Raw genomic sequence first — 57,671 nt, 5'->3', positions numbered from 1 at the left:
CTGATATATTTAAGAGGAATCACTTTTAATAGTTCTGGACGTTCTTTGAAAAGTTTTAAATAACGTTCTTCTGCAGTAAGGTTTAATAGGTTTTGTTCGCGTTTAGATTTTAATAAAAAAAGGCGTTCTGCAGTAAGCCGACCAATAAGATTTCCTATTTGAGTGTTTTTATAGACTTCTTGTAAATCTGAATAGGTCATACTTAACAACGTAGTGTCTGTAAGGGCTTGTAGTTGATAGGCGGAAGGTGTTTGGGTTAAAAAAGAATCGTAAGCACTAACAAACTGATCTTTAAAGCTAAAGCCAAACGTAATTTCCTTATCAGGGTTTTCTTTAGGAATGAATAATCGTACCACACCAGATTCAATAAAAGAAATATGGTTCTCTATTTCATTGGTCTTTAAAAAGATTGTTTTCTTTTTAATACACTGACGTTGCAATTTTGATGTAAAAAAATCCCAATCAGGCTGTGATATTGTAGCTAGTTGGTCTAAGTAAGCTTTTATTTGTTGCACGTTTTTATACTAAGTGTTTATCGTTCAAAGATACATATTCAAGGAATTATAAGAATGAAATTTTACAATATTCCGTGATATCTTAAGAATGATTCTTACAAACTCTATTATTTATACTATTTTTGCAACCATAACGAAGAAAAGTAGTCGATTGCTTTTACATTTTAAGAATAATATATAATAGAAATGATGATTAAAAACTTTATAAAAAAATTGTTTGGCGGCAGTAAGGAATTAGAAACGAAAGAAGGAGTCGTGAAGTTTTTTAACGCTAAAAAAGGATTTGGATTTATTATCATTAATGATTCTAACGAAGAGATCTTTGTTCACACAACAAATCTTGTAGATAAGATTAGAGAGAAAAACAAAGTGTCTTTTAATATTGAAAAAGGTAAAAAAGGTCCAATCGCTACTAATGTACGTGTGATTAAGAAATCTTAAGGATAAGCCTATATCCATTTTAATTAATAGTTTTTATTCCTGAAAATTCAGGAAGCCCTTTAGAGTAAATAAAACTATGACTGTTCCTTTTTGTAAAAAGGATTAGAGTAAGCGACCAATAATAAGTTCAAAACGATCCTAATTATTATAGATAGGAGTTGAATTTAAATCTATAAAAAAAGATGTCTGAGTATATATTCAGACATCTTTTTTGTTTTTACTTTTTGTTCATTTAGAAATTTATTCAACCAAAACTCTAACTCCTTTACTGTGGCTACTAAATTCTGGAGCATACATACTTTGAATAGTACTAATACCATTACTCATATCACCAGCATTATTCACTCGTAAATCGTATTCAAACACATAAACACCTTTAGGTAAATAATCCATAAAGAAATTGGTTGCAGTATCTTTAGTGCTTTCATAATAGCCTAAACCATCTTGGTATTTGTATTGCGATAATACATTTACAGGTTCTAGACCTGCTGCACGCATATCTTTAAGATGCAAAAATTCCATGTTTCTATCAGTTCTTAATTCTATTCTCACTCTAACTAAATCACCAACTTTTAATTTCGATTCTGAAGTGATTTCTGTGATTTCTTCACCTTTGTCTGTATTAGATTTTAAGAATAATTTTTTGCTCAATTTTAAAGGTGTTTCTGCGGAAGTAATTTTATCTAAATCTTCAAAATATTGCCAGTATAAAGCTCCCCAAGCAATGCCTTTTCCTTTTTTTGTAATGGTAACATCAGCTTGTTCGGGTTTTATTTCTGAGCCATTCCAACTTGTTTTATAATAACCTGTTCCGGCTTCAGATTTTACGTTTTCTAAAGTTGAAGGCGTAATAGTTTCATTACCAACTTTTACATCTACTTGTTCAGTAATGCTTAACCAATCGCTGCCTTGTAATAATAACGCGTAAACGGCTTCAGTGGTTGCTTTAGTGGTTTTCCAACGGTTAGTTTGCTTGTTTTTAAGCAACCATATTTTTAGATTGTCTATAGCTTCGAGATTCTTCGTTTCGCTCATGATAACATTACCAACTTCCGAAAACACTTCTACCATTAGGGCTTGAGTTTCAATTGGGGCTTGATACCAATGCCAAGAGTTTGTATTATCTTTCCAATACATACCTAGTTCTTCCGAAGTTATACTGTTCTCTTTTAAAGACTTTAAAATTTCACCTGCAGTTCTGGTATCATTTATTCGGTTCATGGTTAAGGTCATTAATCCTTTTTCATATAAAGAACGACTTAACCAATACTTTTTAATCTGACCTTGGTAATAATCCATGATTTTTTCAACTTCAGATGAAGTCTTAATTTCAGGATAAAAACTTCGTGTGTATAAATAATGCAATTGTGTATGTGATAAATGATCTTTACTTAAATCTGCACTTTTATTATATTTTTTAATGTTTTTATATTCTTGAACAAATTCTGTATCTAAATAATTGATGGCATTTTCAATCATAGACATCTCGACTGCACCTGATGTGACAGAAAGTTGTTTTAAATGTCCAAAGCCTGCAATAATATGTTGCGTGATAAAACGATTATCGCGTCCGCCATTAAACCAAGGCCAAGCTCCGGATTTTTGTTGATTAGTCTTTAATTTTCGGACTGCAGATTGTAACTCATTATTCATTTTATTAAGATCGAATAATAGCGCAATCCGTTTTTTCTGTTCCGTGTTGGATTGAGCATCACGTAACCAAGGTGTTTCTTGAATCAATAAAGATTTTAATTCTTCATTTTTTTCTAAATTAGAAAGTAAGACATCTGTAGATTTCCATTGATTAAAAACGGCTTCAATTCTTGGATTAGATTTTACAATATGTTGCGCTAAAGCATTGGCATAATAGCGTGAAAATGTTTGCTCATTACAATCGTAAGGATATTCCATTAAATAGGGCAGAGCCTGTACAGCATACCAAGCAGGGTTAGAGGTCATCTCTAACGTTAACTTATGATTTGTTAAAGATGTAGAGGTGTTATTTTTTAACTTATCTAATGTAAATGTTTTAGTTTGGTTAGAACGAATCCACATCGGGAGTGTTTCCGTAACCAACATTCTATTACTTAAAACAGGTAAGGCATTTTGTTCTCCGTCACTAAAATCTCCAGCTTTTGCTATGATTTTATATTGTACAGCTTGTAAGCCTTCAGGGATTTTTAATTGCCAAGAAACTTGCGTATTACCTTTAGCATCAACAACAAAATTTTGATTGTTTGAAGTACTCGACAAGATAAGTTGTTTTGAAACATCTTCACCAGAAACAGCATCTGTTAATACTAATTGAGTAATACCTGATAATTGACTTTCTGTAAGGTTAGAAATTTTAGTACTAATGGTAATTTCATCTCCTTCTCTTAAAAATCGAGGTGTATTTGGTATCACCATTAATTCCTTTTGTGTTACAGCTTCTAGTTGCGTTACAGCACTTTCTAATGTTTTGGTGTGCGCCAAAAGTTGTAATTTCCATTTGGTTAAGGCTTCAGGAGCTTTAAAATTGAAGCTTACATTTCCTTCTTTGTCGGTATGTAATTGTGGAAAGAAGAATGCGGTTTCGTTTAGGTTTTTACGGATGTTTACTTGTTGTAATTCTGTTAGACCAGAATTGGTAGTAATAAGAATGACTCCATTTTTTCCTCTTTCACCATAAAGTGTTAAATCTTGAGCTTTATCAAGGACTGTGATTTCTGTAATATCGTTAGGGTTAAGTGCTGAAAAAGCATCAGCAGTTATAGCCTCTCCGTTTAATAGATAAAGGGGTTTATTATTTCCTAATAAGGAGGAATTACCTCTTATTCTTACTTGTGTTGTTCCTCCTGGTTGTCCGGACCCTGAGGATATTTCAAGTCCTCTAGTTTCTCCGTTTAATATTTCATCAAAAGAACCGATTTCTTGTAATCCGGAAGAATCTTCCATTATTGGAGCTACACTTAGTCTAGATTTTCTTTTTAAATAACGATTATTCTCAAAACTAAAACCAAACCAGTTTAATTCATCATAGCTTTGATGAGAGTAACTCGTGTTTGTTTTAAAATTATTATACACTCTAAAATTTGTATTACCAAAACTCTGTCTAAACGTTTTGTTAATTTCCCCATAGTATAAAGGTTTTTTTAGAGGGTTGAAACTCCAATGATGAGATTTAAATTCATCTAAAGAAGCATCATACATGCTTGCTAATAATTCAGCCGAAACTTTATCACCTTGAGGACCTTTAATTTTAAAACTCCAAGTTTCATCTTGTCCTGGTTGTAACTTATCTCTAAATGTTATGGTTTCAATTTCCAAATCTGTTTTAGGGTAGGGAACATTTACGTTAAAACTTTGAGATTTAAATTCATTAAAAGCAGCAAAAGATGTATGCACAACAAATCCTCCTAAATCATTTTCTAAAACAGGAATTGATATAGTTTCTTTTGAGTTGCTTAGTTTAATAAGTTGTGTCTTTACAATTTTATTGTCCTTTTCAATTTCTACAGTCACTACAATGTTTTTTGCAGCAGAACCGATAGTGAGCAAAGCTGTATCACCAATGTTATAGCTAGGTTTGTTTAATTGTCCTTCAAATAATTGATTGTCTGCTATTGTTTTGTCATCAGTACTGAAAATTGAAATATTTGCTTCGTCTTTTAAAGCTTGTCCAAATTTGTCTTTACTTTCTAAAACGATAATATATTGTCCTGAATCCCATTTTTTAAGATTCTTTAAGCTAATGCTTTTGTCTTTTTCTGTATTAAAATTAGAACTAAAAACTTCTTTACCTTTTTTCCATGATGTTACAGAGATTGCATTATCATAAGATTCGTGAGGGAATAGTTTTTTAAATTCATCTTTAGATAAAACGTGATAGTCTGGTGCGCTCCATGGTCTTGTTCTTAAAACGTTTTGTGGTGCCTTTAATTTATAGATTTTTAAAGTGCCTTTAGCAGGTGCAAATTCCTCATTTAGATTTTCAGAAATTAGAGATAATTCTGCGTTCTTTTCTTTTTTATCGATGAATTTTGGAGTGACAATATTAACCGTCATTGTGTGGTAACCTACATTAACCATCGTTGTTACTGTTCTTGTTTCTCCATTAATATCTGTAATGTCAGCGGTAACTTCATAATTAAATACAGGAAGGTTTTCTTTTAAAGCGCTCTCATCAGGTAGTGCTTTAAAAGTGATGTTAAATTCACCTTTATTATTGGTTTTACTTTCGCCAAAAGTAATTTCTTGTGCTTGAGAATTGTTATATGGTCGTCTCCAATAAAACCAGCTAGGGTATTGCACTTGGCGTTTTACTCTATATACAACTTTTGCGTCTGTAATTGCGCTACCAGCAAAAGCAATGGCAGTTCCGTTTACCGTTATACTGTCGTTAACTTTATAAGTTTCAGTGATGGGTTGAAACTCAGGTTTAAATTTAGGACGTTTGTATTCTTCAACTGAAAAGTAATGCTGTTTATTAATGACATCAGAAACTATTTTAATAAAAAATTGCCCTGTTAAACCATTATTTGGGAGGATGAATTCTCCGTGAATTGATCCAAATTCATTAGAAGTAAAAGATTGTTCTGATACTTTCTCACCATTTGTATTATATAATTCGGCCTTAATTTTTTGTCGTTTTACAACCGATGATTTTTCATTTTTAGATTTTGTAATTATACCTTTAAAATAAACAGTTTGTCCTGGTCGGTAAATACTTCGGTCTGTAAATAAAAAAGCATTGTATTTGGTGTCGTTATTCTTTATGTCTTCGTGATTTTTATAAATACTGTGATTACCAAAATAAGCGGTATCATCTTTAGTACTAATTTTTATTTCAACATTTCTGTAATAATAATTATCCTTTTCAAATTCGAATTGAAATTCACCAAAATGATCTGTTGTAAATGTTTTATTAAATCGTTTATTTCTTAGGCTATTAGAATAGGTTATTTCAGCTTTAGCATTAATAAAAGGTTCTCCATTTTGCCTATTGATAATTTGGTAATGCTGGCAACCACTTTCAGAACTCTCAATCAAAGCTATATCTGTAACTTGGATATCTGATGTGGCAAAAACATTGTTTTGTACATCTGCTTTGATAATGTATAGACCATTAGTAAGATTTGGTAATACAATTTCAGTAGTATGCATTTGGAAATCATGCTCTGTTTTTAAGTTTGAAGCAAAGTTTCTAAAGGTTTTAAGTGAATTTAGAAACTTCGCTTTCTCTTTATATTGATATAATTCGTTATATTTTTCTAATTGTTTTTGGTTGACTTTATAAATCTTAAAATCAATGCTATTGATGTTTTTATAAGTCACTAAAACTTTAGAAGGTGTATTAATAGGAATATATTGTTCCCTTAGGATATTAAGGCTTGGCTCTTTTATTTTTTCAATTATAGACAGACTATTTTTAGTTCCTCTGCTATCTGGGTATTTAGAGCTTATTAAATTGTAAAGTTCTACTGCTTCCTTCAGTTTCCAACGGTGAGTTTCATCGATAACTCCTGCATTGGTATCACTGTCGTAGCGATTTCCTTGTTGGTAATAAAGTGATGCAATTTCATAATTATAAAGTGCAGATAATGGAGAATCCTTTAATAATTCAGCTTTTTCTTTAAGTGATTTAAGTAATAACTCTTCTTTGTTTTTAAATGTAGCGTGTTGAAATACAAAATTTAAACGTTCAATATCTACAGTTATATACGCTTTTGAAGTTGAATCTTTACTGTGAAATTTTAATAAGTTTTGATAGATTTTTAAAGCATTTCGCTGTAATGACAACGTATCTTTTGAAGACAAATCAATCGTTGTAAAAATTTTACTATTAGCAATAAAAGCATCATTATCAATAGTGAATTTGTTTGCTGGTTGTGTAATACCGTTTTCGTCTGTTTTATAAAAACTAAGAGCGTTATGACTTAATAAATCATAAAGTGTAGGGCGATATTCTTTAGAGTTTTTAACTTCATTTAAAAGCGTACTATAATCGGTTAAAGGTGCTTTTTGAAGTAATAAATCATTTTGAAGAGAACGTTGGTAATGGATGTGAATTTCGTTAAATAAAGTTTCTAAATCCCATGTTCTAAAATCATCACTCGTTTTATTAGTTGTTTTAGATCTGTTGTAAAATTTATAACGATTATCTTGGTAATATTGCCAATACATAGTGGCTAACATGTTTTCTAAAAGTTGTTTTGTTGTTGTGTCGTTAATACTATTTATTTCAGATTTAAACCGATTCACAATATTGAGTTGTGCATCTTCTTCAAGCACTAACATATATTTACTCGTATATAATAATGCTTTAATGCGTTGCTGTTTATTATCTTCTTTAACAGCTTTATTATAAATAGTTTCTACTAAATCAGAAGCACTTTTTGTGAGTCCTTTCTTTTCTAATTGATTTACTTTTTCCCATTGATTCTCGTCTTTATTTTGGGCATTAGAAAAAAAAGCAAAGCAAATGATCATAAGTAATAGTATATAGTTTTTCATTGATATCTGTTTTTCTACAAATTACTTACAAAAGTTTGTCCAAAAAAAGGAGAAATTAGTGAAAGCTTCATATGAATGAGTGAAGTTAAACAATTTGCAAGTGAAATATAACGTTATTCAATTAAGGTTTTGTGACTAAAACTTAAATTGTATTTTCACAAAAATAATTAATATTACATGGTTAGATTATTGTTTGTTTTATTGCTGTCATCCTTTTGTTATTCTCAATCATCAATTGAGAATGCAGAAAGTTATATTGTTAAGAAAGAGTTTGTAAATGCACAAAATGAAATGATATCATTTTTACAATCAAATCCAAATAACTTACAGGCGATTGAACTTTTGGGTGATGCTTATGGTCATCAGAAAAAATGGGATAATGCCATTACGCAATATCAAATTTTAAAGCAGAAACGTCCAAAGAATGCTAATTATCAGTATAAGTATGGAGGTGCTTTAGGTATGAAAGCTTTGAGTATTAGTAAAATTAAAGCGGTTACTATTATTGGTGATGTAAAAGATGCTTTTTTAAAGGCAGCACAATTAGATCCAAAACATATTGATGCACGTTGGGCTTTGGTAGAATTGTATGTGTCACTACCAGGGATTATTGGAGGTAGTAATTCTAAAGCTTTAAGATACGCAGAAGAATTAGAAGCGTTATCTAAAGTTGATGGCTATTTAGCAAAAGGTTATGTATACGAATATGATGACGAACCAAAACTTGCTGAAAAATATTATAGATTAGCGATTAAAGTTGGTGGTTCTGTTACTTGTTATGAGAAATTAACGAACTTCTACGAAGGACAAAATGAGCCTGATAAGGCCATTTCTAATTTAGAAGAAACACAACAAAAACACCAAAGAAATGCATTGCATTACCAAATAGGTAAAGTTTCTGCCGATTATAACATTCAGTTAGATAAAGGTGAAAAATGTCTTAAAGCGTATTTATCTCACTATTCTGCAAAAGATGGAGTACCAAAAGAGTGGGCTTATTACCGCTTAGCTCAAATTTATAAGCATAAAGGTAATAAGACAGAAGCTTTAAAATGGATAAATAAATCAATATCTGGTTTACCTGAAATAGAAGTCTTCAAAAAAGAAAAAACAGTTGTTTCTCAACTGTAGTGCATTAATAACGTATCATTTACTCTTATTTACCGTTTTTATATCCAGGTACTAATCTTTTGTTAATTATTTAAAATTAATAGTATTGCTATTATATTTGCAATCAAATAATTTAAATATGAAAAGTTTACTTTCAAATATAAAAATATCTGTTCCAGATAAAATATATATCAAAGACCCTGAATCTTCTAAATTGGGTAAACGCATTATTGAACATAGTATACTTCTCATAGATAAAATAGGATTTGATAGTTTTACTTTTAAAAAGTTAGGTGTTGAAATTGGTTCTAATGAGAGTTCTATTTATCGCTATTTTGAAAGTAAACACAAACTTTTAGTTTACCTTACTTCTTGGTATTGGGCTTGGATAGAATACCAAATGGTTTTTACAACATTAAATGTGCAAGAACCTAAAGAAAAATTATTTAGAGCAATTGAAGTGGTTACAAAAACCATTGAAAAAGATGATAGTTTTTCTCATATCAATGAAGTTTTACTTAATAAGATTATAATCGATGAATCTTCTAAATCTTATTTAACAAAAGATGTAGATAATGAAAATAAAGATGGTTACTTTATTGTTTATAAACGTATGATTAAGCGTTTAAGAGATATGATTTTAGAGGTGAATCCGGAATATAAGTTTGCTTCTAGTTTAGCCAGTACTATTGTAGAAGGCGCATTACATCAACACTTTTTAAAAGACCACTTTACATCTATTACTGATTGTAATGATACTATAACACCTTTTGATTTTTTTAAAGAATTAACTATTAATACTATAAAAAAGTAACTATAAATGAAAAAGAAAAATGTTATGTCTCCTTGGGAGCGATTTTTAGGATTAATAAAGCTTGAAAAAAGAGATATTAGGCAAGTCATCTATTATGCCATTTTTTCAGGTTTATTAAGTTTAACATTACCTTTAGGGATCCAGGCTATCATCAATTTATTACAAGGTGCCCAGATTAGTACGTCTTGGGTGGTTTTGGTTATTTTGGTAACCTTGGGTGTTGCTTTTGTAGGCGTCTTGCAATTAATGCAGTTAAGAATAATAGAAACGATTCAGCAGCGAATTTTTATGCGTGCTTCTTTTGAGTTTACGTATCGTTTTCCAAAAATGAAAATGAGTGAATTAAGGAGTCATTACCCGCCAGAATTAGCCAATCGTTTTTTCGATATTTTAAATATTCAAAAAGGTTTATCTAAAATTTTAGTAGATATTCCTGCTGCTATTTTACAAATTATTTTTGCATTAATATTATTGTCTTTTTATCATCCTTTCTTTATTGCATTCGGTATTTTATTATTAGTCTTAATATATACGGTATTCAAATTTACAGCACAATCAGGTATGGATACCAGTTTGGTAGAATCTAAATTTAAATATAAGGTTGCACATTGGATTCAAGAAGTCGCAAGAGCTGTTGTTAGTTTTAAACTCTCTGGTCAAACGTCATTAGCGATTGATAAAAATGATGATTTAGTTCATGATTATTTAGAGTCTAGAGAAAAGCATTTTAAGATTTTAGTCATTCAATTTATACAAATGATAGGCTTTAAAGTTTTAGTAACTGCAGGTTTATTGTCAATTGGTGGCTTATTGGTTTTAAATCAAGAAATGAATATAGGGCAATTTGTGGCAGCTGAAATCATCATTCTATTAGTAATTACCTCTGTAGAGAAATTAATTCTTAGCCTAGAGTCTTTTTATGATGTCTTAACCTCATTAGAAAAAATGGGACAAGTAGTTGATAAAAAATTGGAAAACCAAGAAGGTGATAAACCACTTTTTAATGGCGACTTTACTGTTGAATTAGATAATGTTTCTTACGGAGTTCCTAACAGAGAATTACATATTTTAAAGAAGATCTCTTTAAAAATAACGACTAATTGTAAGTTACTAATAACCGGTGAGAGTGGTTCGGGTAAATCTAGTTTGTTACGTTTAATAGGTGGTGTTGTAGAGCCTACAAAAGGACGTGTTTTTATAAATGATTATGATGTAAAAAACATTAATATCAATCACTATAGATCGCATGTAGGGTTATCGCTTTCAGATGAAACACCTTTTGAAGCAACCATTAGGGAAAATATCACCTTCGGAAATAAAAACATTTCGGAAGCACAATTATTATGGGCTATAGATAAAGTAGAATTGAATCAATTTGTAAAAGAAAGTCCAAAAGGATTAAACACCATATTAAACCCAGAAGGAAAACAAACATCATTTACAATTACCAAAAAAATAGCTTTAGCACGAGCCATTGTAAATAAGCCTAGGTTATTAATTTTAGAAGACCCTTTAGAGTATTTTGAGGCTGATGAATCAGATAGAATAGTAGATTTTTTAACCGATACGGCAAATCCTTGGGCTTTAGTAGTCGTGAGTAAAACCGATAATTGGAAGAAAAATTGTACGCAAGTAATTACGCTTAAAAAAGGAGAAATAATTTAAAAGAATTTGCAATGTTAAACATATCTCATAACCAACTTAACAAGTCTGTAGATTTAAAAAAATTTAAATCAGGACAGCGTATTTTTAACGGTAGATATTATAAATATTTTAATCGTTTTTTATTAGGCTCTGCAATTGCAATTGCTTTCATTTTGTTTTTACCTTGGACTCAAAATATATCTGGTAACGGAAATGTTACCACTTTAAGCTTAGATCAAAGGCCGCAAACTATTCAGTCCCCAATTCCTGGTAGAATAGAAAAATGGTTTGTTTCGGAAGGTAACTTTGTGGCTAAAGGCGATACTATTATGGAGATTTCGGAAATAAAAAGTGAATATTTTGATCCGGATTTAGTAAAAAGAACAGGAGAACAACGTAGCTCTAAAGCACAATCTGTTGGTTCTTACCAAGAAAAAGTAAAAGCTTTAGATCGCCAAATTGCAGCTTTATCTAGAGACAGAGGTTTAAAATTAGAGCAATCAAAAAATAAGCTATTACAATCTAAACTTAAAGTAAAAAGCGATAGTATCGATTTTGAAGCTGCTAAAACAAATATTGCCATCGCACAGTCTAAATATGAAAGAACAGCGACTTTACAAGAGGAAGGCTTTAAGGCCACAAAGGATGTTGAGGATGCAAGATTAAAACTTCAAGAAACAGAGGCTAAGTTAATTTCACAAGAAAACAAATTATTGGCTAGTAGAAATGAAATTATTAATGCTCAGGTTGAAATTTCTAGAGTAAATGCCATGTATGCTGATAAAATTTCTAAAGCACAAAGTGATAAGTATACAGCACAATCTAGCCAGTTTGATACTGAAGCGCAAGTTTCAAAATTAGATAATGCGTATTCAAATTACCAAATGCGTAGCGATCTTCGGTATGTTAGAGCGCCTTATGATGGTTATATAAATAAAGCGATAAGAGGAGGGGTTGGACAAACCTTTAAAGAAGGAGAAGATTTAGTTGGCGTAATGCCTGCTAATGTAGATTTAGCAGTAGAAACTTATGTAGCACCAATTGATTTACCTTTAATTAATATAGGCGAAAAAGTACGTGTACAATTTGATGGTTGGCCAGCAATGATTTTTAGCGGTTGGCCAGATATATCTTATGGAACTTATGGTGCAAAAGTAGTTGCTGTAGAAAATTTTATCAGTCCCAATGGTAAATTTAGAGTGCTTCTAGCACCAGATAAAGAAACGCAAGCTTGGCCTGATGCTATTAGAGCAGGTTCAGGAGCATATACTATGGCGTTGTTAGAAGATGTGCCTATTTGGTACGAATTATGGAGACAACTTAACGGATTTCCACCTAATTATTATCAACCAAAAGCATCTGCTAATACTAAAACGAAGTAAAAATGAAATATGTATTAACACTACTTCTCGTTGGTTATACGTCTTTAGGGTTTTCACAATCTAATGAGGTTTCTAAAGTGCTTCGTTTTGATGAATATCTAGGCTTCGTAAAAAAGTTTCATCCTATAGTTAAACAGGCCGAATTAGTCATTGATGAAAGTCAGGCGAAATTAATGAAGTCTCGTGGTGCTTTTGACCCCAAAATTGAAGTCGATTACAGTCAGAAGAAATTCAAAAACACAGATTATTACGATAAGCTTAACGGAACATTTAAAATACCAACATGGTTTGGAGTAGAAGTAAAGGCCGCTTTTGATGATAACTCGGGGTATTATTTAAATCCGGAATCTACCGTGCCAGATAACGGTTTGTATAGTGCAGGTGTTTCCGTTCCTCTAGGTCAAGGGTTGTGGATAAATAATAGAATGGCAGCTTTAAAACAGGCTAAACTGTATAGAGAGCAAGCAAAACTAGATAGAGATATTTATGTGAATACAATATTGTACGATGCTGCTTTGGTTTATTTTAAATGGTTGCAAGCCTATAATGAACTTAAGTTATTCGAAAATATTTTAGTGAATGCAGAGTTACGTTACACGGGGATAGCAAAAGGAGTTGAGGTCGGTGAAAATGCTGAAATTGAAGTTACAGAGGCAAGAATAGCCGTTAATGATAGAAAATTAAGTTTAGAGCAATCTAAAGTGAAATTGATGAAAGCAGCTTTAGAGTTGTCTAATTATTTATGGTTAGAGCATAATGTGCCAGTAGAATTACAGCCCGATATGATTCCGGATGTTGATTCAGAATTTATAATAGATTCTACTTTTGATATTAATCAACTAAGAGAACAAGACACCGTTTTAGAAGAACACCCTAAAATGTTATCTCTAAATTATAAACTAGAAAGCTTAGATGTAGAACGAAAATTAAAGGCTAATAAATTATTACCAAAGATAAAAGCAGAGTACAATTTCTTAAGCGAAAAACCAGAAGAAACCCAAACGTTTAATACCGCAGATTATAAAGGAGGGTTAACGCTTAGCTTTCCTGTTTTTTTAAGAAAAGAACGCGGCGATTTAAAACTCGCAAAATTAAAACAACAAGATGTTGAATTTGAAATTGATGCTACACGTGTTAATCTTCAAAATAAAATTTCAGCTTTAAAACAAGAGCTAGAATCTTACACGGTTCAGAATGAAATTACCATAGAAATGGTTTCCGATTATGAGCGTATGTTACAGGCAGAAGAACGCAAGTTTCAATTGGGAGAAAGTTCTCTGTTTTTGGTTAATTCTAGAGAGTCTAAATTAATAGACGGTCAATTGAAAGCCATCGCTATTCAGAATAAATTTTTTAATACAAAAGCAAAACTATTTAATAGCCTAGCGGTTAATCCTGAATTGTAAAAAGGAATTAAAATGTTCTTTTTTTTTAATTATTGAGACTTTAATTATATCATAGAAGTGTAGAATATTTATATAATCAACGCTATTCAAATCAACTATAAATTTCATTTGTTTTAGCTAGAGGTATCCCTTTTAGTTCTTCACATTTTAAAAAACTTATAGTATTTTTACGGTATATATTTTAGGATACAATGAACGTACATTTTATAGCAATTGGTGGTGCTGCAATGCACAATTTAGCCCTAGCACTTCACAATAAAGGTTATATCGTAACAGGAAGTGACGATACCATTTTTGAACCTTCAAAATCAAGATTAAACGTTAAAGGATTACTGCCTGAAGCTTTTGGGTGGTATCCAGAAAAAATTACATCATCTTTAGATGCTATTGTTTTAGGGATGCACGCTAAAGCCGATAATCCAGAACTTTTAAAAGCACAAGAACTTGGCTTAAAAATCTATAGTTATCCTGAGTTTTTATATGAACAAGCCAAAAATAAAACACGAGTAGTTATTGGTGGAAGTCATGGAAAGACAACGATTACATCTATGATTTTACACGTTATGCATTATCACGATCGTGATGTAGATTATATGGTGGGCGCACAACTTGAAGGTTTTGACGTTATGGTGAAACTTACCGACGACAATGATTTTATGATTTTAGAAGGCGATGAGTACTTAAGTTCTCCGATTGATATGCGTCCAAAATTTCATCTATATAAGCCAAATATAGCTTTGTTAAGCGGCATTGCTTGGGATCATATTAATGTGTTTCCAACGTATGAAAACTACGTAGAGCAATTCAAAATATTTGTAGATTCTATTGTTAGAGGAGGAAGTATTAATTACAATGAAGAAGATGCTGAGGTGAAGCGCATAGTAGAAGCTTCTGAAAATCAGATCAGAAAAATACCTTATACAACACCAGAATATACGGTTGAAGATGGAGAGACTTTATTAGAAACTCCTGAAGGACCAATGCCTATTGAAGTCTTTGGGGCGCATAACTTAAATAATTTAGCAGGAGCCAAATGGATTTGCCAACACATGGGGATCGATGAAGATGATTTCTACGAAGCTATATCTACATTTAAAGGCGCAAGCAAGCGTTTAGAGAAAATTGCCGAATCTAAAACAAGCATTGCTTATAAGGATTTTGCCCATTCGCCAAGTAAAGTAGAAGCGACTACAAAAGCTGTAAAAGAGCAATACAGTAACAGAACTTTAGTAGCGTGTTTAGAATTACATACTTACAGTAGTCTTAATGCTGAATTTTTAAAAGAATATAAAGGCGCTTTAGATGCCGCAGATGTTGCCGTTGTTTTTTATTCTCCACATGCTGTCGAAATTAAAAAACTAGAAGAAGTTTCTAAAGAACAAATTGCGAATGCTTTTCAACGCGATGATTTAATTATTTATACCAATCCAGAAGAATTTAAGGACTTTTTGTTTTCTCAAAACTTTAATAACAAATCGTTATTGTTAATGAGCTCAGGTAATTATGGTGGTTTAGATTTCGATGAGGTAAAAGCACTTATTACAGATTAGTATATTTTATTTGAATTAATCTGAAGGTAAGAAGCCTCTTATGATTATAAAGTAAAGCTTGTTTTTTATAAAGAAACAAGCTTTACTTTTTTTATTGATTAGATTTTCTGTTAGCGCTGACGTATTAAATGGTTATTTCTTTTATTTAGATTCTTGCTTTTTAGGTACGGACTGGGTACGGAGTATGTACGGCTTATGTACGGAGTATCTATGGAGTATATACGCTATGCCTATTATTTGTGAATGGTTTTGAAATAGGAGGTATTTATTATGGATTTCTACTTTTACAGAAATGACAACATTTAAACTTTTATTCTTTATGAGATTTCTCATGTTTCGGAATGATAATTTTTTTTCCATTACCAAAAACGGTATTCTTACCTTTGCAAAAATTATATTTTATGTCTAAGCACTTTTCCGATTTAGGAATCAACGCAGAACTTATACAAAGTTTAGCGGAATTAAAGATTTCTGTTCCAACAGATATTCAAGAAAAAGCCATTCCTGTTATCCTTAATAGAAAGGATGATGTTGTAGCAATTGCAAAAACAGGAACAGGGAAAACTGCTGCTTTCGGTTTGCCATTATTACAATTAATTGATGTTGAAGATACCAATATTCAAGCTGTAATTTTAGCACCAACAAGAGAGTTAGGACAACAAATTCATGCTAATTTAGTAGACTTTTCAAAGCATAGTTCAGCAATTTCTATAGCGGCGACCTTTGGAGGGATTCCTATAAAGCCACAAATAGAACGATTAACAGAAAAGACGCATATTATTGTAGCAACACCAGGTCGTTTGGTAGATTTAATAAGTCGTGGAGCTGTAAATATTAAAACGCTTAAATATCTTGTTTTAGATGAAGCAGATGAAATGGTAAGCGCTTTAAAAACGGATTTAGATATTATCATTAAAGCGATTCCTAAAGCGAGACGTACGTTTTTGTTTACGGCAACACTTTCTGGTGCCATTAAGCAATTGGTACAGAATTACATGTCTAAGCATGTGGTTCAGGTTGAAGCAGACATGGAAACTTTAGGGCATCAAGGCATAGATCATCAATTTGTTGTTGTAGAACCTATAGAAAAGCTAGAAATTTTAATGCATTTCTTAAATTCTAAAGCAGGGCAACGCGGTATTATTTTCTGTAAAACTAAAGCTGCTGTAAATAAGTTAGCTAAAAATTTAGCTATAAATAAGTTTTCTTCAGGAGCACTTCATGGAAGTTTGTCTCAAGGTATTAGAGATCGTATTATGGGACAATTTAGAGAAGGCCACATTTCAATATTAGTTGCTACAGATTTAGCAGCTCGTGGTATTGATGTAAAAGATATTTCTTATGTGGTTAATTATCATTTACCAGATACTTATGAAGCGTATGTGCACAGAAGTGGACGTACTGCAAGAGCAGGAGCAAAAGGTTTGTCTTTAACGGTTTTACAGGAAGAAGAAGTTATTTATATTGATGGTTTTGAAGATGAATTAGGAATCACTTTTAAAGAAATTAAAAAAGCAAATGCTCAGAGTATTGAAGATAATAATACCTTATTATGGGCGAAAAAAATATTTAAAACAAAACCTAATCGTGAGGTTTCTGAAGGTTTAAAATCTGAAATAAAAACTATATTTCATCATTTAACGAAGGAAGAATTAGTCGATAAAATTCTTGCAAATTATTTGTTACAAACGCAAAGCAAGGTCGAAAAACCAGAAGCTTCAAAACCAAAGAAAAAGAAGTAATTATGGCAGAACCCGTAAAGAATCAAACTGAAATATTAGAAAAACTAAACATTTCAGCTTTAAACCCTATGCAAGAAGAAGCCTTGCACATCATTCCTAATACCGCAAATACTATATTACTTTCACCAACAGGAACAGGAAAAACCTTAGCATTTGCTTTGCCGTTGATTCAAAGTTTAGATCCTGATTGTGATGATATTCAAGCTTTAATTTTAGTGCCTTCAAGAGAATTAGCCATTCAGATAGAGCAAGTGATTCGTTCTATGGGATCTGGTTATAAAGTCAATGCGGTTTATGGTGGTAGAGCGATGTCTAAAGATAAGATTGAATTAAAACATGCGCCAGCTATTTTAGTCGGTACGCCTGGGCGTGTTGATGATCATTTTTCAAATGAACGTTTTAGTAAAGAAGCTATTAAAACATTGGTTTTAGATGAATTTGATAAATCATTAGAAGTTGGTTTTGAATATGAAATGCGAGGCATTATTAAAGACTTAACGGCTTTAAATAAACGTGTATTAACTTCGGCTACACAAGGTGTTGAAATACCTGATTTTGTAGGTTTGAAGAATCCAACAGTGATTGATTATTTGCACACTAAGGTTTCTAAACTCGCTATTAAGTTGGTAATTTCACCAGATAAAAGTAAGCTAACAACGTTATTGGAGTTACTGAAGCACTTAGGCAGTCAGCAAGGTATTATTTTCTGTAATTTAAAAGACAGTATTCAAACTGTAAGCGATTTTCTAAATAAACACCGTATTACACATGGTTGTTTTAATGGCGGCATGGAGCAGAAAGATAGAGAGCGTGCTTTAATTAAATTTAGAAATGGAACCTATCAATTACTTATTGCTACGGATTTAGCCGCAAGAGGAATTGATGTACCAGAAATGGAATTTATTATTCATTATGAATTACCATTACATAAAGAAGAATTTATTCATAGAAACGGTCGTACAGCTCGTGTTTCTGCAAAAGGAACGGCTTATGTTTTAAAGTGGAAAGATCAGTTGTTACCAGAATTTATAGACGCTACAGATGTCGCAGACATTTCTAATAAGTCTACAATAAAACCAACCTATTGGGAAACCCTCTTTATTTCTGGAGGTCGAAAGGATAAAATCTCTAAAGGTGATATTGCAGGTTTATTCTTTAAGCAAGGAAAGCTAAAGAAAGATCAATTAGGAATTATAGAATTAAAACAAGATTGTGCCTTTGTCTCTGTGCCAGCAAGCCTTGCGGAAGGTTTAGTTTCAGAATTGAATAATTCACGATTAAAGAAAAAGAAAGTGCGTGTTTATGTGGTTTAATAATTCGCCTATCTCTTAATAAAAAAAGACCTCACTACTTTTAAAGTTGGTGAGGTCTTTTTATTTAGGCTTACTTAGAACAACTATTTTTCAAGTAAAGGTTCTAAGGTTTTCCAAACGGTGTTTGCAACCAATTTATGACCTTCAACCGTTGGGTGAATGCCATCTTTCTGATTTAACTCAGCAATACCACCAACGTCTTCTAAAATAAAAGGAATTAATTCTATTTCATTCTTTTCAGCAATGTTCATAAAGATTTGTTTAAAATCTCTAGTATATTCTTGTCCCATGTTTGGCGGTAATTGCATGCCTGCAAGAATAATTTTAGTTTTCGGGATTTTGGCTTTTACAGCATCGATAATCGCTTGAAGATTTATAGTGGTTTCTACAAGATTAACACCTCTTAAGCCATCATTAGCTCCTAATTCTAAGATAAAAATATCAACTTTTTGATTTAGAATCCAATCGATTCGTCCTTTACCACCTGCCGTTGTTTCTCCACTTACGCCAGAATTTACAACCGTATAATTTAAACCTAAAGAATCTATTTTTTGTTGTAGTACCCCAGGGTAAGCATCTGTAACATCGTCTAAGCCATAACCCGCTGTAATACTATCACCAAAACATAAAATAGTTTTAGTACTTGTATCGGCAGTTTCTGTTTGTTCGGTTTCTTTTTGTTCGGTTTCTTTTTCTGGGTTAGCGTCATTTATTTTCTTATCAGTGTTATTTTCACCACAAGAAACGACTAAGAACAGAATTATAAAATAACAAAACTTTATGAATTTCTGAGCTACTGCGGTTAGTAGATTTAAATGCAATTGAGTATTTTGAGCCTTGGACATAAAGTGTCTTATTTAATTAATAATTAGTATGCCAAATATATTAAACATAACTGGTCTAGAAAAGACTTATTCTAGCGGTAACAAACAATTAACGGTCTTACATGATATTTCTTTTGCAGTAGAAAAAGGTCAGACATTTTCTATTGTAGGGCCATCAGGAAGTGGTAAAACGACTTTATTAGGCTTATGTGCTGGTTTAGACCAACCCAATTCTGGTACTGTAGAGCTTTGCGGACAAGATTTAAATGCGCTTAATGAGGATGAACGGGCACAATTAAGAAATAAAGCTGTCGGATTTATATTTCAGAATTTTCAACTCTTGCCTACACTTACCGCATTAGAAAACGTAAGTGTTCCTTTAGAGTTACAAGGCGATAAAGGTGCTGTTAAAAAAAGTACCGAATTACTAGAGAAAGTAGGGTTAGGAAATCGTATTCATCATTATCCTTCACAACTTTCTGGAGGTGAGCAGCAACGTGTGGCTTTAGCAAGAGCTTTTGCAAATGCCCCTTCTATTTTATTTGCTGATGAACCTACAGGGAATTTAGATGAAGAAACCGGAGAAAAAGTGATTCAATTACTCTTTGAACTTAACAAAGAAGCAGGAACTACTTTAGTCATTATCACTCACGATTTAGATTTAGCGAACAGAACTCAGCAAATCTTAAGACTAAAAGGAGGACATATCTTAACTAATGAACGTACGGAAGTACTGTAAATATTCTACAATACATGAGTAAAAATACAACCTGGCTTTTTAAAATGGCTTGGAGAGATGCTAAGGCGAGCCGTGTGCGATTATTGCTTTTTATGGCTTCAATTATATTAGGGATTTCGGCAGTCGTATCAATTCAGCTTTTTAGTAGCAATCTTAAAGACAATATAAAATTGCAATCTAAAGCCTTAATGGGTGCAGATTTTACGCTAGATAGTAGGCAAGCACCGACAGCGCTTGAACAACAAATTATTGATTCATTACAACCCGATGCTAAGGAAATTAACTTTGTGTCAATGGTTGCTTTTCCTAAGAACGGAGGCACTAAACTAGTTAAAGTAAGAGGACTAGAAGGTGATTTTCCTTTTTACGGCACTATTGATACAGAACCAGCTACTGCATCAAAAAGTTATCAAGAGTTAGGTGGTGCGTTGGTTGATGCTACTTTAATGCTTCAATTTGATGTAAAACCAGGAGATTCTATAAAAGTTGGGAATTTAACATTACCTATTTCTGGTGCCTTAAAAGCCATACCAGGAAGTACGGCAATTTCAACCTCAGTAGCACCACCGATTATTATTCCTTTTGCATCGATTGAGGCTACAGGATTGCTTCAATTTGGAAGTCGAAAAGAATATCAGTTTTTCTATAAAAGATCAGATACATTAGATATTGATAAATTTGCAAGAGCTATGCGTCCTTTATTAGAGGCTGTAGATTTAGATCTTGATACCCATACAAGTACGAGTAGACGTTTAGGTAAGCGTTATGAGAATGTTGGGAACTTCCTGAATCTTGCTGCGTTTATCGCCTTGTTATTAGGTTGTATTGGTATTGCTAGCTCTGTGCACATTTATATAAAAGAGAAGCTAAGAGCCATCGCTGTACTGAAATGTATGGGCGCATCGCGTTTACAAAGTTTCCTTATATTCCTTATTCAAATTGCAGGTATTGGTGTTATTGGTGGGTTAATTGGCTCATTGATAGGTATAGGCGTTCAGACTTTGTTTCCTTATTTACTGCAAGATTTTTTACCTTTTTCTGTTGAAATATCGATTTCTGTTCAACCTTTAATTATAGGTGTATTTCTAGGGTTGTTTATGTCTGTATTGTTCGCTTTACTACCATTGCTTAGAACTTGGTATGTATCGCCTTTAGAAGTGTTGCGTGTCGATGAAAAAGCTTCACAAGAACCCTTAAAAGTAAGGTTGTTTGTGTATGGTGCAATATTGGTTTTTCTGTTTTTATTCTCGTTTTGGTTACTTAATAATGCCGTCTATGCTTTAGCATTTGTAGTTGCAACCCTTATTACTTTTGCTGTATTAGCAGGTGTGGCTACGCTGAGTATAAAAGGCGTTAGACGTTATTTTCCATTGCGTTGGAGTTTTACAGCACGTCAGAGTTTATTAAATTTATTTAGACCTAACAACCAAACGGTAGTTTTAGTTGTGGCCATTGGTTTGGGGACTTTTTTAATCAGTACGCTTTATTTTACAAAAGATATTCTTTTAGCCAAAACAGATATTGAACAGAGTTCTGGTGATGCTAATTTAATTTTATTAGATGTGCAAACCGAACAACGTGAAGCTGTAGAGCAACGTATTAAAGCCAATGATTTACCAGTGATGTCTGCCATACCAATTGTAACGATGCGTATGCATAGTATTAATGGGGATTTAATAAATGATTTACGTCAAGACTCTACAACGCAGGTAAGACGTTGGGTTTTTAGTCATGAATTTAGAGCCACGTACCGAGACTCGTTGATAGATTCTGAAACCTTAATGGAAGGTACTTGGACGCCAAGATTGGCAGCGGGTGATCCTATAGAAATTTCGATTTCAGATAATTTAGTGGAAAGCACGAAGCTTAAAGTAGGAGATGCCGTTGTGTTTAATATTCAAGGTGTTTTAATGGAAACGAGTGTAGGAAGTATAAGAGCTGTAGATTGGGGGCAACTACATCCTAATTTTACAGTATTATTTCCGGCAGGCGTATTGGAAGATGCCCCACAGTTTAATGTGATTATGACTTCAGTTCCTGATGAATTTCGCTCAGCTAAACTTCAAAGCGAATTGATTTCTGAGTTTCCTAATTTAACGGTTTTAGATTTGCGTCAAGTCTTTAATATTGTTGAAGATATTTTAGATAAAGTCTCTTGGGTGATTAATTTTATGGCATTCTTTAGTATTGTTACAGGAATTATAGTGCTTATTGGCTCTGTAAGAACAAGTAAATATCAGCGCATAAAAGAAAGTGTTTTGCTAAGAACTCTTGGAGCTAAGAATGCTCAGATTTTAAAAATAACAGCATTAGAATATCTATTTTTAGGATTATTAGGGAGTTTAGTTGGTATTCTGCTCGCCTTATTGAGTAGTCTTTGTTTGGCGCTTTTATTATTTAATGAACCGTTTGTACCTTCAATGATTCCGTTTTTGGTGTTTTTGCCTGGAATTGCGTTCTTAGTTTTAATTATAGGTCTAAGTAATATTAGAACGGTATTAAAAAGCTCTCCATTAGCTGTATTACGTAAAGAAGGGTAGGCGTTTGTGTTTTAATACTTAAACTGCTTAAATTATAATGGATTAATACCGTTAGAATTATAAATGGCTGACCCGAGGCATACCCGACTTACACCCGAGGCATACCCGACGCATACCCGGGAGAGCTCTGATTTTTAATAGTTATTAAAATAGGTAAAAAAGGTGATTGAATATATTTGGATATGATTATATATTCTTTGTATTTGAAACTGTTTGTGGTTGTGAATTTAGGTTTAAGTTAATTTTAAGATTAACCTAGTTATTGTTTTGTATTTTAAGAATGAACCTCTAAAGTACAGAACTATGTTAAACAGTATGTCGTTTTTATTATTACAAACCCCAACAGGAACACCTAAACCAGGAAGTAATACGCCTATAGATGTCTCAAATCCTTTTGATGTTATTGTTTACATCGTTATGCCTATAGTTATTATTGCAGTGTTTTTTATTTTGAAGAAAAAGAAGAAAGACGATTTGTAAAGTGTATTGTAATTACATATGATTTTAAAAGGCTTTATATGGTTACAATATATGGTCTTAAGATTTTTTGAATGTCTCTATTGTTTTTCTGGGGTATTAAAAAGTCCTCTAGCTCTTCAACATGATTGATTTGTACTTCTTTTTCAATAAAACCATAGCCAAGATATTCACCTTCTTTAATCATAATGAAGGCTTCTTCGTATTCGGTTCTTCCTTTTTCTTTTAGAATTATATCGGTTTTTTGATTAGAGACCTCATAGATCGCTTCGAGAACTCTATTATTATAGGTTTCTACAGGTTCTTCGTCTTTACAAATACCTTTACATTCGGTAAGGTTGTAGTGTGAGCATTCTGAAACATCTTCTTGTAAATGACAATATTTAGGACATAAATTATACTTTGCACACAGCTTTTCTAAAAAGGCTCTAACCTCTCTAAGGCTATAAAACGTAACGATAGGATTAGGAACAAGATTCCCTTTATTACTGGCTAAATGTATAATACCTTTTCGATCTTGGTAAGATACAATAGAGAAGGCTTGTGGTGCCCGTTTAGCTACTTTATTATGAATTGGAAAATGGTGTTTTATAGCAGCATCTTCCATAAGGAGTGCTATAAGTTCGCTTCCTGAAGTTTCAAAATCGATATCACCGGTTTCTCTAACCATATCTTGAGCTTTTTTTGTTTTGCTATAGAAATGACTTAGAACTCTTTTTTTAATATTAATAGCTTTACCGACGTAAATGACTTTGCCTTTTTTATTTTTGAAATAATAAATGCCCGCTGTAGTTGGTAAGGCTTCAAAAGTTTCTTTAGGAAGATTAGGCGGTAAGGTAGCTTCTCTAGAATTCTTATTTAAAAATTCTTTAAAAACGGCATCCGCTTCAGGTTGCTCTAACATAAGTTGAAACAATTTTACTGTAGCCTCTGCATCCCCTCTGGCACGGTGTCTCCCTACTAAATCTATGTTTAAATCTTTGCATAGTTTCCCTAAACTGTACGAACGATGTCCTGGTAATAAGCGTCTAGATAATCTTACGGTACACAATTTCTTTCTGTTAAACTCTATGCCCAATTTCTTAAATTCACCACTAATGGCGTTATAATCGAAATTTACATTATGAGCTACAAAAACGGTGTCTTCGGTAATGTCTAAAATTTGTTGCGCAATATCTTCAAAAAGTGGTGCATCAGCTACCAAATTATTATCAATGCCTGTAAGTGCCACAATATGAGCAGGGATAAAAGTAATGGGGTTAATTAATGATGTAAATTCATCTATAACGGTATCACCATCGAATTTAAAAATTGAAATTTCGGTAAGACGGTTGCTTTTTCCTGTGGTTTCAACATCAATAATAGTGTAGATCATGCTTTAAGGCTTGTTTTTTAATGTGTCTCTCGTTTTTTAACAGATTTTTTTGAGGGCACTCTTATGCATTGCAAGATAATTGTTTTTACTAGGGTTTTGAAATTTGATAGCGGTATAGTTGATATTGCTATATGATAGTTATTGATAGTGTTTGTAGTTTATTCTAAAACTTTAAAATCTAAGTGAGATTATCTTGAAGTTTTACTAAAAGTAGCCATGATATGGTTATTATAGACCTTTAACAAAGACTTAACCTTATTTATTAGATATTATGTAAGTAATAGGTTAACTTATAAGTGATTGGTTATTAGTAAGGTAGAATTAACTGAATTATAACCTAAAATTCCTCAAATGAAACCTAAAACAAAAAAACGCGTAAAAAAAAATGCAGGCATATCATTATTTAAATGACTTATTAATTATTAAAAATATTACAAAAGAATAAAATTTTTAAATTTTAATAATTAAAAAAATACGACCATGAGAATTCAATTTAATATCAATAAAAAGATAACGATAAATGAGAAAGATCAGTCTTATTTAAGATCTTTAATATCTAGTAGTTTAGAAGTTTATGAATCGGATATTGTAGAATTAAAAGTTCATTTATCTGATGAGAATGAAAAAAGAACAGCGTCTAATGCTATGCAATGTTTGTTAGATACAGAAGTTAAAAATGGTATACAACCATTGCCTGTAAGCTGTAAAGCTGAAAATATTGTATTGGCTATATTGATAGCTCTTGATAAGCTTACATTTTCTTTAGAAGCTATGTTTATGAGACTAAAAAATCCTAAAATTAGCTTTATGACTCCTCAAAAGCTTAAACTTCTAGCTGCCATTCCGGTTCTGAAGTTACAAGTGTGATTAATATAAAATATTGTAGCAGAAAAAATAAAAGTAGGAGCATTTTACATTATAGTCCTAGTGTTTACTAGGGCTATTTTTATGTTTAAATGTATTTTTTTATAAAGTTTACAATAAACGCTCTGCAATTTCTAACCAATTAGAAACTCTTGTAAAACCTTTGTCATGTACGTTATGTGGTGAATTAAACAGTAATGTATCTCCATCAAACTTCTCTAAGTTATAGGTTCTGTCGTCTATTAATAGATCTCCTTTTAAAATAAATTTATGCCCACACATTATTTGGTGTTCCCAAGTAATAAAAGGCATATATTCTTCTAACCATTCACTTTTTTCTTGTAAAGAATTAGGAAATTGCGTTGCAGCCGTAGCAATATAAACTTCGTGTTTTGCATACAAAGCTTCCATGATTTGTATGGCATCTTTTATAGGTTTTAAATCTCTGAAGAAACCAGGTTGGTAGGCTTGTTTTAAAATACTTTTTTGGTGTATTTCTGGTACATTTTGCCACATTTCACCTTCTGTAATTTTAGAGATAGATAATTCTTTTTTGTGTTCTAAATTGTACATTTCAATGTGTTTGCCGTAGGTGTCGGCAAGTACATCGTCCATATCTACAAATATTGTCATTGGGTTTGTTTTTTACTAAGGTCAGGATAATGTAAGGAAAAGGCAAATAAGGAAGGCATTTTAATATTTATTTAATGTTTCTTGTTGAATTAAGGTATGACTCCATTTTTATAGCATTCTCGGTGCATATCTTGACAAAAAAAAGTCAGACATTTGAATAACGATTGACTGACTGAAGCCTTCTTTTAAAACTGTAATGATAGAACTTAATTTTGTTAATACCCAGGTCTTGATAAGCAAGATAGGGTACTTGATCTAATATTATTTTTTTATAAAAAATAAGACAGGTTATTTAGCCTGATCTATATCTTGCTCTAAATTTTCATTATGTTCGCTTCCTAAGCTGTGGTGACGGTTTTCTTCATCAGCATGCCTGTCGTTAGTTAAAGGTCTAGCATTTCTACCACCAGGAATATCTAAATCATTTGCAGCAAAGTCTGGTTTATTTTTGCGTTTTTTAAGGATCTCATCATCCCCGTTATCTTGCCTTAAATTTCCTGATTGATCACCTAAAATTTTTTTGTCTTCTTTGGTGATTTCTGAATTGTATGTTGTTTTCTGGTCTTCACTTTTCATGTTACTTTATTTTGAGGTTCATTCAAAATTAATAATTAGGTAGTGAGACGCTTGACTTAATCCCTCAAAATTTTAATGCTTTTCAAAGTCTAAGAAATTTAAAATCATTTATTAGTGTTTTCTCCTTCGGCGAGTTTGAATAGCTGTGCTTGTTTTAAGATCCGTTGCGTAACCTCTGTAATGTTAAACAATAGGCTATATTCTATACGTACGGCTTCTTCTTCTTTCTTAGAATGTAATAATTGTCGTAATTCTTCTAAATTATTTTCAATATGATTTATTTGGCTGTTATCTACAATTGTTAACCAATTAAAAGATTCTTCTAAGGTTTTTAAGATATGATTTTCAAAAGATAATATGTTTAAAGGTTGTTTCTTGTTTTGGTCTCTATGTGCACCAAGAGCTGATAGATAAGAAAGTAGTGCATGGTTAAGGTAGGTTAATCTAAAAGCTGTTGCTTTAAGTTTTTGATGCTTTTTAGGGTCTAATTGCATATTTTGCCATGCTTTAACCAAAGCATTATCGGCTCTGTGTGCTTCCCTTCTTGCTATTCTATACTCTAAATCGTCTACTAAAGGTTTTTCGTATTCATTTAAAATGGCTTTTAAATAAGCAGAATTTTTAAGAACAGCTTCACTTAAAAGATGAGGTAATTTTTTGTATTGCCAATTAGGCCATAAAAACCGGACGATTAAAAACGAAATAAAAGCCCCTATTACAGTGTCTATTAAGCGTGGTCCCATAACATCAATGCCTTTATTAGCTATGATATTGAAAGCACACATAACAAAGAAGGTAACATAAATAACACTGATTGAGTATTTTCGTTTTAACCAAAAGAAGAATAGATAAGCTGAAGCTATCATTAAAGCAATTTGCCCGTAAAATGTAAATAGTTTAATGATTATAATACCACTGAGTACACCAGCTAAAGTTCCTAAGATTCGCTGAAATAAAAACTTTCTGGTTTCACTATAGCTTGGTTGAAGGACTAATAAAACGGTGAGTACAATCCATTCTCCTTTTTCAATTTTAAAATATTTGTAAGTTGCGTAAGAAACTAAAAAAGCTAAACTTAACTTTAATGCATAGCGCATTTTAGGATGGTTTATATTTAGTTGAAGCTTAAACCGTTCATAATAACTATGTGTTTCTTTTTCTAATTTAGGTAATAAAATGACATTGTAATTTTCTTTAATATTTTTTAAAAGATTGTGTGACTGCGTTAAATTTATAATCAATAATTTTATAGGAACAGATGGGTTTAAGTTATCGTTTTTAACGGAGTTAGAAACAGCGTTCATTAACCAGTCAACAACTGTTGGGTGTTTATAAGGAATGCCAGTAAGTAAACTTATTCCGAATCTTTGAGTTGCGGTAGACAACTCTTTTAATAATTGGCGTATACCTCCAATTAAATCTCTATTAGAAGGGTTTGTACTTAATAAATCATAACGTTCGTGGCTAGATGTAGCACGTTCGTGTAAGCTTTGCAATACCATAAAATAGTACAAGTAAGGCTTTAGTGGGGTTTGATCATTTAATGATTCACTATAACTATTTAGCACTTCTTTACAGCGGTCTAAAGCTTCAACCGTTTGTACATTTAATACTGCTAATTTTGTTCTAATTTCTTTTTCTCTTTCTTTAGTAACAGGGAATAGTTTTGATTTTTCGTTGAGATATAATGAAAGAGCAGAAAACCCTCTAGCAAGTTGTTCTTCTAATAAACTATAGGGTTTAATACGTAATAATATATATGAAAATGTTCCGTAAATAAAAGCACCTGAGATAAGTAAAATAGGTTGAATGTACCAGTTAGGACTAATCTGAGTTCCTATCATCGTATAGATTCCTATTAATAAACCACCAAAAGTAACCCCTCTAAACCGTTCACTAATGCCACCAATTAAAATAAATAAGATAGTTGATAAAGCCAGTCCTATCCCTAAGATAATAGGATAAGGTTGTAACAGTTCTACCGAAAAACTAGCGATTGCAAAGCTAAGTACTTTTAAAGCCATAGATTTTAAACGCCCGTTAGGGTGATCGTCTGTTTCAGAAAGTGCACCAGCTAAAGCTCCTAAGCCTAAAGTTACGGCATAAAAAGGTAAGCCTAAACTGACCATAATAATGATAAGAGGACCAATTACAAAAGTCGCTTTAACAGATAAAATTCTATTAGGGTTGCTTAAAAATGCAGTTCTAAATGAAGAAAACCAAGGGTTTTGTTTTAAATAAGAAGTTAATTGCTTCATTTAAAATAGAGGCGTAATATACGTTATAATTGACTGTAAAATTAAGGAATAGTGATTAATTAGTATAGTGAAAATGAGAGTTTATTATTCGTTTAAATTTGATATTTACGATTGCTAATTAGTCTTTGCTTTATGTGAGATTGAGGTTAAATTGAAGTAAAAGCTAAAAGAAGAGCAATCTGAACAATTTGAAGCACATCAAAGCTCTTAAAAAAGAATTAAACGAAAAGTTAGCGCAAGTAAAAGAACTGAACTGTTCTAAGGCTGAAATTGAAAATTTAAAGTAAAAAAAAGACGAATTAAAGAGGTTTTTGAAGCTGATTATCAGAAAAATATGAATGAGAGTACTAAAGATTCTTAATCCAATTGTTAAAAGGTAATATTGAGGAATGGGTAATTGTTTTCTAGGCTAATACTTCGTTTTTTGTTCTTAGGTTGTTCTTTTTTACTGAGAAATTTCTGATAGGTTGTTCTATGGTTTTTAAACGTTAAATCTGTATTAATTGATTTAACGTTTAAAGGTATTGGTGATTGAAATTCGTAACTTTAATACTTCTAATTAAAAAAAAAGACAATGAAAACAGAAATTCTTTTAACACCTTATCATAAAAATATATCATTAAATAATCGTGTTGTTATGGCACCAATGACGCGGAGTCGTGCAGATAATAAAGGTAAAGTTGCAACAGATGATTTGCAGGGGTTGTATTATGAACAACGTGCGTCTGCAGGTTTAATTATAACGGAAGGCTCACAAGTTTCAAAGGAAGCCGTTGGTTATATAAATACACCAGGAATACACTCTAAAGCTCAAATTGAAGGATGGAAAACCGTAACCAGTCGTGTTCACGATAAAGGCGGTAAGATTTTTATTCAGTTATGGCATGTGGGGCGTATTTCGCATCCGGATTTTCATGACGGCGAATTACCGGTTTCTGCTTCAGCTATTAACCCTAAAGCACAATCGTTTACGCCTTCGGGTTTTAAAGAAACGGTGACGCCGAAAGAAATGACTATTGAAGATATAAAACGTACGGTTAAAGATTTTCAAAAGGCAGCAGTTAATGCTATTGAAGCTGGATTTGATGGGGTAGAGATTCATTCTTCAAATGGCTATTTATTTCAACAATTTTTTAATAATTGTTCCAATCACAGAACGGATGATTATGGGGGAAGTATAGAAAATAATGCACGTTTCTTTTTTGAAGTTTTAGATGCTATAAAAGAAGTGATTCCTGAAGAAAAGATTGCCGCCCGTTTTAATCCGTCGGCTCATGGTATATTTGGAATTACGGTAGATGAAGACACCATTCCGACGTTTGAATATATTATTAAGAAACTAAACGACTATAATTTGGCTTATGTCCATTTATCAGAACCCTTTACAGATGTTACAGATGTACCGTTTGCGGTTACTGAAATTGCTAAGCACTTCCGTCCGTTATATAATGGAACATTAATGATTAATGGTGATTTTGATCAGGAAAAAGGAAATAAAGTGATTGCAGATGGTGATGCCGATTTAGTGGCTTATGGTAAAGTTTATATTTCTAATCCGGATTTGGTAGAACGCTTTGAAAACAATTTGCCGTTGACAGATTGGGATAAGGATACCTTTTACACTACAGGAGAAAAAGGCTATACCGATTACCCGTTTGCTTCTAAATAAAAGAATTTATATTACAATAGAAATAGCATCGCTTAACTTATGTTGAGTGATGCTATTTTTTTGATTAAAATATAAAAAAACTTCATTTTACAGCGATTTAAATCCTCTATATTTCTTTATTAGCGTAGCATACGTTAAGATTTACTCTTTAGTGTTCTTTAGGTATTATTAATTATAATAATGTTAAATTTTTATTTCAATATTATTTTTACTGTTAAATTATTGGAATCGTAAAGTGTGTTACTGTATTAGTATCTATATGATATTTTTTGTACTTTGTTGGAATGCAATGACTAGTATTACCTTATCATTATATTTTATTAACTCAATTCGCCTTTAAGTGTTAATTGAGCTTTTTAGCTTAATATAAATATCTAAAAACGCGTTTAAAATTTGTATTTGAAACACTTATGCCAAAACTAGATTTCTCCGCTTACGATTCTAATGGGTTCTATGACGAAATGTTTGATGAAAATAATATTGTTAGACCTAATTACAAACTGTTTTTAGAACGGCTTGAAAAAATGAGTCTAAGAAAATTAAAACAACTGCAACATGCTACAGATCGATCACAGCTTTCTTTGGGTATGACTTTTAATGTTTATAATGACAATCAGGGTATAGAACGGATTCTGCATTTAGATATTATTCCACGTATTATTAATAATAAAGAATGGAATCATTTAGAAAAAGGTTTGCAGCAGCGTATCCGTGCATTAAATATGTTTATTCAAGATATTTATAATGATCAGAATGTCTTAAAAGATAAGATTATTCCTAAAGAGATGATTTTTTCAAGTGTTTCATATTTAAAAGAATTAGAAGGTTTTAAGCCTCCAAAAGATGTTTGGTGTCATATTACAGGTTCCGATTTAATTAAAGGAGGAGATGGTCAATATTATGTGCTTGAAGATAATTTGAGGTGTCCTTCAGGAGTTTCTTATATGTTAGAAAATAGAGAAATTTTGAAGCGTACATTTCCTGAATTATTTGAGAAATTAGATGTGAAACCAGTTTATAATTACACACATATTTTAAGAGACACTTTAGAATCTCTTTCAGAAGTAGATAACCCAACTGTTGTTGTTTTAACACCAGGAACTTACAATTCGGCTTATTTTGAACACTCTTACTTAGCGCAGCAAATGGGAGCAGAGTTAGTAGAGGGTCGCGATTTAATTGTGAAAAATGATATTGTTTATATGATAACAACGCATGGCTTACAACGTGTAGATGTTATTTATCGTCGTGTGGATGATGATTTTATAGATCCAGAAGTCTTCAATAAAAACTCACTATTAGGAACCCCTGGTTTATTTAGAGCTTATTTAAAAGGGAATGTTGTTTTAGTTAACGCGCCAGGAACAGGAGTGGTTGATGACAAAGCTGTTTATGCCTATATTCCAAGAATTATAAAATACTATTTGGGTGAAGATATGATCTTACCAAATGTAAAAACATATATCTGTGATGAAGAAAGTGACCGAAAATATGTGATTGAAAATATCCATAATTTAGTCGTCAAACAAACGGATGCTTCAGGAGGTTATGGGATGCTCATTGGGCCAAAATCAACGAAAGCAGAGCAACAAGAATTTATAACAAAGATTAAGCAAAAACCACGTAATTATATAGCACAGCCTATGATTAATTTATCTCGTGTACCAACGCTAACAGATGATACTATTGAAGGACGTCATGTAGATTTAAGACCCTATGCCTTATTTGGTGACGATATTAAGATTATTCCGGGCGCATTAACGCGAGTGGCATTAAAGAAAGGATCTATAGTTGTAAACTCTTCTCAAGGCGGAGGAAGTAAAGATACTTGGGTATTAAACAGTTAAAATAAAATTATGTTAGGTAGAGTTGCAAACACTATATATTGGATGAATAGGTATCTTGAACGTGCTGAAAATTATGCGCGTTTTATGGATGTTAATTTTAATTTATCGCTAGAATTATCTCCCAACGAGGAGCAACAATGGAAACCTCTTGTGGTTATTACAGGAGATTGGCCTTTATATGAATCGCTGCATGAAAAGGCAGAAAAAAATAAAGTCATAAATTTTATGGCTTTTGAGTCAGAGAACCCAAATTCTATTTGTAATTGTATTATCAATGCAAGAGAAAACGCACGTGCTATACGACCTGAAATCACAAAAGAGGTTTGGGAGCAAATTAATGCATTGTATTATTTGGTAAAAAGAGCTTCAGAAAAAAAGCGTTTAAATGATTCTGAAGTGCGTCATTTTTTTAGTGATATAAAAAATGGTTGCCAATTATTATATGGAATTTATGATGCTACAATCTCTAGAAATGAAGGTTGGAATTTTGCTAAACTTGGTCAACTTATAGAACGTGCAGACAAAACATCTCGAGTTCTAGATGTTAAATACCATCTACTTTTAGGTTCTGCAAACCAAGTGGGGTCTTCATTAGATTTAATACAATGGACGGCACTATTAAAATCAGTAAGTGCTTATGATATGTACCGAAAAAAATACGGAAAATTATCTTCAACGAGTATTGCGGAATTCTTAATATTAGATACTGATTTTCCAAGATCTATACTTAATTGTTTAATACGAGCAGAACAATCTATTGTTAGACTATGTGGTAGTTCTTTTGGTTACTGTAATAATGCACAAAGGCAATTAGGAGCTTTAAAAGCTCAGTTAGAATTTACAGATATTAACGATATTATAGCAGAGGGTTTACATGAGTATTTAGATAACATTCAAGGGAAACTAAATGATATTTCTACAGCAATTTATGAAGCTTTCTTTTCTATAGAACCCCATGTTAATTAAATTGAAAAATCAATTACATTTGCTTGTTACAGTATAAGTTAAAACAAAACAGTTTATACAGGAATTAAATATGAAGATATTTCAATGTGGAAATTGTAATTATTCGGTGTTTTTTGAGAATTACACTTGTGATAACTGTGGGCATTTAACAGGTTTTAGAGCAGAGGATAGAATGATGCTCACTTTTAAACCTGATACAGAAGCGCTTATATCGGACCGAGAACATGTTGCATATAAATATTGTAAAAATCATTCTTATCACGTTTGTAATTGGGTTATAGAAAAAAATAGTCCTGAAGATTACTGCAAAGCCTGTCAATTAAATAGAACCATTCCCAATTTATCGAATCCAGAATTAGATAATTTTGAAAATTGGCAACATCTTGAAATTGCTAAACATCGTTTAATATATCAACTTCAAAAAATAGGTTTACCGATCATTAGTAAACTAAGAGATCCTGATGGTTTTTGTTTCGATTTTGTAAAAAAGCAAGACGACCCTAAATTAATGACAGGGCATGCCAATGGTGTTATTACTATTTTAATAAGAGAAGGTAATTCTGTTTTAAGAGAACAAGCTAGAAAAGATATGATTGAACCCTATAGAACATTAGTAGGGCATTTACGACATGAAGTAGGGCATTATTATTGGGAACGTCTAGTAAGAAATAAACCGGAAATATTATCTGAATTTAGAACTATTTTTGGGAATGAAACTCTAAATTATTCTGAAGCATTACAAACTTATTATAAATCAGGTCCGCCTAAAGATTGGCGAAAATCATATATTAGTGCTTATGCCACAGCTCATCCTTGGGAAGATTGGGCAGAAACTTGGGCGCATTATTTACATATTATGGATATGGTTGAAACGGCTTATTTCTTTCGACTTCATGTAAAACCTAAGTTTAAAACCAAAGCTTTAAAAACGAAAGTTTCATTTGATCCTTACACAAAAACTAATTTTGATGAAATTGTACAAAAGTGTGTGCCTTTATCATTAGCCGTAAATAGTATTAATAGAGCGATGGGCATACCAGATGTTTATCCTTTTGTAATTTCACCTGCTATTATAGAAAAACTAAGGTTTATCCATAAGCTGTTATTAGTAAAACGGAATTAAGTTAAATACTATTGCTGAGATTGTGATTGACTTTGTATCATTCTTTCAATATCTTGAGATTTAGCAGGTCTTAAATCTACAGAAACTTCCATCGTGTTTTTACCCATACTATAAATTACACCTTTTAAAGGTGGTACATCGTAATAATCTCGTCCATGAGCCACAACAATGTGTTGGTTTTTTGGAATTTGATTATTTGTAGGGTCAAAATCTACCCAGCCATATGTTGGTATATAAACAGAAAACCAAGCATGTGATGCATCGGTTCCTATTAATTTTTCCTTTCCTTCTGGGGGGATTGTTTCAATATAACCACTAACATATTTGGCAGGTAACCCCATAGAACGTACACAAGCAATTGCAATTTGTGCAAAATCTTGACAAACCCCTTTCTTTGCTACCATCACTTCTTTTAAAGGTGTTGCAATATTTGTGAAGCCAGGAACAAAATCAAAATCAGTATATATGCGTTGCATCAATTCGTAAGTGGCTTCATAAAAAGAGCGCTCAGGTTTAAAAGATACAGCAGCATAGGCTCTAATTTCTTCACTATTGTTAGAGATTAAAGGTGATGGCATTACAAATTGGCGGACATCAATAATTTCAGAATCCGTAGTTTTTAAATGTACTTTTGTTTCTGCTATAGTAACTTTTTTTCCTTTTGCAAATTCTGCTTCATTAACTTGAGCCTCATAGTTTCGATCTACTTTACTACGCGCAATAACAATCAATTCTTTATGGTGTTGTTGAATAGAGAATCGCGTCACAGAATTTCCGAAGTAATCTAAACGTTCTGAAATATCTGTTGGTGTAGGTGTAATTTCTAAGCTATATTCTAAAAGTGTTTGTCCAGGAAAACTCTTCGGTTTAATCGTCGTGATATTGTGACAAAAGGAAGCTCCGTTTTCGTAAGAATATTTAGTTTTATGCCAAAGGTCAAAGATCATATTAATTTGTAATATTTCTGTTTACCAACTGCTTTTGTGGTTGAGAATGATTAAAATAAGTATCTGAAATAGACATGGATGTCGTGTGCAGCAACTCGCTTAAATCTGATAATAAATCATCAAGATTCTGGCGCATATTAGATTTTTGGTCTATTTCTAGCATATCTTCTAAATCTAAACTTTCCATTTTAGAAATAACAAGATTCATTTTTTCTTGACAAAGGGTGAGCTCAGCGTTTTTATTGGTAGCAGGTAATTTATCAATATCCTTTTTTAGTCGGTGTAATTGACAAGTTAAAGATCTTGAATATTCTTTATCTAGGATGATTAAATTTATGACGTTCTCTATACTTAAATAAGAGTTGTAACTGTATCTATATATATTTAAACTTTCGTGACTGTTTAATAACGATTCTAAAATTTCATATTCTAACTCTTCATCATAATTTACGATAAGTAAGGCTCTAAATTTTTCGATATTCATAGCACTTGTTTCTATCTGTAATCCAATAAAATAGAGTAGAAGTCCTTGTCTAACTAAAATACTTTGCTCTGTAAGTGCCATAAAAGCAATGAGTCTGGTAATAATTTTATCGAAAAAACTAGTCAGTTTATAAACGGTATAATTTTCTTCTTTTTTTAAGTTTTTAATATGTTTTTCAATGCCGTCAAAAACACGCCACATATCTCTAGACCATAAATTACGAAGTGCATAATAAGAGAAATGGAAACTTTGCATGGATTGTGCAAAACTGCCTATTTTATTTTCGTCAATTATAATGTCTTTAATTTCATTTAATGGGTTTTTTAAAACGTCTTCATCTTCCGTCATAAACCCAGGAAAGGTAGAGGTGATTTTAGTAATAGATTGAAATAATATTTTTAAACTTTCAGATTCTGGTTTTCGGTCGTTGTATTGTGCGTGTGTCATTTGGCTCAATACCATTCTTAAATAGCGTGCCGTGATTAAAGCTCTTCCTATATATCTCCCGGACCAAAATAAATTTTCAGCAGTGCTGCTTGGTACATCGTTGATGTCTATTGATGGGCTAGAATTTGTTTTACTCCAAGAATAATTTTGAAGATTAGGCTGTGGTTTATCGTTAATAACCCAAAAATCTTTACTTGTGCCTCCGCGTTGGTTAGATACAAATAACTCTTCACGTTCTGGCGCTACTCTAACCAATCCACCAGGCATAACACTATAACCATCATCTTTTGCTATAGCAAATGTTCTGCAAGAAATCTTACGTGGTTCTAGCAGGTTTTTAATATAATTAGGGGCTGTAGAGAAGGATATTTTTTCTTGCGCTACAAATTTGTAAGGATATTGTAAGATTTCTTTTTTAAGATTTTTAAGTGCTTTTTTATCTAAAAATTCACAGAAATAAATATGTTCTCTATGGGATTTGTCTATTCGTTTTACCACAAATGATGGTAAGTCTGCTAAAACATGTTTTCTTTCTTTTTCTTGTCCACACCACCAAGAGGCGATTTGAGGTAAGATTAATTCTTCGTCTAAAAAATATTTGCAAATATTTTCCATAAAAGGAATTAAAGCAGGGTTCTCTAAAATACCACTACCAATAGGGTTTATAATAGTTACATTTTGTAAACGAACAGCTTCGAGCAATCCTGCAACTCCTAAATAAGAATCTTCTCGTAGCTCTAAGGGATCCATAAAGGTATCATCAATTCGTCTTAAAATAACATCAATTTGTTTTAAACCTTTTAAAGACTTTAACCATACTTTTCCATGTCTAACTACTAAATCATTCCCTTTAACCAACGGGTAGCCTAGGAAAGATGATAAATAAGAATGCTCAAAATAAGTTTCATTATGCGGTCCGGGGGTTAAAATCACAACCATTGGACTTTCAACATTTGTACATGCTGAATTTTGCAACAATGTATTGAAGTCGTTAAAAAAGTTAGAGGGTTGTGCTACGTTGATATCTGTATATAATTCTGGTATAATTTTGCTTGTAGAAAACCGATTCTCTAAAGCATATCCCATACCAGAAGGTGCTTGTGTTCTATCATTTACAACCCACAATCTTCCGTCAGGACCACGAGCTAAATCTGCCGCATAGATTGAAAGTTGTTTAGCGCTTTTATATTGTATCTGGTCGCAAGCACGTAAAAAACCACTATGTGCATAGATGGCTTCTGGTGGAATTATTCCATTTTTAAGTAACGCTCTGTTACCGTATAAATCTTTTAAAACAAGATTTAGAATTTCGGCTCTTTGCTGAATTCCTTTTTCTACTTGGTTCCATTCGTTTTGATGAATGATGTAAGGAACAATATTTAAATCCCAAGGACGGTTTAATCCATTTGGATCGTTATAAACATTATAAGTAACACCATTTTCTGCTAAAAGCCAATTGATTTCTGTTTGCTTTATCGCTAAGTTTTCAGGACCAATATTCAATATGTTTTTAGTCAATGTTTTCCAATTGTCTTTAATACTCATTTTAGAAGTGAGTAGCTCATCATAACTTTTTGATGCTGAAAAATAATTTTCAAATAATGTCTTTGTTTTGGTCTTCATAGGATGAATATCCAATCTTTTATTTTTTACGTAAATCTAACGTATATGGGAATTCAAAATTAATAGGTAATTCTTTGTAAGTAAAACTTTTTGAACTATTATTTTTCTCAACCGATCTATTTGGACTTTCCGTTTCTTGGTTAATGTTTTCTACCGGATTAATTTCACCTTGTGTATGACCAAATTCCCAAAAACGATTGATTCTTCTAGACTCAGCTTCAAAACTATTTATAGGATAAGCATCGTAAGATCTTCCGCCAGGATGTGCTACAAAATACGTACAACCGCCAATAGATCGCTTATTCCAGGTATCTACAACATCAAAAACTAGAGGGGTATCTTCTGAAATGGTTGGGTGTAAAGCCGAATATGGATTCCAGGCTTTATAACGAATACCTGCAACATATTCGCCGCGAACTCCTGTGTTTTTCAATTGTATTTTTACGCCGTTACAAGTCAATACAAAGCGTTCATCTATAAAATTAGAAACTTTTACCTGTAATCTTTCAAGAGAAGAATCTACATATCTTGCCGTTCCGCCGCCAGTCATTTCTTCACCTAGAACATTCCAAGGTTCAATTCCTGCTCTTAATTCTAAATGAATATTGTTAATTTCAACCATACCATGCAGCGGAAATCTAAATTCGAAAAATGGATTAAACCAATCTTCTTCAAATTGATAACCTGCTTTATTTAATTGAGAAACAATGTCTTTAATATCTTCTCTTACATAATGTTCTATTAAGAATTTATCATGTAATTCGGTTCCCCAACGTACTAAATTATGTTCGTATGGTTTTTTCCAAAACCAAGAGACTAAGGTTCTAACGAGCAACATTTGTACGAGACTCATTTTAGGGTGTGGTGGCATATCAAAACCACGTAATTCTAAAATCCCTAAACGTCCTGTTGAAGAATCTGGTGAGTATAATTTATCGATACAGAATTCTGCTCTATGCGTATTTCCTGTTAAATCGGTTAAAAGGTGCCTAAATAAACGGTCGGTTAACCAAAATGGAACTTCGCCATCTTTTGGGATTTGGCTAAAGGCAATTTCTAGTTCGTATAAACTATCTGTTCTAGCTTCATCTATTCTTGGAGCCTGACTTGTTGGTCCCACAAATGATCCTGAGAATAAGTAACTTAAACCAGGGTGATGTTGCCAAAAGGTTAATAAACTTCTTAGTAAACTTGGTTGACGAAGTAGTGGACTATCAGCTGGACTTGTACCTCCTAAAGTAACGTGATTTCCACCTCCAGTTCCGGTATGTTTACCATCGAGCATAAATTTCTCAGTTCCTAAACGCGATAATTTGGCTTGCTCATAAAAAGTAAATGTATTATGACATAAATCTTTCCAATTGGTTACCGGATGCACATTAACTTCAATTACACCTGGATCTGGTGTGATTTTAAGTGACTCTAGTCTGTTATCTTTTGGCGGGTCGTAACCTTCCATAATAACAGGAACATCTAATTCTTTGGCTGTAAATTCAATCGCTGTAATTAAATCTAAGAAACTTTCTGCCGAATCTAAAGGGGGTAAGAATAAATAGAGTTTACCTTCTCTTACTTCTGCACAGATTGCTGTTCTTACAAAATAGTTAGGTTGGTTTGGGGCTAAACCGTTTTCAATATAATCTTGATGCCTTTTCTTTATGATATTTCTAAAACTTGGTAAACGTTTCTTTTTAGAAAATAGATCAGGTTCATAAGAAGGAAAAATTTCGTGCTCAGGTTTCTCTTGTAAAGAATTTAAAGGCAATCTTAATCCCATTGGCGAATTCCCGGGGGTTAGAAATAAATGTTGTCTTCTAAACGTCCATTCGCTTGTAAACCATTTTCCTTGTGTATTATTTAAAGGTAATAAATGCCCCACAGGCTCGGATGTTCCTCCTTCTAATATTTCCTTTAATTTATTTTTTACAAGTGTATTATCTCTGTCCTTGGTAGGATCGATGTCTATAGGTAGGTTTCCGTGTTCCCATAAAAAGTAGAACGCATCTTCGAAACCAGGTAGAATATGCTGCGTAGAAACACCTAAGTATTTGGTTAAGGTTTCTAAAAATAACTTATCTGTATGTTTAGGAATAACAATAGCATCTGCAAAGGTTTCTAAATATTTTTTATCAAACCAAATAGGTCTTCCATCTTTACGCCAACAAATTTCTATTTGCCATCTTGGTAAAGGTTCTCCAGGATACCATTTTCCTTGTGCATGATGAAAAACACCACGATGACCAAACTCTTCGTATAACCGTTTAGATAAGTCTTTAGCTAGTTTTCTTTTGTATGGACCATCTGCAGCTGTGTTCCATTCAGGGGATTCTAAATCATCAATTGAAATAAACGTAGGTTCGCCTCCCATAGTTAAGCGAACATCGTTTTTTTGAAGTTGTTTTTCTACTTTATTTCCAAGCTTATCTATGGCTTTCCATTGTTCTTCTGTATAAGGTTTTGTAACTCTTGGTGATTCTAAAATTCGTTTTACAGAATTTTCAAAGAAAAATTCTGTTTCACAAACATCTGTCATACCCGAAACTGGAGCTGCACTTTCAAAAGAAGGCGTACAAGCCAATGGTATATGGCCTTCACCTGCTAATAACCCCGAAGTGGCATCAAAACCAATCCAACCAGCACCAGGTAGGTAAACTTCTGCCCAAGCGTGTAAATCTGTAAAATCTTCCTCAGGTCCTGAAGGTCCGTCTAAAGACTTTTCATCAGATTTTAACTGTACTAAATAACCGGAAACAAAACGTGCCCCAAAACCTAAATGACGTAAGGTTTGTACAAATAACCAAGCATAATCTCTACAAGATCCTTTTTGGGTATCAAGCGTTTCTTCGCAAGTTTGAACACCAGGATCCATTCGGATATTATAACTTAGATATTCATAAATTTTCTGATTGATATCTATTAGAAAATAGATCGTTTTCCTCGGTGTATAATCTAAGGTTTTTAAAAAGCCTTCTAATAATTTGCCTTTATCTGTGATTTCTAAATACGGCTGTAATTCTTTCTTAACAGTATCGGTATATACAAAAGGATATTCTTCTGCATACTCTTCAATAAAAAAATCAAAAGGGTTTATGGTTTTTAAATCTGCAATAATTTCTACGTCTACAGACAATTCATCTGTTTTTTCAGGAAATACCAAACGTGCCACGTAATTACCAAAAGGATCTTGTTGCCAGTTAAAAAACTGATCTTCTGGTGTTATTTTAATCGAATAAGATTCTATTGGTGTTCTAGAGTGAGGTGCTGGTCTTAATCTAAAAACATGTGGTGACAATGAAACTTTACGATCGTATTTGTAGGTCGTTTTGTGAGATATTACAATTTTTAATGCCATATAAGAAGTATAAGGTTTTAGTAACGAAAGGTTGAAAGTGACCTATCTCTTTGCAAAATAAGATATTTTACCTGAAAATGATATTGTAGTAAAGTGTTTGTTAAATTTTTATGAATTAATATAAAGAAAAGCAAAAATGATTTTAAAACCATAATTTAAAGGATTAAAAAATACTCAATTCAGAATATGTTGTGACATCTTCAAGCAGTTCCATACCTTTAAAAGAATTGCCGTGTTTGTTTAGTTTAGGGCTCCACACAGCTATTGTGTAATTATTAGGATATAACGCTACAATACCACCACCAACACCACTTTTACCAGGTAAACCAACTCTAAAAGCAAATTCACCCGACTCGTCATAAAAACCACAAGTTAACATTAAAGCATTAATACGTTTTGATTTCGTTTTAGATATAATTTTTTTATCATCACTAATTTTACGACCATTATTTGCTAAAAAAGTAAAAGTCTGCGAAAGCTGCTGGCAAGTCATTTCTAAAGAACAGATATCAAAATAAAAATCTAAGACTTCAGCAGGGTCATTTTCAATATTACCTAAGGCTTTAATAAAATTACAAAGCGCTACATTTCTAAAGCCTGTTCTTTTTTCTGAATCGGCAATCTTATCAGAGTAGGTGAGTGTTGGAATATCACTTAAATCTCTTACAAAATCTAAAAATTCTTCTTTCGCATTTTTTAAATGTGAAATTAAAACATCGCAAATGACTATAGCACCAGAATTTACAAACGGATTACGAGGAATCCCCCCATAGGTTTCAAGCAATAAAAGGGAATCGAATTTAGTACCTGAAGGTTCTACATCAATACGTTTCCATAAATCTTCACCTACAATTTTATACGCTAACGTTAAGGATAATACTTTAACGATACTCTGTATTGAAAATTTTTCGAGATGATTACCAATTCCAAAATTAGTCCCATCAATTTTAGTAACATGCACACCAAACATATCAGGATTTACATTAGCTAATTCAGGGATGTAAGTTGCTACTTTTCCTTCATCTTTAATCAGACTTATTTTCTTATATGCTTTCTCAATGATGATTGTAAAATCTGATCCCATGTATAGTGCTTTGTTAAAATTATTGATCTATTTTTTATGAATACAAAATTAAGCCTACACCGATCATAATACCTATTAGAGGCACTAATTTTTTTCGTTTGTTTTGTTCTTTAAAAACAAGACCTCCAACAACTACTGCTATTAGTATTTGGCTTCGTTTTATAGCAGACAACAACATGATTAATGCATCAGGATCCTGAAGTGCTTTAAAATAGAAGTAATCGGCCGCTTGTAATAAAATACCAACGGCTATTATAGACCATCTAAACTTAAAAGCTTTACGTTTTTCGGCATGCGGAAACCAAGTTACGGTTAATATAATTAATAGAATTAGAATGGTATATAAACAAAACCAAAACTGTAAGGTTTGCGGATTTAAGGTCAGATTCTGAATTAAAAATTTATCGTATAATCCACTAGAAGCCCCTAAAAAAGTCGCGCCAATAATAGCAAAGATCCATTTATTACGCTTAAAGTTAATCCCTTCTTTTTTCCCGATTTTAGAATAGAGAATAACCGAGAAGATAATGAGGAAAAAACCAATCCATTGTAAAAAATTAGGACGTTCTTGATAAATTAAAATGGCGCCAATAAAGGTAAAAAACGGACCCGCCGATCGTATTGGGGTTACAATGGTAATCGGTAAATGCTTAAGCGCTTGGTAGGCAAGAATCCAAGAACTCGCCATGATTATCGATTTTATAAAAATATAACCATGCGTTTGCCAAGGGATTTTCTGAAAATGATAACCGTTTGATAAGGCATATTCTGGAAAATACAAAGACAATACATAGAAACTCGCTACAAATAGAAACCCACTAGAAACGGTACCTAAAAGTACAGGGAATACTTCATTTCCTTGTACAGCATGTTTTTTACATAAGTTATGTAGTCCTAGAAAAAGTGCGGCTAATAAGCCTAAATACATCCACATATTTATTGTGATTAGTGATTCGTTATTTGTGAATGGTGATTTGCTGGTTGTTTAGGTATTTGCTTAAGTACTTATTCAAAAGTATGGCGTTGTTCTGCTGTAACAGATGCTTTTAGTAAATGATTAAAGACTTTAATACTATCAAAATTTTGCGTGATGGCTTGGTCTACAGCAATTCCTGAAAGGCCAGATTCTAAGAGGTCAGTCACATCATCTGTGGTAATATTTCCAAAACCAAGTATTGGGATTTCTGTATTTAAAATAGCTGTGATGGCTTCGTAATCTTTTAGTCCTAGCTCAGGAATATCAGTTTTGCTAGTTGTTGAAGATTTAAAAGGCCCTAAACAGATATAATCTACTTTTTTAGTGATTAAGGTTTCACAATCTTGAAGATTATGCGCTGCACTTCCTATAATTTGCCAAGTGTGTAAATGTTTTCTAACTTCAGTAGGGCAGACGTCAGTTGTTTCCAAATAAACACCTTCCGCTTTAACTTCTTTTGCTATTTTGTAATTTTTACTGATAACCAATCGGGTTTGAAAATGGAATGTAATTTCTCTAGCAGATTTAGCGACTTCCAATAGTTGGTCTTCAGATAGATTTTGTAAATTTAGTTGCACTAATTCTACGCCAGAGGTACAAGCACTTTGTATGTTTTGTAAATGTTCTTCAGGTGTATTTCCTTCAGATATATAATGTAGTTTAGATACGATCATGTTTTTAATTAAGGTTATGATGTTGCAACAAGCATGCAAAAATACAAATGTTTAGTGGAGTGTATGCTAATCATAGGAAGGTTACATAAGTTTTATTTAAATATATTTTAATAATTCCTATGTATTAAAAATTCAACATATCTTTAATTTTATAAATTACGATATGATGAAAGCCTTATTTATAATTATGACACTTATTTCTTCAAACCTATATGCACAGAATGATCAAATTTCGGGATCCTATGCTCAAAGCAGCGGTAACCCCGAAGGCGGTAGCACCTTTATTGTTCTACCCAACCAAACTTTTATAGTGGCTTATTTTGGTGGAGCAAGAAAAGGAACTTGGAAACTGAAAGCAGATGGTATTTATGAATTTACGTATCATGCCGAAGCGAAGTTTGTGCTATATGGACGTTTTAATTCAGAGCTTAAAGATTCTGTAAATGTTAGTATAGGTGTAGATTCACGAGAAGATTTAGCCGTTCGTTTTAATAAAATAAGTGAAGAACCTTTTACACCAATATTTAATAAAAATGCAAATTGTTTCAGCTATCCTTACTATTATAAGCAAAAGGGAAAATTAAATACCTTAGAAGTAAGTGTACCAAGAGACGACTATTATTATGAAGATGAGCCAACGGATAGTGTAAGTATTTATAGTTTTAAAGTTGAAGAAAATTACAATGATTTTATTTTGGCTGGTTTATCAGAAAACTATTCTCAAGCCGGTTCATTTATTGCGAAATACCATGACGGTTTTTTGTTGTTAGATGCATATACAAAGCTTAGAAAAGGTAAAAATTATGAAGATTTAAGTGAAGAAACTTTAAATTTTGCCAAAACGTATACCGAAACAGAAATCTTACCTCAAAAATTAGAATATGGTAATGAGTTTTTTCCATATTATGAATATCCTAATGAAAATGAGTTAAAACCATTTTATAAAATTGCTTCAGAAGTAAAAGATTTAAAAGGCATTACATTCACTGAAAACAGTTTATTTATTGCTACATGTGATGATTAAATAATAGAATATTATATATTTTAAAAACACACAAAAGCCTGTAAACAAAATGTTATACAGGCTTTTTAATACTAATTAATTAGTAAGGGTAATTTAAAGGAATTATTTTAGAGCTTCCAATAATTTTTCAGCAACAAGTTCAGAAGATGCAGGGTTTTGTCCTGTAATTAAGTTTCCGTCTTGTACAGCGTAAGGTGCCCAATTCTCTTTATTAGAATACATCGCTCCGTTTTCAATAAGCATATCTTCTAATAAAAGAGGTACAACTTCTGTTAAACCAACTGCAGCTTCTTCTTTGTTAGAAAAACCGGTTATTTTTTTACCTTTAACTAAAGCTGTTCCATCTGCATTTTTAACATCTTTTAAAACAGCAGGGGCGTGACAAACAAAAGCAATTGGTTTTTCTTGACGGTCAAACTTCTCAATTAATGCTACAGAATTAGCATCGTTAGTCAAATCCCATAATGGTCCGTGACCTCCTGGGTAAAATACCGCATCAAAATCATCAGCATTTATATCTGCTAATACTTTTGTGTTTGCTATTTTTTGTTTTGCCTCATCATCTTTATTGTAACGTTCTGTTGCTGCTGTTGCAGCATCAGGACCATCACTACTTGGGTCTATTGGTGCTGCACCACCTTTTGGTGTTGCAATAGTAATGTTTGCACCTTTATCTAATAAGGTGTAATATGGACTAGCGAATTCTTCAACCCAAAATCCTGTTTTTTTTCCGGTGTCTCCTAATTGATCGTGAGACGTTAATACAAATAATACGTTCATTGTATGTTGTTTTTTAAATTCTTTTATAGCTTCCGAAACGTTTTCAGAAGGTGATTCTTTTTGTGCGTTATTACAACTGAAAGCTATTATACTGATAAGTACAAAAGCCATGGTTTTTATTAATTTCATTTCTAAAATTAATAAGCCATTTTAACAATTTTCTCTACACGGTCTGGTGATAAGGTTTTGTGCTCTCCTAATCCCATCCATTTACGTTCTACAAAACGTTTTGAAATTTCTTCAGCAGTCCCCTCATAATCTTTAGTGTAATCTGAAAGTTTAGTATCAATTCCTAATTCATGGAAAAATGCTTCCGTTCTATCAATGGCAGCATAAGCTTTGTCATTAGTAGTTCCTTCTGTAATATTCCAAACACGCTCAGCGTACTGTGCTAATTTTTCTTTTTTATCTTCAAAATTATATTTGTAATGGCTTGGTGCAATTACCGCTAAGGTACGTGCATGATCAATTCCGAATAAGGCTGTTAACTCATGACCAATAGCATGAACGGCCCAGTCTCCAGGAACACCTTGTTGAATTAATCCATTTAAAGCCATAGTACAACTCCACATAAAGTTAGAAGCGGCTTTATAATCTGTAGGATCTTTCAATACTTTTGGTGCGATTTCGATTAAGGTTTGCAAAATACTTTCAGCAAAACGATCTTGTAATAAAGCGCCAATAGGATAGGTCATATATTGCTCTAAAACGTGTGTAAAAGCATCCGTGATTCCGTTTGCCAATTGACGTTGCGGAATAGAAGTAATGACTTGTGGATCTAAAATAGAAAACTGAGGAAACAAACCAGGACCTCCCATAGCTAGTTTTTCTTTAGTTTCAGCTCTTGTAATAACAGAACCAGAATTCATTTCAGAACCTGTTGCTGGTAAAGTTAAAACCGTACCAAAAGGCATTCCTTTTTCTGTTCTGATGTTTTGAGTTAAAATATCCCAAGGTGTGTCGCCTTCATATAAAGCAGCAGCCGATAAAAACTTAGTCCCATCAATTACAGATCCACCACCAACAGCAAGTAAATAGGTGATGTTTTCGTCTTTAATTACTTTTAGAGCTTCCATTAATTTAGAATACTCTGGGTTAGCAGGAATACCGCCAAACTCAACAACATCTACTTTAGCTAAAGCTGTTTTTACTTGGTCGTAAATGCCGTTCTTTTTAATACTTCCGCCTCCATAAAGTAATAAGACTTTTGCATCCTTAGGGATTTCGTTTTCTAGTTTTTCTATGGTATCCTTACCAAATATGATTTTGGTAGGGTTTTTAAATTCAAAATTATTCATTTTCTTTTCTTTTTTTTATTTTGTATAATCCATTCTAAAATGCTCTCTAGTGAACAATTCTAGGAATGAAACTATTAGGACTAGTTGTCATTTGATTTTTAAATCTTAACAACCATTTTACCTTTATTCTTACCATCAAACAAGTCTATAAAAGCTTGAGGAATGTTATCAAAACCTTCAACTACAGTTTCAGAATAGGTTAATTTATCTTCAGCTAACCAAGTTGCTAATTGTTTAATCGCTTCTGGAAATTTAGCTGCATAATTAGAAACGATAAAACCTTGCATTAAAGCACTGTTTTTTACTAAAAATGGTTGTACACTTAAGCTTTTTGGTGCTTCTGTACTGTTGTAAACTGAAATTGCACCACAAATTATGATTCTTGCTAATTGGTTAATATTAACTAAAACACCATCCGAAATTGGTCCTCCAACATTATCGAAATAAACATCTACACCGTTAGGTGCTGCTTTAGCAATAGCTTCTTGCATGTTTTCAGTCGTGTTGTAATTGATGCCTTCATCAAAACCAAATTTTGATTTTAATAGCTCTACTTTTTCATCAGAACCCGCAATACCAATCACTCTTAATCCTAGTATTTTTCCGATTTGTCCAACCACAGAACCAACGGCTCCAGCAGCACCAGAAACCACTAAAGTTTCTCCTTTTTTAGGTTTTCCTATTTCTGTTAAGCCACAATACGCGGTTAAACCAGTCATCCCTAAAATCCCTAAATAAGCACTTAATGGTGCTTTAGATGGATCTACCTTATTAAGTCCTTCGCCATTAGAAACTTGTTTTGTTTGCCAGTTTAACATACCAGAAACATAGTCTCCTTCTGTAAATTTTTCATTTTTTGAACTGATCACTTTAGCGATAACGCCAGAATGTACAGGTTCGTTAAGTTTAAAAGGTGGTACGTACGATTTTGCATCGCTCATTCTTCCTCTTAAATAAGGATCTACAGAAACATAGGTGGTTTCTAAAAGGAGTTCTCCATCTTTAATTGTTAATTCTGAATTGTCTGTTGTAAATTCAAAATTAGATAGTGATGGTTTTCCTTGAGGTCTATTTTTTAATGATATAGTCTTTGTCATCATGTTTTGTTTTTATTTCATTACAGTTACTAACTCTTCCATAGGTTTTCTCACCTTAACAAGATTTACTAACCAATCTTCATTTTCTTTTCTATAACCAATTGGCATTAAAACAGCACTGCGTAATCCTTTTTCTCGTAATCCAAGAATTTTATCTACAGCATCTGGGTCAAAACCTTCAATTGGTGTCGCATCAACACCTTCAAAAGCAGCAGCAGTTAAAGCTTGAGAAAAAGCGATATAGGCTTGTTTAGCAGCGTGATTAAAATTCTCTTCAGCATCTTTTTGAGGATAAGAATTTAATAACATTTGTCTGTAGTCTTCCCAACCTTGATTTTTAAAACCACGAATATCATTTGTTAAATCGAACATATGATTAATACGCTCTGGTGTATACGTATCCCAAGCTGCAAAAACGAGTAGGTGAGAGCAATCTGTAATTACCGATTGGTTCCAAGCTACTGGTCTAATTTGTTCTTTTAAGTCTTTATTTTCAACTACTATGATTTCAAAAGGTTGTAAACCACTTGATGTTGGTGCTAAGCGTGCGACTTCTAAAATGTTATGTAATTTTTCTTCAGGAACAGTTTCACCGTTCATTGCTTTAGCTGCGTAACGCCATTTTAATTTATCTAATAATTCCATATTTTATTTTTTAATTGTTATTACCTATTGTATTAATTTGATCTGAAGTAATAATGGCTTCAGTATGTTTTTTAGTATTTGCTGTCTTAATCATTGCCTCAGCAATAATAGCAGCATTAACAATTTTATATTTTTTTAAAGCTCCGATAAATAAGGGTTGAATAATTTTAAATAATGCTAGCCCTATTTTTTCTAAAGTTCTTTTTTCTTCACGATTACCTCCAATTAAAGATGGTCTGAAGATATAAGTGTTAGCTATTTTTAGTGCTAATACATCTTGCTCCATTTCTCCTTTAGTTTTGTTATAAAAGACACTACTCTTTTTATTCGCACCCATTGCAGAGACTACCAAAAAGGTGTTGATGCCATTAGCTTTTGCTAATTTTGAAGCTGCAACAGGAATACCATAATCAATTCTTTTATACATCACCTTATCTGGTGTTTTTGATTTTGTAGTACCTATGCAACAGTATATTTCATCCGCTATAAAGTCGGTTTTAAATTGTTCTAACTCTAGTAAGTTTCCTGTAAACTGTTGTACTTTATTTTGAGGTAAACTTTCAATTCTAGATCTCGAAAATAATTTGATGGTCTCGTAACGTTCATCAGCAATTAACTTTTGAAGCACATGAGAGCCTGTTAAGCCTGAAGCTCCTAATAGGATAGCTGTTTTTTTCATATTACTTATTCACTTTAATACTATCCCAAGCCGCTTGATAAGCCTCTTGTATATGAGATTCGTTCAATTGAAATGCACCTCTTTTTTGAGTAATCATTAAAAATGATAGAGGATTAATGGCATAGGCGTACAAAATAAAATCAGATAGAGGTTTTACTAAACCTTCTTTTTTGCCGCGTTGCCAAAGATCGAGTAGGGGTTGTAGGTGTTTTATACCTTCAATTCTACTGGGTTCATCTATCATTGGTGTATTATCACATTGGGCTAAAAACATAGCGTGTTCGCACTCTTTTAATTTAAAATCTGCTATGCGTTTCCAAATCAATTCAAAACCATCTTCAACGGACATATTTTCTTCGTAAGTTGCAAAAGCATAATTGGTATATTCTGCTTTAACTTCGATATAAGTTTGATTAACTAAATCTTGTTTGTTTTCAAAATAGAGATAAATTGTTGCAGGCGATACTTTTGCCATTTTTGCAATTTTACTCATTGGAGTAGCGTGAAATCCATTGTTATTGACCAACTCTATGGTTGCTTTAACTAATGCGTTTCTTTTGTCTATACTTTTTTGAAGTTTTGCCATGATAATTTTAATTCTGGTACAAATGTAACTAAAAATGAACGTTCATTCTTTTTTTTAACAAAGGTTTATGTTTAGTCTTATAAATAGATTCTTATCTACTATTAACAAGGATAACATTGTTTAGTGAAACGAGTCAACTAATAAATGAATAGAGCTAAAACACCTTTACAAAGCCTATTACCTTTGCATCATAGCGAATCACAAGGATTTGCATTAACTATAAAAACTCAAGAATTATGTCAAAAGCATGGGAAGATAAAGCAAAAGGAAATTGGAATATAGCTAAAGGAAAAATTAAGCAAAAGTGGGGAGAACTCACTGATGACGATTTAGATTATGTGGAAGGAAAGGAAGATGAATTAGTGGGGAGAATTCAAAAACGTACAGGAGAAACCAAAGAAAAAGTAAACGAATATTTAAATGATTTAATAAATTAATAGACTATAATTAGTCAGATAAGAATCCTACGAAAGTGGGATTTTTTTTGTTAAATTTTATTCAAAATGATTTACTAAGTCTAATTAAAACTAAATTATTAGTTGTTATCGATGTTCAACTTTCATTTTGAAAAAAACACATACTTTTGTTCTAAGTTAAAAGAAATATTAAGTGATATCAGGTATTCGAAAATATGGTTTTAAGCAGGGATTACCTTACGAATTTGAACATCGTAACCTAAGAGCGCTTTATTCTAGTTCGTTTAATGAATTAATCATTCCGCACCGTGCCGATTTTTATCAAATTATATGGTTTAAAACAGGTTTCCCTAAGCATGTGGTTGATCTTAATACCATTGAGATAATACCAAATACAATTTTATTTGTAGATAAAAATAGTGTTCAATGTTTTGATAAAACGGAGCAGATTGATGGAGAGGTTTTACTTTTTACAGATAATTTTTTCTGTAAAACAGAAGAAGATACTAAGTTTCTTATGAGTAACATGTTGTTTAACGATATGTTTTCAGTGACAACATTGAAGATAAAAAAGCTAATTCCGATTTTTAATAGTTTTTTTAAATTTATTAAAACAGAATTAGCTAATGACGTTGATATTTACAGTTCAGATATTATACGAAATCAGCTTAAGAACTTGTTATTGATATCAGAACGAGAAAAGCAAAATCAAAATAATGTTATTATAAATAAAGGAACTGATTTAGATTTTGTTATTAAGTTTAGAGATCTTATAGATAAGCATTTTAAAGTGCAAAAATCTGTAACAAAATATACTTTCCAATTAAACGTAACTCAAAAACGATTAAGCTCAGCGACTTTAAAGGTTATGGCTATTACTCCAAAGCACATGATAGATGCAAGAGTTATTTTAGAGGCTAAACGTTTATTAGTACATACAGTTTATAGTGTGAAAGAAATAGGTTACACACTTGGTTTTGAAGAGCCTACTAATTTTGTGAAATACTTTAAAAAACATCAAAGTATAACGCCAACTGAATTTAGAAATAGATTTTCTAGATAATTTTATTAGGGCGAAAAATTACCATTTATTGTTGCTTTTTTATCATTTTAAATTAAGGAGGTTGTTGCAAATTTGCTTCATGATTCACTTAAATAAAATGAAACAAATTAAGAGAAATGAAATTAGTAATTGACGTATTAGGTTGGTCAGGTTCTGGCTTTTTAGTTCTTGCTTATGGACTAACAATTATAGAAAACAAAAGGTACTTTGACTATGCTAAGTACTTAAATCTTTTTGGAGCACTTTTAATTGCTATTAACTGTTATTACTATAGTGCAATTCCGTCTTTCGTATCTAATATAATATGGAGTGTTATGGCAACATTGACTCTGTATAGAACTAAGAAAAAAGAAAGAATCTTGGTTTCAATAAAATAATATACAATCAATAATACTTACTTTAAGAATATATAAGGCTACTAATTTGTAGCCTTTTTTTAGTTTCTATAATTATTTTTGAATTAAAGTAACTTTAAGATATACAGAACATGTGATGGTTATATCTGATTATTTATAGAAGCTTTAAATTACTGAGGCGTCATCATTTCCATTTTTTTAATTGTCGATTAAAATAGCTTGTATTATTAAAGCCAGATTGAAATACTATTTCCGACATTCTTAAATTTTGAGATGATTTAATCAGTTTTTTAGAGAATTTAATTTTTTCTGAATTTATATAATCAATAGGTGAAATGCCAAAAGTATTTTTAAACTGTTTATGAAAGTGAGAAGCACTCATATGGGCTTTATTGGCCAATTGATCTACTGTAATATCTTTATTATAAATTTTATTTTGAAAAAAGATCTATATACGTTGTGTGTAGGTCTTTTTTGATTTTGATAATTTATTCATTTATAATAATGAAAATGATAAATTTTAAGTTTAATTATTATTGATTTGAAAATATTTTAACTATTTATTGTTGTGTATATTGCTGATTTGATATATTTATGCTAAATAACTATATATGACTATAGATTTATGTCCAAATTGCAGTAGCGATCAGTATGTTAAGAGCGGAATAGTGAATAAAAGGCAACGTTACAAGTGTAAAAAATGTAATTATTATTTCACAGTTAATAAGATAGGAAAGAAGATAGATGACTACTATGTTAATAAATCACTGCAACTTTATTTAGAAGGGCTCACTTATCGAGAAATTGAGCGCATATTAGGAATTTCTCATGTCAGTGTTATGAATTGGGTAAAAAAATACAATATTAAACGCCCTTATAACTCTAATTATCACCCGACTTATAAAATTCTAAATGCAAATGAGCTTGGTCGCTATTTTTCAGAGCCTGAAAATATAAAAGGTGCAGGTGTTGTTGTCACTGAATTGGGTGATAAATTTATGCTCATAAAATGGGAGCGATTTAAAGATTAGTATATTAAATTAACAGATAAGTATATAAAATATGAATTAAAGAGATGTTTTTAAGAGCTTAGTAGTGCACACAAAACTAATTTTAAGTACTAACTAATCTTTTTAAACAATGAAGAATCAAACCTTTCTATTGCTAGGGCTGTTTATCATGTTCTTTCAATTTATGATTGCTCAAGGCTCGCCAGATTATTCTGGTGGACTTAAATTCAAATTCAACGAAGATGGCTCTAAATATCTTCGTCTCATTTCTTGGGCACAAGTCCAAGCCAATTACAATACGGATGACACATTTGACAGTAACGGAAACGAAAACAGTAAGTTAAACTTTAATTTACGCCGTGCTAGAGTTTTAATGTTTGCTCAAATTAACAAGGACTTTTTAATTCTAACTCATTTTGGATTAAATAGTTTAACAAGTTCCACCTTAAGTCCTACTGGAAAAGGTGATGGTTCTCAACTCTTCTTTCACGATGTTTGGGCGCAATATAATGTAGGCGAAAATCATACTGTTGGTGGAGGATTACATTATTTCAATGGTATTTCTAGATTAAACAATCAAAGCACACTTAATATCATGACGCTAGATAACAACCGTCAGTCATGGGCAACTATTGGTTTGTCAGATCAATTTGCAAGACATTTAGGTGTGTTTATGAAAGGGAAATTCAATAAATTACAATATCGCGTTGCTGTAAACGATGCATCTGTATCGTCTTTAGATGGTCGTACAGCTGTTGCAGGTGGTGATGCCGTTTATAATGGTCGCTCTAATCTTGGTTCTAAAGCTGCTGGAAAAACCTATGCTGGTTATTTCGATTATCATTTTTTAGATCAAGAGTCAAACTTTTTGCCTTATAAAGTTGGGACCTACTTAGGTGAGAAAAAAGTATTCAATATTGGTGCAGGTTTCTTTTTACATCCAGAAGGTTCTGTTATTGATACAGGTACAGCTATTGCACCAAATCTTGAAGGTGAAGATGTATCCATCTTTGCAGTCGATGCTTTTTATGATACACCAATTGGTGAAGATGGTAGTGCTATTACAGCGTATGCCGTTTATCAGAATAGTAACTACGGAAAAAACTATTTATATAGCGCATACGGAACAGGAAGTATGCTTTATGGTCATGTAGGTTATGTTCTCAATGGTGATAAATTAAAAACAAGATTTCAACCTTATTTAAGTTACGGAACACATAGTTATGATGCTGTTGATGATAACAGATCTACATTAGGTGTTGGTATCAATGCTTATATGAGCGGACATAATTCAAAATTAACTTTAGAATACATGAATCAAAGCTTTGGATCGGTAGACACTAGTACTATTTCGCTTCAAGCTATGATTTACCTATAAAAACTAAGAAACTATGAGTAATAAACAGGATCACGCAACAGCGTACTGGAAAGAAAATGTGAAGTATCTAGCCATACTTCTAACAATATGGTTTGTAGTATCCTTTGGGTGTGGCATTCTATTTAGAGAAGAGTTAAACCAATTTAAACTAGGTGGTTTTAAACTAGGATTTTGGTTTGCGCAACAAGGGTCTATATATGTATTCGTGGTATTAATATTCGTTTATGTAAGATTAATGAACAAACTAGATAAAAAATACGGTTACGACGAGTAAGCCTTAACTAACAACATTAAATAAAAATATTATGAGTGTACAAACATGGACTTGGTTATTAGTCGGCATTACTTTTGCGCTGTATTTCGGAATCGCAATTTGGGCTAGAGCTGGATCAACTAAAGAATTTTATGTTGCCGGTGGAGGTGTTTCGCCATTAGCAAATGGTATGGCAACGGCTGCCGATTGGATGAGTGCCGCCTCCTTTATAAGTATGGCAGGTATTATTTCCTTCGCAGGTTACGATGGCTCTGTTTACCTTATGGGATGGACCGGAGGTTACGTGCTTTTAGCATTGCTTTTAGCGCCTTATTTACGAAAGTTTGGGAAGTTTACGGTTCCCGATTTTATTGGAGATCGCTACTATTCAAACACCGCAAGAACGGTGGCTGTAATTTGTGCTTTAATTGTTTCATTTACTTACGTTGCAGGCCAAATGCGTGGAGTTGGAATTGTGTTTTCTCAATTTTTACAGGTAGATATTACTGTAGGTGTGATTATAGGAATGACAGTGGTACTGGCTTTCGCCTTATTGGGTGGTATGAAAGGAATTACATACACGCAAGTGGCACAATATTGTGTTTTGATTTTTGCTTTTATGGTGCCAGCATTCTTTATTTCATTGCAAATGACAGGAAATATAATTCCTCAAATAGGAATGGGTGGTAAAGTTGAAGGAGGAGCATTTCTTCTCGATAAATTAGATTCTTTACATACAGAATTAGGGTTTCATGAATATACAAGCGGAACTAAAAGTACTTGGGATGTATTTGCAATTACTTTAGCGTTAATGGCTGGTACTGCTGGTTTACCTCACGTTATTGTTCGCTTTTTTACAGTGCCTAAAGTGAAAGATGCACGTAAATCTGCAGGATATGCATTATTCTTAATTGCTATTTTGTATACAACAGCGCCTGCTGTAGCCGTTTTTTCTAGAACTAATTTAATTGAAACGGTAAGTAACCAACGTTATGATGAAATTCCGGTTTGGTTTAAAAACTGGGAGAATACAGGCTTAATTGCTTGGTCTGATAAAAATGGCGATGGTAAAATTCAATATGTTGCAGGAAATGCATTGTCTAGTAGTAAACCAGAATTTACAGATGCTAGAGGAGAACATGGTGAGCGTATTGTTGCTAACAGTAGCGGTGAAGTCAATGAATTATATGTGGATAGAGATATCATGGTATTAGCAAATCCTGAAATTGCAAACTTACCAAATTGGGTCATTGGGCTGGTAGCAGCAGGTGGACTAGCGGCAGCTTTATCGACAGCTGCAGGATTACTTTTAGTAATTTCTACATCAGTTTCTCATGATTTAATTAAGAAACAATTGCGACCAGATATTTCTGATAAAAATGAATTAAGAGCAGCAAGAATTTCAATTTTTGTAGCGATTTTAATTGCAGGTTACTTCGGGATTAATCCACCAGGATTTGTCGCCGCCGTCGTCGCGCTCGCCTTTGGTCTTGCCGCCGCCTCTTTTTTTCCTGCCATTATTTTAGGGATTTTTGATAAACGAATGAATAAAGAAGGTGCTATTGCAGGTATGATTGTTGGTATTACATTAATGATGTACTACATGATGCGCTTTAAACTCGATATGTTTGGTGGAGGAACCAGTGAAGATTGGTGGTTTGGAACTTCACCTGAAGGTTTTGGAACCATTGCTATGTGTGTCAACTTTGTGATTTCTGTAGTTATTTCAAGACTGTCACCTGCACCACCTCAAGAGGTTCAAGATATGGTTGAAAGTATCAGAATACCTTCAGGAGCAGGTGAAGCACAAGACCATTAAAAAGTTAATGTTTATATAGTCTTATATATCATTATTTTAATTTTACTTAGTTAGAGAATCAGTATTGCAATTTTTGTAATACTGATTTCTTATATTAGTAGATATTTAGTTGTTTCTATTAATAATTACGAATTCATGAAAAAACGTCACGAGCAAAAGCTAGTTGTGTTATCAATAGCTTTGTTTTTTGTATTTAATATTCCCTTTGTCCTCATTTTTAATTTTGAAGGCGCCATTTTTGGGATTCCAACACTATACTTTTCGCTATTTACGTTTTGGATGATTTCGATTGTGATTTCATATATCGTTTTAAAACGCCATTATGAATAGTTACGCCGTAATCATTATCATTATTATCTATTTAGCAATGTTGTTTTACATTGCTTTTCTTGCTGAAAAGAAACGACAAAGTAAATGGGTAAATAATCCATACGTCTACACCTTGTCTTTAGCGGTTTATTGTTCAGCATGGACGTATTATGGAAGCGTAGGTATTGCCGCTAATTCCGGAATCCATTTTTTACCAATCTATTTAGGCCCTGTTATTGCTGCGCCTTTATGGATTGTAATGCTTCGGAAAATCATAAGAATATCTAAGCAACATAAAATTTCATCTATTGCAGATTTTATTTCTTTACGTTACGGAAATAATAGGTTTTTAGGTGCATTAGTTACTGTGATTTGTCTTTTTGGTACCTTGCCTTATATTTCTTTACAGTTGAAGGCCGTCTCAGAAACCTTCGAAATTATATCTGGAGATAATAGTTATGTTTCTACCACCGTAATTGACGATTCTACATTTTACATCGCTTTATTATTAGCCATATTCGCTGCTTTTTTTGGAACTCAAAATACAGATGCATCAGAAAAACATAAAGGTATTGTTGCTACAGTGGCATTAGAGTCGATGTTGAAGTTGTTGTTTTTTCTAGCAATAGGAACGTATATCACGTTTTACTTGTTTGATGGTACTTCAGATATTTACGAAAAAATTTCTGTCACAGACAATTTTAAAGAATTGACTACACTTGGTAAAGTAGAAGATGGTTTTAATTGGTTCTTCATGATCGCTTTATCATTTATGGTCGTGTTTTTATTACCACGACAGTTTCAAGTTGCCGTTTTAGAGAATAACAGAGAAAAACATCTTAAGAAGGCTATTTGGTTATTTCCATTGTATTTATTGTTGTTTAATATTTTTGTCATCTTTATTGCTTGGGCAGGGAAACTCACTTTTGGGTCCACGGAAAATGCAGAATACTATACGCTATTATTGCCCTTAGAACATGGGAATACCTTTTTGGCAACGCTTGTGTTTTTAGGTGGTTTTTCAGCGGTGATTTCTATGGTTGTAGTGTCTACTTTGGCGTTGTCTAC

Annotated in this window: 46 protein-coding genes (2 of these 46 only partly in view); 26 read left to right on the top strand and 20 right to left on the bottom strand. The window is 32.4% G+C overall.

Annotation, left to right across the window (positions count from 1 at the left end; genetic code table 11):
- A protein-coding gene (locus tag H0I32_RS01490; protein WP_179312949.1) for a Crp/Fnr family transcriptional regulator crosses the window boundary here: on the bottom strand, positions 1-515 show its 5' portion. It extends 55 nt beyond the left edge of the window; the window shows 515 of its 570 coding nt (coding positions 1-515); the start codon lies at positions 513-515; its stop codon lies off the left edge, out of view.
- A gap of 186 nt (positions 516-701) precedes the next feature.
- Here H0I32_RS01490 and H0I32_RS01485 point away from each other — a divergent pair, with 186 nt between their 5' ends.
- Entirely contained in the window at positions 702-956 is a 255-nt protein-coding gene (locus tag H0I32_RS01485) for a cold-shock protein (protein WP_306456215.1), read from the top strand.
- Positions 957-1,196: 240 nt separating this feature from the next.
- On the opposite strand, the gene H0I32_RS01480 is transcribed toward H0I32_RS01485, so the two are convergent.
- Entirely contained in the window at positions 1,197-7,451 is a 6,255-nt protein-coding gene (locus H0I32_RS01480; RefSeq protein WP_179312950.1) for an alpha-2-macroglobulin family protein, read from the bottom strand.
- 177 nt (positions 7,452-7,628) lie between these two features.
- Between H0I32_RS01480 and H0I32_RS01475 the strand changes: the two genes are divergently transcribed.
- The 8 genes from H0I32_RS01475 (at position 7,629) to H0I32_RS01440 (ending at position 18,412) form a co-directional block, all read left to right on the top strand.
- Positions 7,629-8,582, top strand: coding sequence for a tetratricopeptide repeat protein (locus H0I32_RS01475; protein ID WP_179312951.1), 954 nt, complete (start codon positions 7,629-7,631; stop codon positions 8,580-8,582).
- A gap of 118 nt (positions 8,583-8,700) precedes the next feature.
- Positions 8,701-9,375, top strand: a complete 675-nt coding sequence (locus H0I32_RS01470; protein WP_179312952.1) for a TetR/AcrR family transcriptional regulator — start codon at positions 8,701-8,703, stop codon at positions 9,373-9,375.
- A 6-nt stretch (positions 9,376-9,381) separates the two neighbouring features.
- Positions 9,382-11,040 carry a peptidase domain-containing ABC transporter gene (locus tag H0I32_RS01465; protein WP_179312953.1) on the top strand — a complete coding sequence of 553 codons (1,659 nt, stop codon included), beginning with the start codon at positions 9,382-9,384 and terminating at the stop codon, positions 11,038-11,040.
- A gap of 11 nt (positions 11,041-11,051) precedes the next feature.
- Positions 11,052-12,401, top strand: a complete 1,350-nt coding sequence (locus H0I32_RS01460; protein ID WP_179312954.1) for an HlyD family secretion protein — start codon at positions 11,052-11,054, stop codon at positions 12,399-12,401.
- A gap of 2 nt (positions 12,402-12,403) precedes the next feature.
- Positions 12,404-13,807, top strand: a complete 1,404-nt coding sequence (locus tag H0I32_RS01455; RefSeq protein ID WP_179312955.1) for a TolC family protein — start codon at positions 12,404-12,406, stop codon at positions 13,805-13,807.
- 191 nt (positions 13,808-13,998) lie between these two features.
- The gene (locus H0I32_RS01450; protein WP_179312956.1) at positions 13,999-15,357 is read left to right on the top strand and encodes a UDP-N-acetylmuramate--L-alanine ligase; all 1,359 of its coding nucleotides are present in this window, start codon (positions 13,999-14,001) and stop codon (positions 15,355-15,357) included.
- 401 nt (positions 15,358-15,758) lie between these two features.
- Positions 15,759-17,099 (top strand): DEAD/DEAH box helicase, encoded by a 1,341-nt coding sequence (locus H0I32_RS01445; protein ID WP_179312957.1) that lies wholly within the window; start codon positions 15,759-15,761, stop codon positions 17,097-17,099.
- 2 nt (positions 17,100-17,101) lie between these two features.
- On the top strand, positions 17,102-18,412 hold the full coding sequence (locus H0I32_RS01440) for a DEAD/DEAH box helicase (protein WP_179312958.1): 1,311 nt from the start codon (positions 17,102-17,104) through the stop codon (positions 18,410-18,412).
- Between the two features lie 83 nt (positions 18,413-18,495).
- Here H0I32_RS01440 and H0I32_RS01435 read toward each other — a convergent pair whose 3' ends face one another.
- Positions 18,496-19,257 carry an arylesterase gene (locus tag H0I32_RS01435; RefSeq protein ID WP_179312959.1) on the bottom strand — a complete coding sequence of 254 codons (762 nt, stop codon included), beginning with the start codon at positions 19,255-19,257 and terminating at the stop codon, positions 18,496-18,498.
- 28 nt (positions 19,258-19,285) lie between these two features.
- On the opposite strand from H0I32_RS01435, the gene H0I32_RS01430 reads away from it, so the two are divergent.
- The 3 genes from H0I32_RS01430 (at position 19,286) to H0I32_RS01420 (ending at position 22,995) form a co-directional block, all read left to right on the top strand.
- Positions 19,286-19,975, top strand: a complete 690-nt coding sequence (locus tag H0I32_RS01430; RefSeq protein ID WP_179312960.1) for an ABC transporter ATP-binding protein — start codon at positions 19,286-19,288, stop codon at positions 19,973-19,975.
- Positions 19,976-20,019: 44 nt separating this feature from the next.
- Entirely contained in the window at positions 20,020-22,515 is a 2,496-nt protein-coding gene (locus H0I32_RS01425; protein ID WP_179313293.1) for an ABC transporter permease, read from the top strand.
- A 315-nt stretch (positions 22,516-22,830) separates the two neighbouring features.
- Entirely contained in the window at positions 22,831-22,995 is a 165-nt protein-coding gene (locus H0I32_RS01420; RefSeq protein WP_173589226.1) for an adenylosuccinate synthetase, read from the top strand.
- Between the two features lie 34 nt (positions 22,996-23,029).
- On the opposite strand, the gene H0I32_RS01415 is transcribed toward H0I32_RS01420, so the two are convergent.
- Entirely contained in the window at positions 23,030-24,367 is a 1,338-nt protein-coding gene (locus tag H0I32_RS01415; protein ID WP_179312961.1) for an exonuclease domain-containing protein, read from the bottom strand.
- A 480-nt stretch (positions 24,368-24,847) separates the two neighbouring features.
- On the opposite strand from H0I32_RS01415, the gene H0I32_RS01410 reads away from it, so the two are divergent.
- The gene (locus tag H0I32_RS01410; protein ID WP_179312962.1) at positions 24,848-25,234 is read left to right on the top strand and encodes a hypothetical protein; all 387 of its coding nucleotides are present in this window, start codon (positions 24,848-24,850) and stop codon (positions 25,232-25,234) included.
- A gap of 108 nt (positions 25,235-25,342) precedes the next feature.
- Here the strand turns inward: H0I32_RS01410 and H0I32_RS01405 are convergent, their stop codons facing one another.
- From H0I32_RS01405 to H0I32_RS01395, 3 genes are all read right to left on the bottom strand, one after another.
- The gene (locus tag H0I32_RS01405; RefSeq protein WP_179312963.1) at positions 25,343-25,864 is read right to left on the bottom strand and encodes a 5' nucleotidase, NT5C type; all 522 of its coding nucleotides are present in this window, start codon (positions 25,862-25,864) and stop codon (positions 25,343-25,345) included.
- A gap of 288 nt (positions 25,865-26,152) precedes the next feature.
- Positions 26,153-26,440 carry a hypothetical protein gene (locus tag H0I32_RS01400; RefSeq protein ID WP_173589230.1) on the bottom strand — a complete coding sequence of 96 codons (288 nt, stop codon included), beginning with the start codon at positions 26,438-26,440 and terminating at the stop codon, positions 26,153-26,155.
- Positions 26,441-26,544: 104 nt separating this feature from the next.
- Positions 26,545-28,698, bottom strand: coding sequence for an FUSC family membrane protein (locus tag H0I32_RS01395; protein WP_173589231.1), 2,154 nt, complete (start codon positions 28,696-28,698; stop codon positions 26,545-26,547).
- A 574-nt stretch (positions 28,699-29,272) separates the two neighbouring features.
- On the opposite strand from H0I32_RS01395, the gene H0I32_RS01390 reads away from it, so the two are divergent.
- The 4 genes from H0I32_RS01390 (at position 29,273) to H0I32_RS01375 (ending at position 34,303) form a co-directional block, all read left to right on the top strand.
- A complete protein-coding gene (locus H0I32_RS01390) occupies positions 29,273-30,367 on the top strand; it encodes an alkene reductase (protein ID WP_179312964.1) in 1,095 nt (364 codons plus the stop codon).
- Positions 30,368-30,777: 410 nt separating this feature from the next.
- The gene (locus tag H0I32_RS01385; RefSeq protein WP_173589233.1) at positions 30,778-32,214 is read left to right on the top strand and encodes a circularly permuted type 2 ATP-grasp protein; all 1,437 of its coding nucleotides are present in this window, start codon (positions 30,778-30,780) and stop codon (positions 32,212-32,214) included.
- Positions 32,215-32,223: 9 nt separating this feature from the next.
- Positions 32,224-33,180, top strand: a complete 957-nt coding sequence (locus H0I32_RS01380) for an alpha-E domain-containing protein (RefSeq protein WP_179312965.1) — start codon at positions 32,224-32,226, stop codon at positions 33,178-33,180.
- A 70-nt stretch (positions 33,181-33,250) separates the two neighbouring features.
- Entirely contained in the window at positions 33,251-34,303 is a 1,053-nt protein-coding gene (locus H0I32_RS01375; RefSeq protein ID WP_179312966.1) for a putative zinc-binding metallopeptidase, read from the top strand.
- 8 nt (positions 34,304-34,311) lie between these two features.
- Here the strand turns inward: H0I32_RS01375 and H0I32_RS01370 are convergent, their stop codons facing one another.
- From H0I32_RS01370 to H0I32_RS01345, 6 genes are all read right to left on the bottom strand, one after another.
- Positions 34,312-35,250 (bottom strand): transglutaminase N-terminal domain-containing protein, encoded by a 939-nt coding sequence (locus H0I32_RS01370; RefSeq protein WP_179312967.1) that lies wholly within the window; start codon positions 35,248-35,250, stop codon positions 34,312-34,314.
- A gap of 1 nt (position 35,251) precedes the next feature.
- The gene (locus H0I32_RS01365; RefSeq protein WP_179312968.1) at positions 35,252-37,804 is read right to left on the bottom strand and encodes a circularly permuted type 2 ATP-grasp protein; all 2,553 of its coding nucleotides are present in this window, start codon (positions 37,802-37,804) and stop codon (positions 35,252-35,254) included.
- Positions 37,805-37,823: 19 nt separating this feature from the next.
- Entirely contained in the window at positions 37,824-41,156 is a 3,333-nt protein-coding gene (locus H0I32_RS01360; protein WP_179312969.1) for a DUF2126 domain-containing protein, read from the bottom strand.
- A gap of 163 nt (positions 41,157-41,319) precedes the next feature.
- Positions 41,320-42,240 carry a glutaminase gene (locus H0I32_RS01355; protein WP_179312970.1) on the bottom strand — a complete coding sequence of 307 codons (921 nt, stop codon included), beginning with the start codon at positions 42,238-42,240 and terminating at the stop codon, positions 41,320-41,322.
- Between the two features lie 34 nt (positions 42,241-42,274).
- Positions 42,275-43,174, bottom strand: a complete 900-nt coding sequence (locus H0I32_RS01350; RefSeq protein WP_179312971.1) for an EamA family transporter — start codon at positions 43,172-43,174, stop codon at positions 42,275-42,277.
- A 71-nt stretch (positions 43,175-43,245) separates the two neighbouring features.
- Positions 43,246-43,890 carry a thiamine phosphate synthase gene (locus H0I32_RS01345; protein WP_179312972.1) on the bottom strand — a complete coding sequence of 215 codons (645 nt, stop codon included), beginning with the start codon at positions 43,888-43,890 and terminating at the stop codon, positions 43,246-43,248.
- Positions 43,891-44,053: 163 nt separating this feature from the next.
- Here H0I32_RS01345 and H0I32_RS01340 point away from each other — a divergent pair, with 163 nt between their 5' ends.
- Positions 44,054-44,914: a hypothetical protein gene (locus H0I32_RS01340; RefSeq protein ID WP_179312973.1), complete on the top strand. Its 861-nt coding sequence runs from the start codon at positions 44,054-44,056 to the stop codon at positions 44,912-44,914.
- 102 nt (positions 44,915-45,016) lie between these two features.
- Here H0I32_RS01340 and H0I32_RS01335 read toward each other — a convergent pair whose 3' ends face one another.
- The 6 genes from H0I32_RS01335 to H0I32_RS01310 form a co-directional block, all read right to left on the bottom strand.
- Positions 45,017-45,823, bottom strand: coding sequence for a type 1 glutamine amidotransferase domain-containing protein (locus H0I32_RS01335; protein ID WP_179312974.1), 807 nt, complete (start codon positions 45,821-45,823; stop codon positions 45,017-45,019).
- A gap of 8 nt (positions 45,824-45,831) precedes the next feature.
- On the bottom strand, positions 45,832-46,992 hold the full coding sequence (locus H0I32_RS01330; protein ID WP_173589244.1) for an iron-containing alcohol dehydrogenase: 1,161 nt from the start codon (positions 46,990-46,992) through the stop codon (positions 45,832-45,834).
- Positions 46,993-47,090: 98 nt separating this feature from the next.
- Positions 47,091-48,089, bottom strand: a complete 999-nt coding sequence (locus H0I32_RS01325; RefSeq protein WP_179313294.1) for an NADP-dependent oxidoreductase — start codon at positions 48,087-48,089, stop codon at positions 47,091-47,093.
- Positions 48,090-48,101: 12 nt separating this feature from the next.
- Complete coding sequence (locus tag H0I32_RS01320) at positions 48,102-48,734, bottom strand: NAD(P)H-dependent oxidoreductase (RefSeq protein WP_179312975.1); 633 nt, start codon at positions 48,732-48,734, stop codon at positions 48,102-48,104.
- A 10-nt stretch (positions 48,735-48,744) separates the two neighbouring features.
- Positions 48,745-49,413 carry an NAD(P)H-binding protein gene (locus tag H0I32_RS01315; protein ID WP_179312976.1) on the bottom strand — a complete coding sequence of 223 codons (669 nt, stop codon included), beginning with the start codon at positions 49,411-49,413 and terminating at the stop codon, positions 48,745-48,747.
- A 1-nt stretch (position 49,414) separates the two neighbouring features.
- Positions 49,415-49,999 (bottom strand): TetR/AcrR family transcriptional regulator, encoded by a 585-nt coding sequence (locus H0I32_RS01310; protein WP_179312977.1) that lies wholly within the window; start codon positions 49,997-49,999, stop codon positions 49,415-49,417.
- A gap of 236 nt (positions 50,000-50,235) precedes the next feature.
- Between H0I32_RS01310 and H0I32_RS01305 the strand changes: the two genes are divergently transcribed.
- From H0I32_RS01305 to H0I32_RS01295, 3 genes are all read left to right on the top strand, one after another.
- Positions 50,236-50,436 (top strand): CsbD family protein, encoded by a 201-nt coding sequence (locus tag H0I32_RS01305; protein WP_173589249.1) that lies wholly within the window; start codon positions 50,236-50,238, stop codon positions 50,434-50,436.
- A 172-nt stretch (positions 50,437-50,608) separates the two neighbouring features.
- A complete protein-coding gene (locus H0I32_RS01300) occupies positions 50,609-51,478 on the top strand; it encodes a helix-turn-helix domain-containing protein (protein ID WP_173589250.1) in 870 nt (289 codons plus the stop codon).
- 116 nt (positions 51,479-51,594) lie between these two features.
- On the top strand, positions 51,595-51,855 hold the full coding sequence (locus H0I32_RS01295) for a CBU_0592 family membrane protein (RefSeq protein ID WP_173589251.1): 261 nt from the start codon (positions 51,595-51,597) through the stop codon (positions 51,853-51,855).
- 163 nt (positions 51,856-52,018) lie between these two features.
- Here H0I32_RS01295 and H0I32_RS01290 read toward each other — a convergent pair whose 3' ends face one another.
- A complete protein-coding gene (locus H0I32_RS01290; protein WP_246293575.1) occupies positions 52,019-52,216 on the bottom strand; it encodes a helix-turn-helix domain-containing protein in 198 nt (65 codons plus the stop codon).
- A 229-nt stretch (positions 52,217-52,445) separates the two neighbouring features.
- Between H0I32_RS01290 and H0I32_RS01285 the strand changes: the two genes are divergently transcribed.
- The 5 genes from H0I32_RS01285 to H0I32_RS01265 all read left to right on the top strand — a co-directional run.
- Positions 52,446-52,865 (top strand): helix-turn-helix domain-containing protein, encoded by a 420-nt coding sequence (locus H0I32_RS01285; RefSeq protein ID WP_179312978.1) that lies wholly within the window; start codon positions 52,446-52,448, stop codon positions 52,863-52,865.
- A 109-nt stretch (positions 52,866-52,974) separates the two neighbouring features.
- Entirely contained in the window at positions 52,975-54,222 is a 1,248-nt protein-coding gene (locus H0I32_RS01280) for a hypothetical protein (protein ID WP_179312979.1), read from the top strand.
- Between the two features lie 13 nt (positions 54,223-54,235).
- Positions 54,236-54,496 carry a DUF4212 domain-containing protein gene (locus tag H0I32_RS01275; RefSeq protein ID WP_173589254.1) on the top strand — a complete coding sequence of 87 codons (261 nt, stop codon included), beginning with the start codon at positions 54,236-54,238 and terminating at the stop codon, positions 54,494-54,496.
- Positions 54,497-54,527: 31 nt separating this feature from the next.
- Positions 54,528-56,294 carry a sodium:solute symporter family protein gene (locus tag H0I32_RS01270; protein WP_179312980.1) on the top strand — a complete coding sequence of 589 codons (1,767 nt, stop codon included), beginning with the start codon at positions 54,528-54,530 and terminating at the stop codon, positions 56,292-56,294.
- A gap of 322 nt (positions 56,295-56,616) precedes the next feature.
- Positions 56,617-57,671, top strand: partial view of a sensor histidine kinase gene (locus H0I32_RS01265; protein WP_179312981.1) — the 5' portion only. The gene runs 1,633 nt beyond the window's last position; the window shows 1,055 of its 2,688 coding nt (coding positions 1-1,055); it begins with the start codon at positions 56,617-56,619; the stop codon falls past the right edge of the window.

This window comes from Winogradskyella sp. HaHa_3_26, assembly GCF_019278425.1.
Taxonomy (GTDB): Bacteria; Bacteroidota; Bacteroidia; order Flavobacteriales; family Flavobacteriaceae; genus Winogradskyella; species Winogradskyella undariae.
The sequence above is the reverse complement of the archived record's forward strand: the minus strand, read 5'-3'. Positions and strand labels throughout refer to the sequence as shown.

Bases quoted from the DNA above. Each gene is read 5' to 3' on its own strand.
- H0I32_RS01375 (WP_179312966.1), top strand. From the start codon at position 33,251: ATGAAGATATTTCAATGTGGAAATTGTAATTATTCGGTGTTTTTTGAG.
- H0I32_RS01385 (WP_173589233.1), top strand. From the start codon at position 30,778: ATGCCAAAACTAGATTTCTCCGCTTACGATTCTAATGGGTTCTATGAC.
- H0I32_RS01420 (WP_173589226.1), top strand. From the start codon at position 22,831: ATGTCGTTTTTATTATTACAAACCCCAACAGGAACACCTAAACCAGGA.
- H0I32_RS01445 (WP_179312957.1), top strand. From the start codon at position 15,759: ATGTCTAAGCACTTTTCCGATTTAGGAATCAACGCAGAACTTATACAA.
- H0I32_RS01350 (WP_179312971.1), bottom strand. From the start codon at position 43,174: ATGTGGATGTATTTAGGCTTATTAGCCGCACTTTTTCTAGGACTACAT.
- H0I32_RS01460 (WP_179312954.1), top strand. From the start codon at position 11,052: ATGTTAAACATATCTCATAACCAACTTAACAAGTCTGTAGATTTAAAA.
- H0I32_RS01475 (WP_179312951.1), top strand. From the start codon at position 7,629: ATGGTTAGATTATTGTTTGTTTTATTGCTGTCATCCTTTTGTTATTCT.
- H0I32_RS01275 (WP_173589254.1), top strand. From the start codon at position 54,236: ATGAGTAATAAACAGGATCACGCAACAGCGTACTGGAAAGAAAATGTG.
- H0I32_RS01345 (WP_179312972.1), bottom strand. From the start codon at position 43,890: ATGATCGTATCTAAACTACATTATATATCTGAAGGAAATACACCTGAA.
- H0I32_RS01485 (WP_306456215.1), top strand. From the start codon at position 702: ATGATGATTAAAAACTTTATAAAAAAATTGTTTGGCGGCAGTAAGGAA.
- H0I32_RS01365 (WP_179312968.1), bottom strand. From the start codon at position 37,804: ATGAAGACCAAAACAAAGACATTATTTGAAAATTATTTTTCAGCATCA.
- H0I32_RS01395 (WP_173589231.1), bottom strand. From the start codon at position 28,698: ATGAAGCAATTAACTTCTTATTTAAAACAAAACCCTTGGTTTTCTTCA.
- H0I32_RS01360 (WP_179312969.1), bottom strand. From the start codon at position 41,156: ATGGCATTAAAAATTGTAATATCTCACAAAACGACCTACAAATACGAT.
- H0I32_RS01400 (WP_173589230.1), bottom strand. From the start codon at position 26,440: ATGAAAAGTGAAGACCAGAAAACAACATACAATTCAGAAATCACCAAA.
- H0I32_RS01465 (WP_179312953.1), top strand. From the start codon at position 9,382: ATGAAAAAGAAAAATGTTATGTCTCCTTGGGAGCGATTTTTAGGATTA.
- H0I32_RS01325 (WP_179313294.1), bottom strand. From the start codon at position 48,089: ATGACAAAGACTATATCATTAAAAAATAGACCTCAAGGAAAACCATCA.
- H0I32_RS01310 (WP_179312977.1), bottom strand. From the start codon at position 49,999: ATGGCAAAACTTCAAAAAAGTATAGACAAAAGAAACGCATTAGTTAAA.
- H0I32_RS01410 (WP_179312962.1), top strand. From the start codon at position 24,848: ATGAGAATTCAATTTAATATCAATAAAAAGATAACGATAAATGAGAAA.
- H0I32_RS01270 (WP_179312980.1), top strand. From the start codon at position 54,528: ATGAGTGTACAAACATGGACTTGGTTATTAGTCGGCATTACTTTTGCG.
- H0I32_RS01280 (WP_179312979.1), top strand. From the start codon at position 52,975: ATGAAGAATCAAACCTTTCTATTGCTAGGGCTGTTTATCATGTTCTTT.
- H0I32_RS01405 (WP_179312963.1), bottom strand. From the start codon at position 25,864: ATGACAATATTTGTAGATATGGACGATGTACTTGCCGACACCTACGGC.
- H0I32_RS01470 (WP_179312952.1), top strand. From the start codon at position 8,701: ATGAAAAGTTTACTTTCAAATATAAAAATATCTGTTCCAGATAAAATA.
- H0I32_RS01370 (WP_179312967.1), bottom strand. From the start codon at position 35,250: ATGATCTTTGACCTTTGGCATAAAACTAAATATTCTTACGAAAACGGA.
- H0I32_RS01390 (WP_179312964.1), top strand. From the start codon at position 29,273: ATGAAAACAGAAATTCTTTTAACACCTTATCATAAAAATATATCATTA.
- H0I32_RS01440 (WP_179312958.1), top strand. From the start codon at position 17,102: ATGGCAGAACCCGTAAAGAATCAAACTGAAATATTAGAAAAACTAAAC.
- H0I32_RS01435 (WP_179312959.1), bottom strand. From the start codon at position 19,257: ATGTCCAAGGCTCAAAATACTCAATTGCATTTAAATCTACTAACCGCA.
- H0I32_RS01330 (WP_173589244.1), bottom strand. From the start codon at position 46,992: ATGAATAATTTTGAATTTAAAAACCCTACCAAAATCATATTTGGTAAG.
- H0I32_RS01355 (WP_179312970.1), bottom strand. From the start codon at position 42,240: ATGGGATCAGATTTTACAATCATCATTGAGAAAGCATATAAGAAAATA.
- H0I32_RS01415 (WP_179312961.1), bottom strand. From the start codon at position 24,367: ATGATCTACACTATTATTGATGTTGAAACCACAGGAAAAAGCAACCGT.
- H0I32_RS01480 (WP_179312950.1), bottom strand. From the start codon at position 7,451: ATGAAAAACTATATACTATTACTTATGATCATTTGCTTTGCTTTTTTT.
- H0I32_RS01380 (WP_179312965.1), top strand. From the start codon at position 32,224: ATGTTAGGTAGAGTTGCAAACACTATATATTGGATGAATAGGTATCTT.
- H0I32_RS01305 (WP_173589249.1), top strand. From the start codon at position 50,236: ATGTCAAAAGCATGGGAAGATAAAGCAAAAGGAAATTGGAATATAGCT.
- H0I32_RS01320 (WP_179312975.1), bottom strand. From the start codon at position 48,734: ATGGAATTATTAGATAAATTAAAATGGCGTTACGCAGCTAAAGCAATG.
- H0I32_RS01285 (WP_179312978.1), top strand. From the start codon at position 52,446: ATGACTATAGATTTATGTCCAAATTGCAGTAGCGATCAGTATGTTAAG.
- H0I32_RS01315 (WP_179312976.1), bottom strand. From the start codon at position 49,413: ATGAAAAAAACAGCTATCCTATTAGGAGCTTCAGGCTTAACAGGCTCT.
- H0I32_RS01290 (WP_246293575.1), bottom strand. From the start codon at position 52,216: ATGAGTGCTTCTCACTTTCATAAACAGTTTAAAAATACTTTTGGCATT.
- H0I32_RS01425 (WP_179313293.1), top strand. From the start codon at position 20,020: ATGGCTTGGAGAGATGCTAAGGCGAGCCGTGTGCGATTATTGCTTTTT.
- H0I32_RS01430 (WP_179312960.1), top strand. From the start codon at position 19,286: ATGCCAAATATATTAAACATAACTGGTCTAGAAAAGACTTATTCTAGC.
- H0I32_RS01455 (WP_179312955.1), top strand. From the start codon at position 12,404: ATGAAATATGTATTAACACTACTTCTCGTTGGTTATACGTCTTTAGGG.
- H0I32_RS01340 (WP_179312973.1), top strand. From the start codon at position 44,054: ATGATGAAAGCCTTATTTATAATTATGACACTTATTTCTTCAAACCTA.
- H0I32_RS01335 (WP_179312974.1), bottom strand. From the start codon at position 45,823: ATGAAATTAATAAAAACCATGGCTTTTGTACTTATCAGTATAATAGCT.
- H0I32_RS01295 (WP_173589251.1), top strand. From the start codon at position 51,595: ATGAAATTAGTAATTGACGTATTAGGTTGGTCAGGTTCTGGCTTTTTA.
- H0I32_RS01450 (WP_179312956.1), top strand. From the start codon at position 13,999: ATGAACGTACATTTTATAGCAATTGGTGGTGCTGCAATGCACAATTTA.